At 64.3% G+C, this 57,671-nt stretch carries 53 protein-coding genes and 4 tRNA genes (1 of these 57 running past the window's edge); 49 read left to right on the top strand and 8 right to left on the bottom strand.

The features are described 5' to 3' along the window. From rny to hflX, 7 genes are all read left to right on the top strand, one after another. On the top strand, positions 1-9 hold the 3' portion of the coding sequence (gene rny / locus WDA27_08530; GenBank protein MFA5890979.1) for a ribonuclease Y. It extends 1,554 nt beyond the left edge of the window; 9 of the gene's 1,563 nt are visible here — the last part of the coding sequence; its start codon lies beyond the left edge, outside the window; the stop codon is at positions 7-9. A 230-nt stretch (positions 10-239) separates the two neighbouring features. After that, positions 240-554, top strand: coding sequence for a stage V sporulation protein S (locus WDA27_08525; protein MFA5890978.1), 315 nt, complete (start codon positions 240-242; stop codon positions 552-554). Positions 555-598: 44 nt separating this feature from the next. Next, positions 599-1,912, top strand: coding sequence for a tRNA (N6-isopentenyl adenosine(37)-C2)-methylthiotransferase MiaB (gene miaB / locus WDA27_08520; GenBank protein ID MFA5890977.1), 1,314 nt, complete (start codon positions 599-601; stop codon positions 1,910-1,912). After that, positions 1,909-2,823, top strand: coding sequence for a tRNA (adenosine(37)-N6)-dimethylallyltransferase MiaA (miaA, locus tag WDA27_08515; protein MFA5890976.1), 915 nt, complete (start codon positions 1,909-1,911; stop codon positions 2,821-2,823). Before miaB ends, miaA begins: the two co-directional genes overlap by 4 nt. After that, on the top strand, positions 2,820-3,686 hold the full coding sequence (dapF, locus tag WDA27_08510; protein MFA5890975.1) for a diaminopimelate epimerase: 867 nt from the start codon (positions 2,820-2,822) through the stop codon (positions 3,684-3,686). The genes miaA and dapF overlap by 4 nt, the downstream gene beginning before the upstream one ends. A 4-nt stretch (positions 3,687-3,690) precedes the next feature. Beyond that, on the top strand, positions 3,691-4,848 hold the full coding sequence (locus WDA27_08505; GenBank protein ID MFA5890974.1) for an LL-diaminopimelate aminotransferase: 1,158 nt from the start codon (positions 3,691-3,693) through the stop codon (positions 4,846-4,848). A 77-nt stretch (positions 4,849-4,925) separates the two neighbouring features. Next, positions 4,926-6,167, top strand: a complete 1,242-nt coding sequence (gene hflX, locus WDA27_08500; GenBank protein ID MFA5890973.1) for a GTPase HflX — start codon at positions 4,926-4,928, stop codon at positions 6,165-6,167. Here hflX and lexA read toward each other — a convergent pair. After that, positions 6,151-6,768, bottom strand: a complete 618-nt coding sequence (lexA, locus tag WDA27_08495; GenBank protein ID MFA5890972.1) for a transcriptional repressor LexA — start codon at positions 6,766-6,768, stop codon at positions 6,151-6,153. The genes hflX and lexA overlap by 17 nt on opposite strands. 132 nt (positions 6,769-6,900) lie before the next feature. Here lexA and WDA27_08490 point away from each other — a divergent pair, with 132 nt between their 5' ends. The 6 genes from WDA27_08490 to WDA27_08465 all read left to right on the top strand — a co-directional run bounded on the left by WDA27_08490 (position 6,901) and on the right by WDA27_08465 (position 11,365). After that, positions 6,901-7,140, top strand: a complete 240-nt coding sequence (locus WDA27_08490; GenBank protein MFA5890971.1) for a LysM peptidoglycan-binding domain-containing protein — start codon at positions 6,901-6,903, stop codon at positions 7,138-7,140. 172 nt (positions 7,141-7,312) lie between these two features. Continuing rightward, positions 7,313-7,864: a transcriptional regulator NrdR gene (gene nrdR, locus WDA27_08485; GenBank protein ID MFA5890970.1), complete on the top strand. Its 552-nt coding sequence runs from the start codon at positions 7,313-7,315 to the stop codon at positions 7,862-7,864. 20 nt (positions 7,865-7,884) lie between these two features. After that, complete coding sequence (locus WDA27_08480) at positions 7,885-10,590, top strand: vitamin B12-dependent ribonucleotide reductase (protein MFA5890969.1); 2,706 nt, start codon at positions 7,885-7,887, stop codon at positions 10,588-10,590. A gap of 25 nt (positions 10,591-10,615) precedes the next feature. Beyond that, positions 10,616-11,041 carry a dUTP diphosphatase gene (gene dut / locus WDA27_08475; protein MFA5890968.1) on the top strand — a complete coding sequence of 142 codons (426 nt, stop codon included), beginning with the start codon at positions 10,616-10,618 and terminating at the stop codon, positions 11,039-11,041. 142 nt (positions 11,042-11,183) lie between these two features. After that, positions 11,184-11,255, top strand: a tRNA-Gly gene (locus WDA27_08470). Positions 11,256-11,294: 39 nt separating this feature from the next. Then, a tRNA-Cys gene (locus WDA27_08465) sits at positions 11,295-11,365 on the top strand. 459 nt (positions 11,366-11,824) lie between these two features. Here the strand turns inward: WDA27_08465 and WDA27_08460 are convergent. Continuing rightward, on the bottom strand, positions 11,825-12,190 hold the full coding sequence (locus WDA27_08460) for a hypothetical protein (GenBank protein MFA5890967.1): 366 nt from the start codon (positions 12,188-12,190) through the stop codon (positions 11,825-11,827). On the opposite strand from WDA27_08460, the gene WDA27_08455 reads away from it, so the two are divergent. Both WDA27_08455 and WDA27_08450 read left to right on the top strand, forming a co-directional pair. Continuing rightward, positions 12,189-12,989, top strand: a complete 801-nt coding sequence (locus WDA27_08455; GenBank protein ID MFA5890966.1) for a glycosyl hydrolase — start codon at positions 12,189-12,191, stop codon at positions 12,987-12,989. The two genes, WDA27_08460 and WDA27_08455, sit on opposite strands and share 2 nt — an antisense overlap. A gap of 78 nt (positions 12,990-13,067) precedes the next feature. After that, positions 13,068-13,145: transfer RNA gene (locus WDA27_08450), tRNA-Val, on the top strand. Here WDA27_08450 and WDA27_08445 read toward each other — a convergent pair. Then, positions 13,116-13,388 (bottom strand): hypothetical protein, encoded by a 273-nt coding sequence (locus WDA27_08445; protein MFA5890965.1) that lies wholly within the window; start codon positions 13,386-13,388, stop codon positions 13,116-13,118. The two genes, WDA27_08450 and WDA27_08445, sit on opposite strands and share 30 nt — an antisense overlap. A 64-nt stretch (positions 13,389-13,452) precedes the next feature. Between WDA27_08445 and WDA27_08440 the strand changes: the two genes are divergently transcribed. Then, positions 13,453-15,702, top strand: coding sequence for a Calx-beta domain-containing protein (locus WDA27_08440; protein MFA5890964.1), 2,250 nt, complete (start codon positions 13,453-13,455; stop codon positions 15,700-15,702). Between the two features lie 70 nt (positions 15,703-15,772). After that, positions 15,773-15,847, top strand: a tRNA-Val gene (locus WDA27_08435). Positions 15,848-16,071: 224 nt separating this feature from the next. Here WDA27_08435 and WDA27_08430 read toward each other — a convergent pair. Beyond that, positions 16,072-16,644 carry a DNA/RNA non-specific endonuclease gene (locus WDA27_08430; GenBank protein MFA5890963.1) on the bottom strand — a complete coding sequence of 191 codons (573 nt, stop codon included), beginning with the start codon at positions 16,642-16,644 and terminating at the stop codon, positions 16,072-16,074. Continuing rightward, positions 16,641-17,120 carry a hypothetical protein gene (locus tag WDA27_08425; protein MFA5890962.1) on the bottom strand — a complete coding sequence of 160 codons (480 nt, stop codon included), beginning with the start codon at positions 17,118-17,120 and terminating at the stop codon, positions 16,641-16,643. The genes WDA27_08430 and WDA27_08425 overlap by 4 nt, the downstream gene beginning before the upstream one ends. Before the next feature lie 160 nt (positions 17,121-17,280). Between WDA27_08425 and WDA27_08420 the strand changes: the two genes are divergently transcribed. Genes WDA27_08420 through WDA27_08405 form a run of 4 tightly spaced genes read left to right on the top strand, consistent with a single transcriptional unit; the run spans position 17,281 to position 26,015 of the window. Next, the gene (locus WDA27_08420) at positions 17,281-19,962 is read left to right on the top strand and encodes a type I restriction-modification enzyme R subunit C-terminal domain-containing protein (GenBank protein MFA5890961.1); all 2,682 of its coding nucleotides are present in this window, start codon (positions 17,281-17,283) and stop codon (positions 19,960-19,962) included. Next, positions 19,959-21,419 (top strand): N-6 DNA methylase, encoded by a 1,461-nt coding sequence (locus WDA27_08415; protein MFA5890960.1) that lies wholly within the window; start codon positions 19,959-19,961, stop codon positions 21,417-21,419. Before WDA27_08420 ends, WDA27_08415 begins: the two co-directional genes overlap by 4 nt. Continuing rightward, the gene (locus WDA27_08410) at positions 21,416-22,732 is read left to right on the top strand and encodes a restriction endonuclease subunit S (GenBank protein ID MFA5890959.1); all 1,317 of its coding nucleotides are present in this window, start codon (positions 21,416-21,418) and stop codon (positions 22,730-22,732) included. Before WDA27_08415 ends, WDA27_08410 begins: the two co-directional genes overlap by 4 nt. 10 nt (positions 22,733-22,742) lie before the next feature. Continuing rightward, positions 22,743-26,015, top strand: coding sequence for a DEAD/DEAH box helicase family protein (locus tag WDA27_08405; protein ID MFA5890958.1), 3,273 nt, complete (start codon positions 22,743-22,745; stop codon positions 26,013-26,015). Positions 26,016-26,044: 29 nt separating this feature from the next. Here WDA27_08405 and WDA27_08400 read toward each other — a convergent pair whose 3' ends face one another. Continuing rightward, on the bottom strand, positions 26,045-26,266 hold the full coding sequence (locus tag WDA27_08400; protein MFA5890957.1) for a hypothetical protein: 222 nt from the start codon (positions 26,264-26,266) through the stop codon (positions 26,045-26,047). 138 nt (positions 26,267-26,404) lie between these two features. Between WDA27_08400 and WDA27_08395 the strand changes: the two genes are divergently transcribed. From WDA27_08395 to WDA27_08385, 3 genes are all read left to right on the top strand, one after another. Further along, positions 26,405-28,081, top strand: coding sequence for an IS1634 family transposase (locus WDA27_08395; protein MFA5890956.1), 1,677 nt, complete (start codon positions 26,405-26,407; stop codon positions 28,079-28,081). A gap of 319 nt (positions 28,082-28,400) precedes the next feature. Next, positions 28,401-30,197 (top strand): threonine--tRNA ligase, encoded by a 1,797-nt coding sequence (thrS, locus tag WDA27_08390; GenBank protein ID MFA5890955.1) that lies wholly within the window; start codon positions 28,401-28,403, stop codon positions 30,195-30,197. 26 nt (positions 30,198-30,223) lie between these two features. Beyond that, positions 30,224-30,685 (top strand): HIT domain-containing protein, encoded by a 462-nt coding sequence (locus WDA27_08385; protein ID MFA5890954.1) that lies wholly within the window; start codon positions 30,224-30,226, stop codon positions 30,683-30,685. Positions 30,686-30,856: 171 nt separating this feature from the next. Here the strand turns inward: WDA27_08385 and fusA are convergent, their stop codons facing one another. Next, positions 30,857-32,941 (bottom strand): elongation factor G, encoded by a 2,085-nt coding sequence (fusA, locus tag WDA27_08380; GenBank protein ID MFA5890953.1) that lies wholly within the window; start codon positions 32,939-32,941, stop codon positions 30,857-30,859. Between the two features lie 93 nt (positions 32,942-33,034). On the opposite strand from fusA, the gene WDA27_08375 reads away from it, so the two are divergent. The 25 genes from WDA27_08375 to WDA27_08255 all read left to right on the top strand — a co-directional run bounded on the left by WDA27_08375 (position 33,035) and on the right by WDA27_08255 (position 56,340). Further along, a complete protein-coding gene (locus tag WDA27_08375; GenBank protein ID MFA5890952.1) occupies positions 33,035-33,613 on the top strand; it encodes a CDP-alcohol phosphatidyltransferase family protein in 579 nt (192 codons plus the stop codon). Further along, the gene (locus WDA27_08370) at positions 33,610-34,482 is read left to right on the top strand and encodes a phosphatidylinositol mannoside acyltransferase (protein MFA5890951.1); all 873 of its coding nucleotides are present in this window, start codon (positions 33,610-33,612) and stop codon (positions 34,480-34,482) included. The genes WDA27_08375 and WDA27_08370 overlap by 4 nt, the downstream gene beginning before the upstream one ends. Next, complete coding sequence (locus tag WDA27_08365) at positions 34,482-35,603, top strand: glycosyltransferase family 4 protein (GenBank protein MFA5890950.1); 1,122 nt, start codon at positions 34,482-34,484, stop codon at positions 35,601-35,603. The genes WDA27_08370 and WDA27_08365 overlap by 1 nt, the downstream gene beginning before the upstream one ends. Positions 35,604-35,634: 31 nt before the next feature. Then, positions 35,635-36,186, top strand: coding sequence for a LemA family protein (locus WDA27_08360; GenBank protein MFA5890949.1), 552 nt, complete (start codon positions 35,635-35,637; stop codon positions 36,184-36,186). 65 nt (positions 36,187-36,251) lie between these two features. Next, positions 36,252-37,151: a M48 family metallopeptidase gene (locus WDA27_08355; protein ID MFA5890948.1), complete on the top strand. Its 900-nt coding sequence runs from the start codon at positions 36,252-36,254 to the stop codon at positions 37,149-37,151. Between the two features lie 94 nt (positions 37,152-37,245). After that, entirely contained in the window at positions 37,246-38,481 is a 1,236-nt protein-coding gene (locus WDA27_08350) for a Fic family protein (GenBank protein MFA5890947.1), read from the top strand. A gap of 142 nt (positions 38,482-38,623) precedes the next feature. After that, positions 38,624-39,733: an alpha/beta fold hydrolase gene (locus WDA27_08345; protein MFA5890946.1), complete on the top strand. Its 1,110-nt coding sequence runs from the start codon at positions 38,624-38,626 to the stop codon at positions 39,731-39,733. Positions 39,734-39,875: 142 nt separating this feature from the next. Further along, on the top strand, positions 39,876-40,763 hold the full coding sequence (gene pdxS, locus WDA27_08340; protein ID MFA5890945.1) for a pyridoxal 5'-phosphate synthase lyase subunit PdxS: 888 nt from the start codon (positions 39,876-39,878) through the stop codon (positions 40,761-40,763). A 3-nt stretch (positions 40,764-40,766) separates the two neighbouring features. Further along, a complete protein-coding gene (gene pdxT / locus WDA27_08335; protein ID MFA5890944.1) occupies positions 40,767-41,324 on the top strand; it encodes a pyridoxal 5'-phosphate synthase glutaminase subunit PdxT in 558 nt (185 codons plus the stop codon). 43 nt (positions 41,325-41,367) lie between these two features. Then, positions 41,368-42,114: a YebC/PmpR family DNA-binding transcriptional regulator gene (locus WDA27_08330; protein ID MFA5890943.1), complete on the top strand. Its 747-nt coding sequence runs from the start codon at positions 41,368-41,370 to the stop codon at positions 42,112-42,114. A 76-nt stretch (positions 42,115-42,190) separates the two neighbouring features. Next, complete coding sequence (gene ruvC, locus WDA27_08325) at positions 42,191-42,682, top strand: crossover junction endodeoxyribonuclease RuvC (GenBank protein MFA5890942.1); 492 nt, start codon at positions 42,191-42,193, stop codon at positions 42,680-42,682. Continuing rightward, on the top strand, positions 42,679-43,272 hold the full coding sequence (ruvA, locus tag WDA27_08320) for a Holliday junction branch migration protein RuvA (GenBank protein ID MFA5890941.1): 594 nt from the start codon (positions 42,679-42,681) through the stop codon (positions 43,270-43,272). Before ruvC ends, ruvA begins: the two co-directional genes overlap by 4 nt. Next, entirely contained in the window at positions 43,269-44,288 is a 1,020-nt protein-coding gene (gene ruvB, locus WDA27_08315; GenBank protein ID MFA5890940.1) for a Holliday junction branch migration DNA helicase RuvB, read from the top strand. The genes ruvA and ruvB overlap by 4 nt, the downstream gene beginning before the upstream one ends. A gap of 100 nt (positions 44,289-44,388) precedes the next feature. Beyond that, complete coding sequence (yajC, locus tag WDA27_08310; protein ID MFA5890939.1) at positions 44,389-44,712, top strand: preprotein translocase subunit YajC; 324 nt, start codon at positions 44,389-44,391, stop codon at positions 44,710-44,712. Between the two features lie 27 nt (positions 44,713-44,739). Continuing rightward, positions 44,740-46,227: a protein translocase subunit SecD gene (secD, locus tag WDA27_08305; GenBank protein ID MFA5890938.1), complete on the top strand. Its 1,488-nt coding sequence runs from the start codon at positions 44,740-44,742 to the stop codon at positions 46,225-46,227. Continuing rightward, positions 46,224-47,378 carry a protein translocase subunit SecF gene (gene secF / locus WDA27_08300; GenBank protein ID MFA5890937.1) on the top strand — a complete coding sequence of 385 codons (1,155 nt, stop codon included), beginning with the start codon at positions 46,224-46,226 and terminating at the stop codon, positions 47,376-47,378. Before secD ends, secF begins: the two co-directional genes overlap by 4 nt. Further along, entirely contained in the window at positions 47,375-47,914 is a 540-nt protein-coding gene (locus WDA27_08295) for an adenine phosphoribosyltransferase (protein MFA5890936.1), read from the top strand. The genes secF and WDA27_08295 overlap by 4 nt, the downstream gene beginning before the upstream one ends. 39 nt (positions 47,915-47,953) lie before the next feature. Beyond that, a complete protein-coding gene (locus WDA27_08290; GenBank protein ID MFA5890935.1) occupies positions 47,954-50,200 on the top strand; it encodes a bifunctional (p)ppGpp synthetase/guanosine-3',5'-bis(diphosphate) 3'-pyrophosphohydrolase in 2,247 nt (748 codons plus the stop codon). Then, positions 50,200-50,649 (top strand): D-aminoacyl-tRNA deacylase, encoded by a 450-nt coding sequence (gene dtd / locus WDA27_08285; GenBank protein ID MFA5890934.1) that lies wholly within the window; start codon positions 50,200-50,202, stop codon positions 50,647-50,649. Before WDA27_08290 ends, dtd begins: the two co-directional genes overlap by 1 nt. 54 nt (positions 50,650-50,703) lie before the next feature. Then, positions 50,704-51,372 (top strand): MBL fold metallo-hydrolase, encoded by a 669-nt coding sequence (locus WDA27_08280; GenBank protein ID MFA5890933.1) that lies wholly within the window; start codon positions 50,704-50,706, stop codon positions 51,370-51,372. A 2-nt stretch (positions 51,373-51,374) separates the two neighbouring features. After that, the gene (hisS, locus tag WDA27_08275) at positions 51,375-52,643 is read left to right on the top strand and encodes a histidine--tRNA ligase (GenBank protein MFA5890932.1); all 1,269 of its coding nucleotides are present in this window, start codon (positions 51,375-51,377) and stop codon (positions 52,641-52,643) included. Then, entirely contained in the window at positions 52,640-54,388 is a 1,749-nt protein-coding gene (aspS, locus tag WDA27_08270; GenBank protein ID MFA5890931.1) for an aspartate--tRNA ligase, read from the top strand. The genes hisS and aspS overlap by 4 nt, the downstream gene beginning before the upstream one ends. Continuing rightward, a complete protein-coding gene (locus WDA27_08265; GenBank protein MFA5890930.1) occupies positions 54,385-55,737 on the top strand; it encodes a replication-associated recombination protein A in 1,353 nt (450 codons plus the stop codon). The genes aspS and WDA27_08265 overlap by 4 nt, the downstream gene beginning before the upstream one ends. Further along, positions 55,734-56,099 carry a DUF948 domain-containing protein gene (locus tag WDA27_08260; protein ID MFA5890929.1) on the top strand — a complete coding sequence of 122 codons (366 nt, stop codon included), beginning with the start codon at positions 55,734-55,736 and terminating at the stop codon, positions 56,097-56,099. The genes WDA27_08265 and WDA27_08260 overlap by 4 nt, the downstream gene beginning before the upstream one ends. Before the next feature lies 1 nt (position 56,100). Then, positions 56,101-56,340, top strand: a complete 240-nt coding sequence (locus WDA27_08255) for a hypothetical protein (protein MFA5890928.1) — start codon at positions 56,101-56,103, stop codon at positions 56,338-56,340. Between the two features lie 540 nt (positions 56,341-56,880). On the opposite strand, the gene WDA27_08250 is transcribed toward WDA27_08255, so the two are convergent. Continuing rightward, a complete protein-coding gene (locus WDA27_08250) occupies positions 56,881-57,519 on the bottom strand; it encodes a response regulator transcription factor (protein ID MFA5890927.1) in 639 nt (212 codons plus the stop codon). Positions 57,520-57,671 lie beyond the last annotated feature (152 nt).

Genomic DNA, 57,671 nt, shown 5'->3' with positions numbered 1-57,671 from the left:
GCAAAGTGACCGAACGTCCGGAATTCTGGGCGACGTCATTGGCGGGAATTGTGTGGCATTGACTAAGCACTCTGATCCGGGGATGTGAGCGCCGAAAGCCACGCGCCACAGCTCGATCCAGGCCTTTCCATTGCGACGCTGCTGTTGGCAGGATCCTAAAGTGGGGTTATCCTACGATTTAGGGGGACCGCCCGATCGTGCACGAGATGCCGTGAAGGCATCGCGGGTGGTGTGGGTACATGGATATTCTGAAGGTGTCGGCGAAATCAAGTCCCAACGCTGTCGCCGGAGCAATCGCCGGCATTCTGCGGGAAGGTCGCCCGGTGTGCATCCAGGTCATCGGTGCGGGGGCCCTTAACCAAGCGGTTAAGGCTGTCGCCATTGCTCGGTCGTTCACCGAAGAGGACGGGCTTTCGCCAATCTGCGTACCCGCATTTCACGACGTAGACATCGATGGCGAGAGTCGAACCGCCATACGCCTGACGATCTCGGACCACTCCTGGGGGTTGGTCGTCGGGTCGCGGACGTCGCTCGAAGACCCTCTTCCGGCCTAGCGGGTACGCGACCCGGCCGGGTCGCAGCCGGGTACGATTGGCGTGTGCCCAAGACCTACTTCGTTCGCACCTTCGGGTGCCAGATGAACGAGCATGACTCCGAGCGAATCGCCGGAGTTCTCGAGTTGCACGGGTATTTGCGCGCGGATTCGGCTGCGGATGCGGACCTGGTTGTGTTCAACACTTGCGCTGTCCGCGAGAACGCCGATAACCGGTTGTACGGGGCTCTTGGGCAGGTGAAGGCCCTCAAGGACCGACGACCCGATGTGCGCGTGGCCGTCGGCGGCTGCCAGGCCCAAAAGGACAAGACGCTGCTGCTCGAGAAGGCGCCTTGGGTTGACGTGGCGTTCGGGACGTTCGCGCTTGCGGATCTTCCACGCTTGCTTGCAGAGCGTGAGGGTTCCGGCGTGTCAGCGTTCGAGTTTCGGGAGCAAACCGAAACGTACGCGTCCGCCCTGCCGGCCCGGCGCGCTCAACCGTTTCACGCCTGGGTGTCGGTGAGCGTCGGCTGCGACAACTCCTGCAGTTTCTGCATTGTGCCGTCGGTGCGCGGCCGGCAGGTGTCGCGCCCGATGGAGGAAGTTCTGGAGGAGCTTCACCGCCTGGCGGATGCAGGTGTCGCGGAGGTGACGTTGCTCGGTCAGAACGTCAACACGTATGGTCGCGACATCGCCGGCCGGACGCTGTTCGCCGACTTGCTTCGTGCGACGGGATCGGTGGCCGGTTTGCGCCGGGTTCGTTTCGCGAGCCCGCATCCAAATGACTTCACCGACGACGTCGTGGACGCGATGGCATCGTCGCCTGTGGTGTGTGAGCACATTCACTTCCCGCTGCAATCGGGATCGAACGCCGTCCTGCGCGCGATGCGGCGCTCATATCGCGCCGAGATCTTCCTGCGGTGGCTTGAGCGGATTCGCGTCGCGATTCCGGGAATCGCAGTCTCCACCGATGTCATCGTAGGCTTTCCTGGGGAGTCCGACGAGGACTTTGAGCAGACGATGCGAGTTGTCGAGGCTGCTCGGTTCGATTCGGCGTATACGTTTCAGTACTCGCCTCGCCCGGGCACGATGGCGGCGGCGATGGAGCCGGCCGTCGCAGCCGAGGTCGTCGCCGAGCGTTTCGCACGGTTGGTCCGGACGCAGGAGCGAATCTCGTTCGAGCGCAACCAGGAAGCGGTCGGTCGCGAGGTTGAAGTGCTGGTTGAGGGCCTCTCCAGGAAAGACGCTGAGAGGTTGACCGCACGCTCGCGCACGAACAAGATCGTGCACATTGCCGCCGACGGCCCCGTCGCGGGCGAGTTTGTGACGACGCGTATTGTCGGCGCACATCCGCATCACCTCGACGGCGTGAAGACGTGACCCAACTTCTCGCGCTGGTTGGTCCCACCGCTTCGGGTAAGACGCACATCGCGACGGGGATCGCTGCGGCGCTGGGCGCCGAGGTCGTGTGTGCCGATTCGATGACGGTCTATCGCGAGATGGACGTGGGCACGGCGAAACCGGATCGAGAAGCGCGCGCGCGCGTCCGGCATCATCTGCTGGACATCGCCGATCCCGCTCAGGCATTCAGCGTCGCGGAGTTCCAACGGCAGGCACGCGGAGTTCTGGCCGACTTGCAGGTTCGGGGCCGGCGCGCGCTCGTGGTTGGGGGGTCGGGTCTGTACTTCCGAGCCGTTGTCGACGATCTGTCGTTTCCGCCGACCGATCCGGCTGTGCGCGAGCGCCTCGAAGCGGAGTCGCTCGAGGTGCTCGCTTCGCGCCTGGCGGTCGAGGATCCTGCCGCGGCCGGATTCGTGGACGCGGCCAATCGACGGCGGGTGGTGCGCGCGCTGGAGGTAATCGAGCTGACCGGCCGTCGCTTCTCCGATTTCCGGGGCGAATGGAGCCGTTTTCGCCCGATCCCCGTCGCCGGGCTTCATGTCGAGGCCGACGTCCTGGATGTGCGCATACGTGCGCGGCTGCGCGCGATGCTGTCCCAGGGGTTCTTGGAGGAAGTTCGAGGCCTGGTGGCACGCGGATACCGGGGGTCTCTCACGGCTTCCCGGGCGGTTGCATATCCGCAAGCCCTAGCGCATCTTGACGGAGTGACGTCGGCGGACGAATTCGTCGAAGACGTCGTGCGAGCGACCAAGCGCCTGGCTCGCCGCCAGAATTCTTGGTTTCGACGTGATCCCCGGATCAGGTGGTTCGATGCGGTCGATCTCGAGCACGCGTCTGGGGAAGTCAGGGCATACTACGAGCGGGAAATGCAGGGGGAGAACGGCGCATGAAGTTCGTGAAGTCGCACGGAGCCGGAAACGATTTCGTGCTGATCGAGGACTTGTCGGACGAACGGCCGCTGAATGCGGCGTTCATCGCCGGCGTGTGCGATCGCCACTTCGGAGTAGGGGCCGACGGTCTCATCCGCATCACGCACACAGACGGTGCCGATTTCTTTATGGACTACTACAACGCCGACGGGCGTCCGGCCGAGATGTGCGGCAACGGAATCCGCTGCCTCGCGAAGTACGTCGCCGACCGAGCGATGGTGGATCGAGATGAGTTCAGCGTCGCGACGCGCGGTGGAGTCAAGCACCTGACGGTGTTTCGCGATGAGACACACTCAGTGCGACGCGTGCGCGTGGACATGGGGCCGCCGATTCTGGCGCGCGCACAGATCCCGATGACCGGAGAAGGGGACCCCCTGCACGAGCCGATCGAGGTGGCGGGCACCGCGCTCGACGCAGCGTGCGTGTCGATGGGGAACCCGCATTGCATTGTGTTCGTCGATGACCTGAGTGCCGTTGCGTTCGATGTGCTCGGACCGGCGATCGAACACATGGATGCGTTCCCCGCGCGGACCAACGTGGAGTTCGCCGAGGTAGTGAACTCGGGCGAAGTCCGGGTGCGCGTTTGGGAGCGCGGCGTCGGCGAGACCCTTGCTTGCGGCACCGGGGCGTGCGCGACTGCGGTGGCCTCGTGCCTGCGGGGCAAGACGAGCAGAGATGTGCTGGTGCACCTTCGCGGCGGCACGCTCGCGATTGAGTGGTCCGGGGATGACCACGTCTACATGACCGGTCCCGCCGAAGAGGTGTTCGAGGGATCGCTGCACTCGCGGCTGATGAGCGCGCTCATTGAATCGACGAAGGGATGAACGAGTGAGACTTGCAGGAAGGATTGAGACCCTCCCGCCGTATCTGTTTGCCGAGATCGATCGCAAGATCTCGGAAAAGCGCGCGGCCGGAGTGGACGTGATCAGCCTGGGAGTAGGTGACCCGGACACGCCGACGCCGCCGCACATCGTGGCGGCCATGCAGGAGGCGGTCACCGACCCGAGCACGCACCAGTACCCGAGTTACTACGGCATGCCCGAGTTCCGGCGCGCGGTCGCTGCGTGGTACGCCCGCCGTTTTGGTGTTTCCCTCGATCCGGATACCGAGATTCAGCCGCTGATTGGGAGCAAGGAGGGAATTGCTCATCTGGCCCTGGCGGTGATCGATCCCGGCGATGTCGCGCTTGTGCCCGACCCGGCTTACCCGGTGTACGAGATCGGCACGTTGCTGGCGGGGGGATCAGCGGTGTCGTTTCCGCTGAGAGCGGAGAACGACTTCATCCCGGACTGGGACACGATCGCCGTTCCTTCCTCGGCCAAGATCTTGTGGCTGAACTACCCCGGGAACCCGACGGCCGCGGTTGCTACGCACGCCGACTTGGCGCGCGCCGTGGACTTCGCGCGCGCGCACGGATTGCTCCTGGCATACGACAACGCGTATTCGGAGATCACCTTCGATGGGTTTCGCGCACCTTCGATTCTCGAGATCCCCGGGGCGAAAGACGTCGCTATCGAGTTCCACTCCTTGTCTAAGACCTACAACATGACGGGCTGGCGAATCGGCATGGCCGTCGGCAGCCCGATCGCAGTCGAGGCGCTTGGGCGAGTCAAGACCAACATCGACTCCGGGATCTTCAACGCCGTCCAGCGCGCGGGGATTGCGGCGCTCCAGGGGCCGCAGGAGTTCCTCGAGGACCTGCGCGCGCTCTACCAGCGTCGCCGCGATCTGGTTATGAAGGCGTTCGGAGATGCGGGGTGGGATGTTCGGCCGCCGCGGGGGTCGGTGTTCGTCTGGCTTCCCGTCCCGGACGGGCACAATTCCGCGTCATTCGCGACATTGCTTCTTGAGAAGGCGGGGGTCGTTGTCCCTCCCGGCCGCGGTTATGGCGCCTCAGGCGAGGGGTACATCCGAGTATCGCTCACCGTGCCCGACGAGCGACTAGAGGAGGGATTGGAACGGATACGGACGGCACTCGCCCGGTAGGCAAGCTCAGGGCATCCGAGCGGCGACGCATCACCGAGCTGCCTCCGGAACTCCAGGAACTTCAACTTGAGCGCGCGGTGCTGGTCGGTCTGTCGATCGGCGTCGGAGGTCGAGCGGAGGAGTCGCTCGCGGAGTTGGCCCGGCTAGCCGAGACCGCCGGGGCGGCGATCGTCGGGACGCTGGTGCAGCGCCGAGACCGACCGGATTCCGCGACGTTCCTCGGCAAAGGGAAGGCGGGGGAGGTGCGCGACACGGTCCGCGGGCAAGGCGCAGACACGGTCATCGTGGACGAAGAGCTGTCCCCCGGACAACTGCGAAACCTCGAAGAGATCTGCGGCTGCAAGGTGATCGACCGAACTGCCCTGATCCTCGACATCTTTGCGCAGCACGCCCATTCGTCCGAAGGCAAGCTGCAAGTTGAGCTTGCGCAATTGCAGTACTTGCTGCCGCGATTGCGCGGCTGGGGCGAATCCATGTCGCGGCTCGGCGGCGGGATCGGTACGCGCGGGCCCGGCGAGACCAAGATCGAAGTCGATCGTCGCCGCATTAAGACGCGCATCACGAAGGTGAAGAAGGACCTCAAGACCGTCGCCCGAGTGCGGGAGGTGAAGCGGGCTGAGCGGGAGCGCAGCCGGATCCCCTCGGTCGCCCTGGTTGGGTATACGAACGCGGGCAAGTCGACGATCCTAAACGCGCTCACGGACGCCGGCGTGCTCGTGCAAGACCAGTTGTTCTCGACGCTGGATCCGACGACGCGTCGACTGCACTTGCCCGACGGCAGGACGATCACGCTGACCGATACCGTCGGGTTCGTGCGCAAGTTGCCCCACGCCCTGGTGGAGGCTTTTCGATCCACGCTGGAGGAAACCGTCCGTGCCGACTTGATCGTCCACGTCGTGGACGGATCCGCCGAGGTGCCGGAGCATCAGTACGCCTCCGTGCGCGAGGTGCTCGGTGAAATCGGTTCTGCGGCAGTCCCCGAGTTGCTCGTCGTGAACAAGATCGACTTGTTGGACGCGGCTGGACGAAGCATGCTCGGTCGGGTCTTCCGGAATGCCGTGTTGGTCTCAGCGGCAACGGGCGAGGGGACGGCCGAACTGCTTGCGGCTCTCGTCGCCCGAGTGCCGGTCCCGGAGATCGACGTGGACTTGTTGATCCCCTACGAGCGTGGGGACCTGCTGTCGGCCTTGCACTCCTCAGGAGCGGTGCTATCGCAGGAGCATCGCGGTGATGGGACCTTGGTGCGCGCGCGCCTCCGGCCGGACGAGGCCGGCAAGCTCGAGGGCTTTCGTGCGCCGGAGGTTACAGGCGGCGCATGACGCTGACGACTTTGCCCAAGATGCGCACGTCGTCGGCGACGATGGGGGCGTAGGCGGGGTTCTCTGCCTCCAGGCGAACCGATCCGTCGGCGCGTCGTAACCGTTTGACCGTCGCTTCCTCGCCGTCGATCAACGCGGCGACGATCTCGCCGTCTTCGGCGACCGGCTGTTCGCGCACGATGACCAGGTCGCCTTCGAGGATGCCGGCGTTGATCATCGAATCGCCTTTGACCCGCAAGGCAAACAGGGTTCCGGACCCAACGAGGTCCTCGGGCAGCGGCAGGGTTTCCTCCAGGTTCTCCGCGGCGAGCAGAGGGGCTCCCGCCGCGATCCGCCCAAGAACCGGAACATCGTGCATGGCACGTCGCGTAACAGGAATGCCGTCCTCGTCCTTGCGCACGACCAGCGCGCGCGGGCGCGTCGGGTCTTTTCGAAGATAGCCGCGCTCGACGAGCGTGGAGATCTGGGCGTGGACGCTGGACGGGGATTGCAGGCCGACGGCGTCGCCGATCTCACGAACGGTGGGTGGATACCCGCGCTCCCTGTGGGTCGTCATGATGAAATCCACAATTGCGCGCTGGCGCTTGGTCAGGTCCCGCACCGGACACCTCCTCGAAACGTCGACCTGGGCGAAACTACCACGCGAGGTTCGGGAAATCAAACATGTGTTCGATCTTGACAGACGAACAGACGTTCGGTAACGTCCCGAACGGGTGTTCGTATGAGACGACTGATGATAGTTCTAGCCACCGCCGCGATGCTGGTGTTACCCGGCGCGCGGGTTGTGGGCGCGCGCCAGGTGCATGCGCCGGCTGAGGCGACCTACGTGGTCCGCCCCGGGGACACGCTATGGGGTATCGCGTCTAGAATCCCGGGGGATCGACGTCGCGCCGTCTATGAGATTCGGCGGGCGAACCGACTGACCGGCGGGACCCTTCGTCCCGGGCAAGTCCTGAAGATCCCGGCTCGCTGAGCAGGGGTGCCGCTGACTTAGCCGGGAATGCCCTCCGACTCCTTGAAACGCGGTGCGGCGAGTGGTATGTTCCGCGCACCACAAGATGTTGTGGTGTCGCCGATGCTCAGCCCAGGATATTGGGTGTCGGAGGCGTGGAGACCGGGGAGCCGCAGGCTCGCCAGAGGGTGCGATGCGCTGTCCGTACTGCAAGAGCCTCGAAGACCGAGTGATTGACTCGCGCCTGGCCGAGGACGGGGCAGCGATCCGGAGACGCAGGGAGTGCGGGGAGTGCGGCAGACGCTTTACCACGTTTGAGCGAGCTGAGCCCTCAGGGCTTCAGGTCGTCAAGCGATCGGGCGAGCGTGTGCCGTTTTCCCGCGACAAGATCATCTCCGGCATCCAGAAGGCGTGCGTGAACCGCCCGGTGGGCGAGCAGGACATCGACCGCGTGGCAGACGAGATCGAAGATGTCGTCCGAGCGAGCGGAAGTCCATTTGTCGCATCGCAGGAGATCGGTCTGGCTGTGCTCGACCGGATCCGCGAACTGGATGAGGTGGCGTACGTTCGTTTTGCGTCTGTGTACCGAGACTTCCAGGAACTGACCGATTTCGAACGCGAGGTCGGCCAGATGCTCCAGAAGAGGACTCCACCGAAGGCAGGACAGGCCGAGGCCGGGTCGGAGGATGCACGCAGAGCGGCGGTCACGTCACGAAGCAACGGAGAACCCGAGGAGGAAGCGTAGTGGCGAAGACGGAGCGGGACATGACGACGGGGACAACCGGGCTAACGGTGCAGCGCCATTTCACTAAGGCAGGCGCGCATCCCTACGACGATGTTTTGTGGGAGACCCGTGACGCCGTCATCCCCAACTACAAGGATGGCGGCAACGCCTTCGAGCAGCGCGACGTGGAGTTCCCGGTGTCGTGGTCCCAGAACGCAACGAACATCGTTGCCCAGAAGTATTTCCGCGGACCTCTGGGGACACCGCAACGTGAGCGCTCCGTTCGTCAGTTGATCGATCGCGTCGTCGACACGATCGCATCGTGGGGATGGAAGGACGGCTACTTCGCCGACGATGAGTCGCGTCAAGCGTGGACCGATGAACTCAAGCACATCCTGGTCACGCAGAAGGCGTCGTTCAACTCGCCGGTGTGGTTCAACGTCGGGTCGGAGAGGGACCCGCAGTGCTCGGCGTGTTTCATTCTGGCCGTCGACGACACGATGAGTTCGATCCTTAATTGGTACGTCGAGGAAGGCACGATTTTCAAGGGTGGCTCCGGATCGGGAGTTAACCTGTCGACGATTCGCTCCTCGAAGGAGCGCCTTTCGTCGGGCGGCGAGGCGAGTGGGCCGGTGTCGTTCATGCGCGGCGCCGACGCGTCGGCAGGCACGATCAAGAGCGGCGGGAAGACGCGTCGGGCCGCCAAGATGGTCGTGCTCAACATCGATCATCCCGATGTGATCGATTTCATCTGGTGCAAGGCGCGCGAGGAGCAGAAGGCGCGCGTGTTGCGCGACGGCGGGTTCGACATGGACCTCGACGGCCGCGACGCCTATTCGATTCAGTATCAGAACGCGAACAACTCCGTTCGCCTCACCGACGACTTCATGATGGCCTACGTCGAGGATCGCGACTGGGCGCTACGTGCAGTCGCGACGGGAGAAGCGGTAGAGGTACTGCGCGCCCGGGACCTGATGCGACAACTCGCGCAGGCTGCGTGGGAGTGCGCGGATCCCGGAGTGCAGTACGACACGACGATCAACGCCTGGCACACCTCTCCGAACACCGGAAGGATCAACGCGTCGAACCCGTGCTCGGAGTACATGCACCTGGACAACTCTGCGTGCAACCTGGCGTCGCTGAACCTGATGAAGTTCGTCGACGAGGACATGAACTTCGATATCCAGGCGTTTCGCCAAGCGATCGATGTTGTGTTTCTGGCCCAGGAGATCATCGTCGGGAACTCCTCGTACCCGACGCTGCGGATTGAGCAGAACGCTAAGAACTTCCGCGAGTTGGGGATCGGGTTCGCGAATCTTGGCGCGCTGCTGATGGCGCGCGGGCTGCCCTACGACTCGGACGGCGGGCGTGCCTGGGCTGCTGCGATCACGGCGCTGATGACGGGCTGGGCGTATCGGGATTCGGCGAGGTTCGCAGAGAAGATGAGTCCGCACGCCGGGTTTGCCGTGAACCGGGAGCCGATGCTCGGCGTCATCCGCAAACACCGAGCGGCCGTCGATGCGATCGATCCCGAGTTGGTCCCCGAAGAGCTTGTGCAGGCCGCACGGTCGGCGTGGGATGAGGCGATTGCTCTCGGCGAGGAGTTCGGATATCGCAACGCTCAGACGTCGGTGCTTGCTCCAACGGGAACGATCGGCCTGATGATGGACTGCGACACGACCGGGATCGAGCCCGATCTTGCCTTGGTAAAGACGAAGAAGTTGGTCGGCGGTGGGACGATGAAGATCGTCAACCAAACGGTTCCGCGCGCGCTGCGTCGTCTGGGCTACGACAAAGAGCAGGTAGGCAAGATCGTGGCGCACATTGCCGAGCACAACACGGTTGACGGCGCTCCGGCCGTGCGTCCCGAGCATGTTGCGGTCTTCGATTGCGCAATGGGGGACAGGCCGATCCACTATTTCGGTCATGTCAAGATGATGGCCGCCGTGCAGCCGTTCATTTCCGGCGCGATCTCCAAGACCGTCAACATGCCCGAGCACGCAACCGTCGACGAGGTCGAGGAGTTGCTGACGGAAAGCTGGCGCCTAGGGCTGAAGGCGCTGGCCCTTTACCGCGACAACTGCAAGGTTGCCCAGCCGCTGTCGGCGGACAAGAAGAAGGTCGAGAAGGCACCGGATCCCGCGGTGATTGCGACCGGTAAGCCGCAGCGACACCGTCTTCCGAAGAGCCGTCCGTCGCGCACGATCTCCTTCAGGGTCGCCGATGCAGAGGGCTACATCACGGCCGGTTGCTATCCGGACGACGGCTTGGGAGAGATCTTCCTGAAGGTGTCCAAGCAGGGTTCCACCTTGGCCGGGGTCATGGATGCGCTGGCGATCGCCGTTTCGATCGGGCTGCAGTACGGGGTTCCGCTGGAGGCGTACACGGCCAAGCTGATGAACATGCGGTTCGAACCGAGCGGAATGACAGACGACGCCGACGTTCGTTTCGCATCCAGCATTGTGGACTACGTGTTCCGGCGGCTCGCGATCGACTTCCTCGATCCGGATTCGCGCGCGCGCCTCGGGATTCAAACGACCGACGAGCGCAGAGAGGCCGTAGGAGCGTCATACGCGGCGCCGCTGCCGGCTGAGCCCGCGTCGAACGGAAGCCTGGGGATTGCGGAGGCCGCTGAGGCCATCCGGCTCGACGCTGCGCCGCTTTGTTACAACTGCGGCATGAAGATGCGGCCGGCAGGTTCGTGTTACGTATGCGAATCCTGCGGTTCTACGAGTGGCTGTTCCTGATTCCGAGGTGCAGCGCGTGACCGAGATGCTCGTTCAGCGGCTTGATCCGGAGTTACCTCTGCCCTGCTACGCGAAGCCGGGAGATGCCGGTCTGGACTTGTGCGCAGCCGAGGGGGTCACTCTGAAGCCTGGAGAGCGCGCGTCGGTTCCGACGGGGATCGCGGTGGCGATCCCTGAGGGGTTTGCGGGGTTCGTGTTGCCGCGCTCGGGCCTGGCGGCCCGGCATGGGCTGTCGTTGGTGAACGCGCCGGGCTTGATCGACGCCGGTTACCGCGGTGAGATCCGGGTTCTGCTGATCAACTTGGACCCGGAGGCGCCGTGTGAGATTCGGCGCGGGGAACGCGTTGCGCAAATGGTGATCCAGCCCGTCGAGAGCGTCCGAGTGCGTGAAGTGACCGAACTCCCCGACAGTGCGCGAGGAGCCGCAGGATTCGGCTCGACCGGCCGCTAGATCGTCGGCCCTACGCGGCGCGCGCTAGCTTGCGCCCGCGCGGGAATCCGTTTGAAGTTCTTCCTCTCACGCCGACCGGAGCCTGCTCCATGGGCCGGGTGTTGAAGGTGGACCGCGCGGATGAGTACAATCGCGGGACTACGCGGACGTGGCTCAGTGGTAGAGCACGACCTTGCCAAGGTCGGGGTCGCGGGTTCGAATCCCGTCGTCCGCTCGAGAGCCGGAACGGAATCCCGGTCCGGTTCTTTTTTGTGGCGGTGTGGCCGAGTGGCTAGGCAAGGGACTGCAAATCCCTCCACCCCGGTTCAATTCCGGGCGCCGCCTCTCTGTGCGCGTTCTTGGCGCGCGCGTTTTCGGGACAAAGCTTCTGTTCGGCGGGCCTCTTCAGATGCTCTCCTGATAAGGCCGCGTGGAGCGGCGGTCTCACACTGAGCATCCCTGCCCCGGCTTTGTGGTCGCGTTTATCCACGCGTCTTCGCTGTGCGAGTTGCCGGCTCTGGCCGGCCTGAACTCGGTTCTGTTTCCGGGACGTGGCTGGGCTCCTTTTGGGGGCCCCTATTGGTGTTCGCCCGAAGAACGCTCCGACGAATTGCAGAACGTTTTGCCTGAGGCTGCGTTGTTTCGGGAGGGCGGGAAATGCCGAATGCGCCGTCGTGCATTTAGTGCCCGATTCAAAAGCCCGTAGTCACAAGTCGATAGACCGAACTGAGTAGTCACATCGTCGGACTCAGCCGGATGTCATGGATCGCTGGTTCGGCACTGAACGCACTTTCTCAGCGGGGGTTATTGGATGTCGCGCACGCGTGTTCGCCACTGGCTCGCCTCGGCGTTGGTTGTAGCGCTGCTTGGATCCGTTGTGGTTGCGGTGTCCGGGTCAAGCCTTGAGGCGAGGACTCGGTACGCCGGCAGCGGTAAGCGCGTGAGGCCCAAGTCAAGTCCGACTCCGACGGCCTCTCCGACCCCGACGCCGACCCTGACGGCTTCAGCGACCCCAACCCCGACGGCTTCTCCGACCCCGACGGCTTCAGCGACCCCAACCCCGACCCCAACGACGTCGCCCTCGGGAGTTCCGCTTGTGCCTTCGACAGGCGCGCTGTTCGGTGCGTATGTCGATCCAGACAATCGGTGGGTAGACAATCGCGCTGCCATGGACGAAGTGACGGCGTTCGAGTCGATGATCGGCCGCAAGATCGCGATCAACCAGCACTATTACGGCTTCAGCCAAACGTTCCCGAGTGGTTTGGAGCAATGGGACATCGCGAACGGTCGCATTCCGCTGGTGTCGTGGATGGGAACATCGCTGACGGCCATAGCCGGCGGCAGCTACGACGGGACAATCACGGCGCGCGCCGATGCCCTAAAGGCGCTTGGAGCCCCGGTGTTCCTCCGGTTCGCCTGGGAGATGAACGGCGACTGGTACGCGTGGGATGGGTCGCACAACAACGACTCAGGCACCTACAACGGGCCGGCAAAGTACATCGCCGCGTGGCGCCGCGTTCACGACATCTTCGCGGCGCGGGGGGCGACGAACGTCGTCTGGGTGTGGGCTCCCAACCACGAGAGCGTTCCGAACGTTTCGTGGAACAACTGGCGCAACTACTACCCCGGGGACGCCTACGTCGATTGGGTCGGAATTGACGGCTACAACTGGGGCACTACGCGGAGTTGGTCTTCCTGGAAGTCCTTCCCCACGCTCTTCTCGGATGTGTACCGGGACTACGCGCCATCAAAGCCGATCATGATCAGCGAGATCGGTTCTGTGGAGCAGGGCGGCGACAAGGGCGCCTGGATCTCCGCAGCGAGTTCTTCTATCAAGACTTCGTTCCCGGCGATCAAGGCCTTCCTGTGGTTCGACGTGCTGAAGGAAGCCGACTGGCGCGCGGATTCCTCGGCTGGGTCGTTGTCGGCGTACGAGGCCATGGGCCGGGACTCCTACTTCAATCCTTGACGGCGGCGGCCGGGCGCGAGGAAGGACCTCGCGCACCTGGTATCATCGGCCGGTGCCCGGCACCGCCGAGGCGCACTGGGGCGCGTAGCTCAGCTTGGTTAGAGCGCTTGCTCGACACGCAAGAGGTCACAGGTTCAAGTCCTGTCGCGCCCACCAGAAGTTCGTTCCGGAGTCGATCGCGGCGTGCGTGTGACGAGCCGCGCGGGTGGCCGCTTCTCCGGGAATCACATAGCGTGGGCCATGACGGGCTCTGTCGTCCGATCCGTCATGAAAGGTGGCGCGCTCCGTGAGATTCTCGGTTCTGTCGGCGGCGTGCTGCACCCTTGTCTTGTCGACGTTGGTCGTGCCGGCTGCGGAGGCGTCATCGCGCCGATCGATAGCGCCGTCCGTTCGCATCACGCGCGCCCCCGACCGACCGCCTCAGCGCTTCGACCGCCCTCCGACGGCCGCCGGAGAGAGGCTTATGCGTCAGGGATACCTCGTTCCCGACCAGTCCGCGTACGAACGCGCAAAGGCTGCGGCGGACTCAGAGAGCAGACCCGGTTCACCTCGGGCGCCCGTGACATCGGGTCGGAAGTCGGCGTCGGTCTCGGCGGGGGCCGAGGGGATCTACGATTCGACGCATGCGCCGTCGGACTCGACCGGTGCGATCGGCAGGACGCGGTACGTGGAGTTCGTGAACACGAAGTACGCGATCTACGATCGCGCGGATCTGTCTACCCCGCTGGACTCCGGGCTCCTGACTGATCTGGCCGATCGATCCGGATCCATGGTGTCCGATCCGCAGGTGATTTGGGACCCGGATACCTCGCGCTTCTACTACGTCATCTTGGACCTGTCCGCGGCGGGCGGGGGAGGTTCGTCGAACTACTTGCTGGTCGGGTTCAGCACGACAGACTCGCCGAACACGGCGGCCGACTGGTGCTCGTGGGTCGCGTTCGACTTCGAACTGGACCTGCCGGACTACCCAAAGCTGGGGGACACCAAGGACTTCCTGCTGATCGGCGCCAACACCTTCGACGAGACTGATACGTTTCTGGAAGCGGACCTCGCATGGTTGAAGAAGCCGAGTGCCGGGGTGACCTGTGAAGCGGCCGGGACGCCGACCGGTGGGGTCGAGGCGCTGTTTGACTCGGACGGCGGCACGTCGGCGTGGACTCCGGTCCCGGCGAACCAGACCGACGCAAGCTCGCAGGGGTGGGTCGTAGCCACCCCGAACCAGGATCCTCCCCCCGGTTTGATTGATCTCTTCTCCGTGACTCGGGCTTCCGACGGGACGGCAGACATCCAGACGGTCGCCACGCCTATCGCGGTGGCGTCGTACTCGGCGCCCGTCGATGCTCCACAAGCCGGATCTTTGGAGGTTCTCGACACGCTCGACGGACGCCTGACCCAGGCTGTGTCAGCGGTGAATCCAAGTCGCGGGTGCGCGACCGTGTCGTTGTGGACGCAGCACACGATTGATGGAGGAGCGGGCGCGCGCGTGCGATGGTACGAGTTGGATCCGGTCGGGGCGGGCGTGTTCCAATCGGGGACGATCTCGGATTCCGCTTTGTACGTCTACAACGGGGCCGTGGCTCCCGACCGAGCGGTGAACGGTTCGGAGCGTTCCTTTGGGGATGGCATGGTGGTCGGGTTCAACACGTCCTCGGCGACGGAGTACGTGGCGATTCAGATGGCATCGAAGGTCGGGGACGAGCCGATTTCCAGCTGGACCGTGATCAAGCAATCGACTGGGTCCAACGATGATTTCGGCTGCGCCGTGGTCGATCCGTGCCGCTGGGGGGACTACTCGGGTGCGACGCCGGACCCCGTTGCCGATCCGGCGCGCGCGCACGGATCGGTCTGGCTCACCAACACCTGGGTCGAGGCTACCGTGGGGACGTCGGTGTCGGATTGGCGGACGTGGAATTGGGAAGCTGCGATCGACGGCACTGCGGCGCCACTGGTGCTGTTCCAGCCGGCCTCGTACGTGGTCGGAGAGCGCGGCCGGAGTGTCCCGGTGCAGGTGGTCCGCACCGGTCCCACCGCTGGGGACGTTACTGTCGACGTCGCGGCGATTGGGGGAACGGCGACGGTGGGGAGCGACTTCGGAAACCCAGCCACGACGCTGACCTTCCCCGACGGCGGCACGACCGCGCAGACCGTCACCATGACGATCATTGATGACGGGTATCAAGAGCCGGCCGAGACCATTTGGCTGGAACTCCAGAACCTCGCCGGTGGCGCGGCGCTCGGCTGTGCCTCCACTGCGAAGGTCATGATTAAGGCCAGCGATCAGAGGCCCGATAACCAGATTCGGATTCCCGGCAAGGGGTTCATCGGAAACAACGTGTACAGCACCGACGGCAGTCGCCAGACTCTGACCGTCTCGGGCAGGCGCGGCCGGACGCAGGTCTTTTGGATTCGCATCCAGAACGACGGGAACTATCGCAACAGGTTCACCGTGCGGGCGTACACAGGTGGATCTTCCGGGTACCGGGTTCGCTTCTACTACTACACGACGTCGGTAGGAGTGACCCAGTCGGTCACAGCCGGCACGTACTCGACCGGCATGTTGACTCCGGGGCAGGCGAGAATCCTACGGTTGGAGGTTACGCCGGGGTCGGGGGCCGGGGTCGGAACGGCCAAGTCGGTGCTCGTTCGAACGACCTGGTCCGGAGACGTGACACGGATGGATGCGGTGAAGGCGGTACTGAAGACGACTGCTTGATTCGGCGCTTTTCCTGTTCGCGGCCCACGGAACTGCGGACGGGAGGCGCGCTATACTCGCGGAGCCTTTCGGGCGCGTAGCTCAGCGGGAGAGCGCTTCGTTCACACCGAAGAGGTCACAGGTTCGATCCCTGTCGCGCCCACCAAAGCTGTCCACCAAAGCGCCCACCAAAGTGTGTCGTGCTTCGGGTGATGCTTGACAGACACACGGTACGTTCTTGTCTCGACCTAGCCCCGGAGGGACAGGCCGAGCGTCCAGGTTCCGAAGGGGACGTGGAGGGTTCCGGCCGCATTCGGCATCCGCTCTCAGACGAACCCAAGCCGACGCCCAAGGCAAAGAACAAGGTGGCGCGGGACTGCCGCGCTTCGGTTACGACTCGCCGTTCGCAAACCTTTCGATCCACCAGCCGCCCGACTCCCGCACGCCCACGTCAAAGGCGGTCGGTCTATCGGAGTCGTCGTCATAGAGCGAGCGAATGAAGTACGGGGTTCCCGGGTGTTGCGCGCAGTGGCGTTCCATCGCCCGGAACTTCTTGCCCTCCGGCGTTCGACCCGTGTTTAGGCCGCTATCCATCTTGGTCAGGTTGATGTCGTACCCGCCACCTGATGCATGCGCGATCAGGTGACCTTTGTGGTCATCCGCACGCACCGAACGAGGGTGGCTACGCATGCGGGCGCGGTCGCGCTGCGCTGGCGCCAGGGCGCTCTTTCCCCACGCCGCCACGACTCGGTCGGCGATGGTCGCGTCGGGGTCGGGTGCCGAGAGATGGAACAGGTAAGACCATGAGTCCAGGTCGACGACGAGAAGATTCGCGCCGGGGACCTCTTCGCGATAGCGCGCGGCCCACTCATGGAGAACCTGTTCCCACCCGGGCGGGTCGTCAGCGAGGAGTGTTGCGTATGCGATCTCAGACGCGCGGTCCGTCATAGAACTCACTTTCACCGACGCTTCTTCGCTGAGGCATCGAGGAGAGTTTGACGGCGAGCTGCCGATACGCGTTTGATCGACTCGCTCACCACGCCTTCTGCAGGAGTCCCTTCCGCCGTCACGACAGCGATGAAACCGCTTATTGCTTCGAGAAGTTCGTCTGCCGCGTCAAGGACAACCGCCTCCGGCTTCAGCATTGCCAGGTCCGAGCGTGCCTCCGCGATAAGCCGCATGCTTTGGCGCTGCAGGCGCCGCATTTCCGGGACGCCGATAAGGTGATACCAGATACTCTTGCGGAACACCCCGCTCCCATGAACCCCAAGGTCTCCGATCAGCACAGCGCTTCGGCGTTGAACGGGTAACTGAGTGCTGGCGCCGATCGCGACTTGCCGTCGCACGGAGCGCCGGCGCTCAACGATGCCAGCGAGCAGCACCGCACTCGCTCCGATGAGCGCGCCAGCGATGCCGTCCGAGACAGTGATGCCGAGCACAAGCGTCACCGTATCTCCAGGGCGGGACACTGGGCGTGCTCTTGTAGACGAACGGGTGTTCGAGTAACCTCGGTGGCAAACCATCTGCAAGCGTCCTCGATGTCCTCATAAGCCTCTATTCTCTCTTTGCGCATGGCGATGGTCATTGACGAGGAACTGCATGACCCCTGAATCTGAACGTGAGACAAGGAAACGACGAATCGACCCGCAGCTTGCGGCTGCCGGCTGGCGGGTCGTGCCGTTCTCGTCGGATCCCTGGCTGCCCTCATACGGAAACGCTGCCGCTGTAGAGGAGTTCGAGACCGGGGCAGGTCCGGCCGACTACGCCCTCCTCGATGACGGAAGGATCATCGGGGTCGCGGAGGCCAAGAAGCTGACCGCGGGTCCCCAGGGCGTGCTCACTCAAGCTGAGCGCTACTCCCGGGGTCTTCATCAGGAGCCGCGCCACCAGGGCGAGTTCGGTGTGCCGTTCTTGTATTCCACGAACGGCGAGCGGATCATGTTTCACGACGTACGCCGCGAACTGAATCGCTCGCGCGACGTGAGCGCCTTTCATTCACGCGACGCCCTTAACGAGATGCTCGGGCGTGATTTCGATGCTGATTTCTCCAAGCTGAAAGCTCTACCCATGCACGGCCTCATGCGGCCGTACCAGATCGAAGCCAGCGAAGCGATCGAGGGGTCGGTCGCTCGCGGCGATCGGAAACTCCTCGTAACGATGGCAACCGGCACGGGCAAGACCCTGATGACCGTGCACGAGGTCTATCGCCTCATGAAATCAGGGGTTGCGCGCCGGGTCCTCTTCCTGGTCGACCGCAAGTCGTTGGCTGCGCAGACGGTGCGGGCGTTCAAGAGCTTCGAGCCAGAGCCGGGCAAGAAGTTCGACAGTCTGTACGAGGTCTACTCGCAGCGTTTCCAGCGCGAGGATTTCGGGGACGACGACAAGTTCGATGTGACGGTCCTCCCGAAGACGCATCTGACCGCCCCGAAACCAGGCTCGGCGTTCGTGTATGTCTGCACGATCCAGCGCATGACGATCAACTTGTTCGGCCGCGGCGCCGTGTTCACGGACGAGGAAGGGATCGAGGACGACGCCGAGCAACTCGACATCCCGATCCACGCCTTCGACCTCATCGTCGCTGACGAGTGCCATCGCGGTTACTCATCGCGCGAGGCGGGAACGTGGCGGAAGACCCTGGACCACTTCGATGCGATCAAGGTTGGGCTGACGGCGACGCCCGCGCAGCACACCATGGCCTACTTCGAGAAGCTGGTCTACAGGTATGACTACGAGCGTGCGGTACGAGAAGGCTTCCTCGTTGACTACGACGTCGTGCGCCTCAGATCGGACGTTCGGATGAACGGGGTCTTCCTCCAGGAGGGGGAGGCCATCGACAACATCGACACCGAATCGGGCCAACAGCAGTTCGACTACCTCGAGGATGAGCGCGTCTTCGACACGACGGAGATCGAACGCAACATCACGGCACCAGACTCGAACCGCCGGATCCTCGAAGAGATCAAGCGGTACTGCGATGAGCATGAAGCCGAGCACAAGCGCTTCCCCAAGACGCTGATCTTCGCCGTGAACGATCTGCCGCACACATCGCACGCCGACCAACTCGTGAAGCAGGCTCGCGAGGTCTTCGGTCGCGGGGAGTCGTTCGTCGCCAAGATCACCGGCCGCGCTGATCGCCCCTTGCAGCGCATCCGCGAGTTCCGCAACAGACCGAAGCCCATGATCGTCGTGTCGGTGGACATGCTGACGACCGGCGTAGACATCCCCGATCTGGAGTTCATCGTGTTCCTGCGTCCCGTCCGCTCGCGGATCCTCTTCGAGCAGATGCTCGGCCGTGGTACGCGCCTCGGGGACAAGTACAAGGACAAGGCCAACTTCGTGGTCTTCGACTGCTTCGATGGCACCCTGCTCGAATACTTCCGCAACACGACGGACATCACCGCAGAGCCACCTCCGTCAGACACGAAGACGATCGGCGAGGTCATCGATGACGTCTGGGCGAACCGCGACCGTGAGTACAGCATCAATCGGCTCGTGAAACGGCTGCAGCGCATCGACAAGCAGATGGCGGGCGAAGCTCGGGAAGCCTTCGAAGCCTACGTCCCCGACGGTGATCTCGGGGGTTACGCGGCCACGCTAAAGGCCCGCCTTCGGGATTCGTTCACCGACGCGATGAAGCTCCTGCGCGATGAGGGGTTCCAGGATCTGCTCGCCAACTACAAGCGTCCGGCGCGGACCTTCGTCGTCGCGCACACCGTGACCGACACCGTCGAGTCGGGATGGCTCATCCGTGGTGGAGACGGCCAGGAGTACAAGCCCGAGGACTACCTGCAAGCCTTCGAACGGTTCGTTCGCGACAACGGAACGCACATCGAAGCCCTGCAGATCCTGCTCTCTCGCCCCCAGGACTGGAGTACCGAGGCGCTCAAGGAACTGCGTGAAACGCTGACGAAGGCTCCTCAGCGCTTCACCGAAGCGAACCTCCGCAAGGCGTTCGAAGCGAAGCATCACAAGGCGCTGATCGACATCATCTCCATGGTCAAGAGCGCGACCGTCGAGGGTTCGCCGCTGCTCACCGCCGAGGAACGCGTGAGCGCCGCGGTCGCGGCCATCGGGAGCAGCCGCACGCTGACCGACGACCAAGCCAAGTGGATGGAATACATCCGCCAGCATCTGATCCAGAACCTCACCATCGACCGCGACGACTTCGACAACGTGCCGATCCTCGCGAACCGCGGTGGCTGGGGCCGCGCAGACAGCGTCTTCGGCGGTCAACTCTCCGAACTGCTCGCCGCCGTCAATAAGGAGCTCGTAGCCGCATGAGTACAGACGTCGTCGGCAAGATCTGGGGCTTCTGCCACACACTTCGTCACGACGGGGTGAACTACGGCGACTACATCGAGCAGATCACCTATCTGCTCTTCCTCAAGATGGCGGATGAGCGGAGCATCAACCTTCCCAGCTACAAGACGCTCGACGACCACACCAACAAGGCAATCGAGATCGCCTGCGACTGGCCGACACTCGACAAGTACAGCGGTAGCGATCTCGTTGACCACTATGACAAGGTGCTCGCTGAGCTTGGCAAGCAACCCGGGATCCTGGGCGACATCTTCTCCGGCTCGCAGGCCAAGATCCGCAAACCCACCAGCCTGAAGCGGCTCGTCGGCCTCATCGACGAGACGGACTGGACATCTCTCGACGTGGACGTCAAGGCCGCAGTCTTCGAGGGCCTGCTGGAGAAGGCGGCGAGCGAGGGCAAGAAGGGCGCAGGGCAGTTCTTCACGCCCCGACTCCTCATCCAGACGATGGTTCGATGCATCAAGCCGGACCCGCGCGTTTCCAAGACCTTCGCGATCGACGACCCCGCCGTTGGTACGGGCGGGTTTCTCGTCGCTGCCTACGAGTGGCTGCTCAAGGAGACCGGCGGAGCGTTCGAGCGCGACGTGGCGAAGCGCATCCGTACCACCACCTACTTCGGCCAAGAGATCGACGAGCGGCCACGTCGCCTCGCGCTCATGAACCTGTACCTCCACCAAGTCGAGCCGCGCATCAGCAACACCGACTCGATCTACGAAGCGCCGCCAGCCCAGCGATACGACGTCGTCCTCACGAACCCGCCTTTCGGCACCAGAGGCGCGAACCAGGCGCCGGACCGCGAGGACTTCGTCGTCTCGTCAAGCAACAAGCAGTTGAACTTCCTGCAGCACGTTCTCACCATCCTCAAGCCTGGCGGTCGAGCGGCAGTCGTTGTTCCTGACAATGTGCTCTTCGCGAGCCAGGCGGGCGAGATCTTCGAAGTGCTGATGGAGGACTGCGACCTGCACACCGTTGTTCGGCTGCCCCGCGGAACCTTCAGTCCATACACCGAGGGCACGAAGACCAACGTGCTCTTCTTCACCAAGGGCAAGCCCACCGAGAGCACCTGGATCTACGACGGACGGTCCAACGTTCCGAAGATCACGAAGAAGAGCCGCCCGCTCACCGCAGACCACTTCGCCGAGTTCGAGAAATGCTACGGGGACGATCCCAACGGCCTCAGCAGGCGCAGCGAGAAGGATTCGAAGGATGGTCGCTGGCGCGCGTTCGCAATCGATGAGGTGAAGGCCCGTCACTACAAGCTCGACGCCTTCAAATGGATCCGGGACGAGGAGCAGGACGACCCTGATGATCTGCCCGAGCCGGAAGAGCTGATCACAGAGGCGATGGAGGAGCTCCGGTTGGCGCTCGATGAACTCGGCGACATGCAACGCCTAATCGAAGGTGACGGTACCAAGTGACGGAGAGCACTCTGTCCGACATGAGTCTTGCCGAACTTCTTGAGGGAGGGCTCTTCATCGACGGTGACTGGATTGAAAGCAAGGATCAAGACCCCCAAGGAGAAGTTCGCCTGATTCAGCTTGCGGATGTAGGCGATGGAGTGTTCCGCGATCGGTCATCGCGCTTCCTCACGATGGCAAAGGCGCGGGAGCTTCGCTGCACGTTCCTAGAGCCCGGCGACATCCTTGTGGCACGCATGCCGGAGCCGCTCGGTCGGGCGTGCATCTTTCCTGGGCTCGGGCGCCCGGCCGTCACCGCGGTCGATGTCTGCATCCTTAGGCCGCTTCAAGACCGCGCACGACCCGAATGGCTGGTGAAGGCCATCAATGCCCCGGCATTCCGAGCGGCAATGCAGGAGTTTGTTCGAGGGACTACTCGGCAGCGCATCTCGCGAAGGAACCTCGGCACGCTTCGACTCCAAGTGCCGCCCATCGACGAGCAGGCCGCAATCGCCCACTGGCTCGATGGAGTCGAGATCAAGAGGATCTCTGCCGTTGGGCATGTTGTTGCCGCGAGAAGAGCTGCGGCGAGGACGAGTCTCGCCATACTCGCGGCCGCTTGCTCCGGACGCCTTACAGTCGACTGGCGAGAAGCTCATGCAATTCCAAAACGACTCGACCTCGTCGACCGCAGGGATGAGGTCGCGGACAGTGACGGGATCCCCGAGGAGTGGGTGCAAGCAACGATCGGAGATGTTGGTCATGTGCAGCTCGGAGGGACTCCTTCCCGGAAGGTTCCGTCCTACTGGTTGGGTCATGTTCCGTGGGTGAGCTCAGGGGAGGTTGCGAATTGTCGCATCCAACGAACTCGTGAGTTCATATCTGAAGCCGGCCTTGCCAACAGCAGTGCGAAGGTCTATCCGGTAGGCACGGTGTTGATCGCGATGATTGGCGAAGGAAAGACCCGCGGCCAGGCAGCGATACTTGATATCGAAGCGTCTACCAACCAAAACGCGGCAGGGATCATCGCGAATCACCACTACATCGACCCGGAATATCTCTGGCGCTGGGCACTCGCCCAGTACGAAGTGACCCGTGCTGTCGGGCGCGGAGGCAACCAGCCAGCACTTAACAAACAGAAGGTTCGCGACCTTACGATTGCGGTTCCACCTTTGGAGGAGCAAGCCGAGATTGTTCGGCGCGTCGATAGCATTCTGGCACGAGCCGCCAAGGTGATGGAGAGAGTCGAGACTGCATCGCGTCGCGTCGAGCACAGCTCGCAGGCGGTCCTCGCCAAGACCTTCCGGGGCGAGCTGTTGCCTGCGAACGGTTGAGGTCCCACCTGTGAAGGCCCATTTGCCTGCCGTCTTTGCCGTCGACAAGTCGGTCCTCAGGAATCCCCTTCGGCAGCTGAGCGAGGAGGACCAGATAGTCGAGGGCAAACTGTCCCCGTGGTCGCAAGAGCGATCCAAGGGTTACATGTTTCGTCCGGACGGCGACGGCGATCCCGTGCTCATCGTCAACAGCGGGAGCGTCCCTGAAGGGCACCAGCGGGTTCTCAAGGCCAAGGCCGACGCCGGTGGACCAAGGCTGGACCTGTCGCAATCCAAGTGGATTAGGCATCCCCAGCTTCCTGCGGTGAACGATCCGGTCGTCGACCTTGGCGCTCTCGGAGAAGGCGTCGTCAAGTCTTGGGCGGGGGCGTTCAGCTACGCGATGGAGGGCCCCGATGTTGTCGGCCTGCGACCCCCTCAGGTCGGTGCCATTCACGCGATCCACGCGCACTGGACGGTTTCGGAAGGTGTGGCCACGATCGTCATGCCAACGGGCACCGGCAAGACCGAAGTCATGCTCTCGATATTGGTCTCCAGGCCGTGCTCGAAGGTCTTGGTCGTCGTTCCGACGGATGCTCTTCGCAAGCAGATCGTCGGCAAGTTCTTGACCCTGGGAGTCTTGAAATCCAAGGGCTCAACCATACTTGCGGCGCAGGCCTTGCGACCGATCGTGTGCTCGCTAGAGCACATCCCCCGAACGGTGGAAGAGGTTGACGAGATATTCGGCGCAGCGAACGTGGTCGTGACGACGAGTTCGGTAGCGGGCGCTGCAACTGAGGAGGTTCAACAAAGGATGGCGTCCTTGACGCCGTATCTCTTCGTTGATGAAGCGCATCATGTTGAAGCTCCCACCTGGAGCGAGTTCAAGCAGCGATTCGATGCCTGTCGTGTGCTTCAGTTCACGGCCACGCCCTTCCGCGAGGACGGGAAACCCCTCGACGGCTCAATCATCTTCAAGTACCCGTTGCGGAAGGCTCAGGAGGAGAATTACTTCACCAAGATCAGATTCGAGAGGGTGGTTGAGTTCAACCGGAAGCGCGCAGATGCTGCGATCGCGAAGAGAGCCATCGAAGTCCTTCGAGCCGAGAAGGACAAGGGCCACATCCTGATGGCCCGCGTCGCGAGCGTTGCGCGCGCGAAGGAAGTGTTCGAACTCTACAAGCCACACGAGGAATTCAAGCCTGTGGAACTGCATACGGGCATCAAGTCCAGCCGAGCCCGTGAGGAAGCGCGCCAGGCGATAGTCAGTGGAGAATCCAGGATCGTCGTTTGTGTCGACATGCTGGGGGAGGGCTTCGACCTTCCCGAACTGAAGATCGCAGCGTTTCACGACATCCGGAAGACGCTTGCGGTGACCTTGCAGCTCGCCGGTCGGTTCACCCGAACGCGGCCCGATCTCGGCGAGGCGACCTTTATCGCCAACACAGCCGACTTGGATGTGCAGGATGAGCTGAGGAAGCTATACGCGCGCGATCCCGATTGGAATGTGCTGCTTCCCGAGATGAGCGAACGGCTGATCGGCGAGCAACTTTCGCTGCAAGAGTTTCTGAGCGGGTTCACGGCGTTCGCTGATGAGGTGCCCTTGCGCAGCGTAAGGCCAGCGCTGAGTACCGTTGTCTATCGGACTGACAGCGATGCATGGACACCGGAGAACTTTGCCCAAGGGATACCTGGCCTGTCCAGTTGCGAGCAGGTGCACCACGCGGTCAACGAGGCCGCTCACACTCTCGTGGTGGTGACCGCGCGGCGCGTTGCGCTTCCCTGGACCGATGTCGAGGCACTCTACGGGTGGCAGTGGGAACTATACGTCGCGATCTGGTCGCCAGAACAGAAGCTCCTCTATGTCAACGGGTCAACCAACGCCGGGAACTACAAGGCTCTTGCCGACGCCCTTGTGGAAGACGCGAGACTGATCGATGGACAGGTCGTGTTCCGTGCGTTCTCCGGAGTCAAACGGCTCCAGCTCCAGAATGTCGGGTTGAGCGAGATGCTTGGGCGCAACATCCGCTACACGGGTCGGATGGGTGGGAACGTTGGAGGGGCGCTCAGCGAGACTCAGCGGCGGCGGACTCGTAAGTCGGTGCTCGCGGGCAGCGGCTATGAAGGGGGAAGCAAGACCACTGTGGGCGCGTCGAGGAAGGGCCGTATTTGGTCGCATCGGCGTGATCGCGTAAACGAACTCAGCGATTGGTGCCAGGAGATCGGTGCCAAGCTGCTTGATGAATCGATCGACGCGGATGAGGTCTTGCGGGGGACACTCGAGGCTAAGCCCATCTCGGAACGGCCAAGCAAGATGCCCATCGTTATCGACTGGCCTGAAGAGGTATACACATCGCCGGAGTCTCAGTGGTGGGTAATCGTTGACGGCGAAGAGCACATGATCGACGAGGTCGAGATCGAGCTTTCGACTCCGACAATGGATGGTGCACTGGGCTTCGCCGTCCTTACCGAGGGCGCGCGAGTCGAGTGTGAGCTGGAACTCTTCGAGGACGACGAGAATCCCGATTACAGGTTCAAGAATCTCAGCGGGCAGAAGCTCCAGATCAGAAAGGGCGAGCGCACGGAGCCGACCGACGGTGTCGCATTCTTCAACGAGAACCCTCCCGTGATTTGGTTCCATGACGGATCGTGCCTGGAGGGAAGCCAGTACATCGAACTGAAACATCTGCCTCCGGCGTTCGCGGCGGACCGGATAGAGGCCTGGACGTGGGAAGTGGATATCACGAAGGAATCACAGGGCCCGGACAAGCAAACGAATACCGTCCAGGCGCAAGTCATTGCCCACCTTCGATCCCAGGATTACACGCTCGTCTTTGACGACGATGCTCGGGGTGAAGCCGCTGACGTGGTTGCGGTTCGACTAGTGCAAGAGGACGACATCCCGAAGGCCATCGAGGTTGATTTCTTTCACCTCAAGTTCTCGTCCGCCAGCACGGCCGGAGGTCGCGTCGGGGATCTCTACGAGGTGTGCGGGCAAGCGCAGAAGAGTATCGGGTGGATGAACGATGAGCGAAAGACCGACCTGTTCACGCATCTGCTCCGGAGAGAGGCCCGCAGGAGGGAGGAGGGTCTTGCGTCTCGAATCGAAGTTGGCGACGAAGAAACCTTGCATACGCTCCGAGAGGTGAGTCGCCTGTGTCCCGTGCGTCTGAGTATGTGCATCGTTCAACCCGGCCTCTCGAAGGAGAGGGTTTCGGGAGATCAGCTTACGCTGTTGGGTGTAACAGAAGATCACCTGATGGACACGTTCCAGATTCCGCTGAGGGTCGTCGGAAGTGACTGACCCTGCGTGGGCATCCACATGAGGACTCGCTAGCGGAGTAATCCAAGGCCCGTGCGTGGATCTTCCTCGCCGCGTCGCTGGACGTCGATTCCGTGGCGATGGAGAAGCTCAGCCGCATCGAGTTCCGCTGAGAAGAGCTGCTCCATCGCCGCACCGTAAGCCTCGCGTTGCTCAAGCGGCCACAACGTGTTGAGGTGTTCCCAGGCCGCGCGGGCGTGCGTCCAAATCTCAAGAGCTTGCCTAGCGTCCATGATGAGCGACCATCCCGGAATCGGATACCTGAGCCCGGCGGGCCCTAGCCCGGGTTTCCTGGCTCTGAGCCGGTAGTCGCGAGCTCACTCCCAAGATGCTGGCGTTTTGGCTCGCTTTGGTGTATGACCTAAAGTGTCATGGCCAGCCTGATCGCCAAGCGGATCAACGGCGGGACCTACTGGTACCTGCGCGAGGTGGCCCGGGTCGGCGGGCGCCCGAAGATCGTCTCCCAACGCTATCTCGGCAAGGCCGAGGACATCGCGGCGATGGCAGCCGGGGCCACGCAGATCCCCGAGCGCAGCATCCACCGCAGCTTCGGCGACGTCGCCGCGGTGTGGGGGATGCTCAGGCGCCTGCGGGTTGCTGAGACGATTGATGAGGTGGTGGGCGCCCGACGCGCCGACGCTGCGGCCTCGGTTGGGACCTACCTCGCCCTTGCCACCCTCGGGCGTATCGTCGCTCCGTGCTCCAAGCGGGCGTTCTCCGAGTGGTGGTCAGATACGGCGGGGCCCCGGTTCACCAGGATCGCATCCTCCGCGCTGGACCACCGGCGGTTCTGGGACGCGATGGATGCCGTCAGCGAGGCCCACTTGGCAGAGATCGAGCGGCGCCTGGCGCGCCGGGTTGTGGAGGGCTTCGGCATCGACTGCCAAGCTTTGGTGCTCGACATGACCAACTTCGCCACCTTCATCGACTCCTCCAACGCCCGCAGCACCATCGCCCGGCGCGGCCACGCCAAAGACGGCCGGGTGGACCTGCGCCTGGTGGGCCTCGCGCTGGTGGTGAGCCGGGACGGCGTGGTGCCCCTGGCGCACCATCCCTATCCGGGCAACGCCCCCGACGTCACCCAGTTTCGCCGGGTGATGGATGAGCTGCTTCACCGCTACGCCGAGATCGGCCAAGGGGCCGAGGCGACCATCGTCTACGACGCCGGCAACTCCTCGGTGGCCAACCAGCACGCCGTCGATGAGGCACCCCTGCACTGCGTGTGCTCGCTGGTGACTGCCCATCACCCGGAGCTGCTCGGGGTCCCCCGCACCCGGTTCTCTCCCGTGAAGGACATCGAGGGCCTTTCCGCGCACGAGACGACCGTGCAGGCGTTCGGCGCCACGCGCCGGGCGATCATCACCCACTCGGAGGAGTTCCACGCCAAGCAGGTCGCCGGCTTCGCACAAACCCTCGCCAAGGCCACCCGCCAACTCGACGCCCTCGCGGGGGTGCTTGGCCGCGGACGGGCGCGACGCAGCAGGGCGGCCCTCGACGCGGAGATCGCCCGCATCTGTGCTCCGCGCTGGGTCGCACGGGTCATGCGCACCGAGCTCACCGGGGAGCGGCCACGCGATCTGCGCCTGAAGTTCGCCCTCGACCGCCGCGCGATGCGCAAGCTTGAGGCCGAGCACTTCGGCAAGCGGATCCTCATCACCTCTCAGACAGAGTGGTCGGTCGCCGAGGTGGTGCGGGCCTACCGGTCCCAGACCGACGTCGAGTCCGCCTTTCGCCAGATGAAAGATCCCAAGGTCGTGAGCTTCTCCCCGATGTTTCACTGGACCGACCAAAAGGTGCGGGTGCACGTGTTCTACTGCGTGCTCGCGCTCACGATCGCTCACCTCATGCGCCGGGAGGCGGCCCGGGCGGGGCTGGACATGAGCGTGAGGGAGCTGCTGCGCACGCTCGGGCGAATCGAAGAGACGGTGCTCATCTACCCCGCTGGGGGCGGTCGTCCCCGGGCCCGGCGGATGCTCACCGAGATGGACAGCGATGGCCGCCGTCTGTTCGATCTGTTCGGCCTGGGCGCCTTCGCTCCCCGGTTTTAGGTACTACACCGGCCGACGCCACGCGACCCGCCTCACCAGCGGGTTCAGGTCATCTGCTTCCGATAGGGGGGAAACTCGGGCTAGGGTCCGGTCCGGCGGGGGTCGGTAGTAACGCTCTGCGGCGGGCCGGAGTCAAGGGTTGGCCTGGACACCCCGGGAAAGTTGTGAGACCTTGGCCTGGTTGGCCGGGTTCGAACAAACACCTGTTAGGGCCACCAATCCCTTCCGCCTGTCGCGGGTATCATGGCTCTTCGACCGCGCGCCGCGCCGTTCGTCGCGGATTCGCGGTCGATCCGGCGGACGGAGAAGGAGTCGGTAAGTGCCTGAGATCACGCTGAGCGATGGTCGGCGAATTGATGCCGGGTCCTCCGAGGGCCGCGAGATCATGCGCCACTCCACTGCGCACGTTATGGCTCAGGCCGTCTGCGTGCTGTTTCCGGGGGCGAAGTACGCCATCGGTCCGGCCATCGAGAACGGCTTCTACTACGACTTCGATATCGGGCGCCCGTTCACTCCCGAAGACCTCGAATCCATCGACGCGAAGATGCGAGAGATCATCGCCGCGGCCCAGCGCTTTGAGCGTGAGGAGTTGTCCCGCGAGGCAGCCTTGCAGCGCTTCGCCGAGCAGCCGTTCAAGCGTGAGATCATCGAATCGCTCGAGGAAACCGAAGGCGCAGGGCCGGTCGTAAGCGTGTATCGGAACGGAGCTTGGGAAGACCTGTGCCGTGGTCCGCACGTCGCCTCGACGAAGGTCCTGCGTTCGTTCAAGCTGATGCGTGTGGCCGGCGCCTACTGGCGCGGTGACGAGCACCGGCCGATGCTTCAGCGCATCTACGGGACCGCGTGGGAATCGAAGGACCGCCTCGCGGAGCACTTGACCATGCTCGACGAAGCCGAGCGTCGCGATCACCGCCGTCTCGGGCGGGATCTCGAGCTTTACTCCTGGGCGGATGAGGTCGGCCCCGCGATGGCTCTTTGGCATCCCAAGGGTGCCGTGGTGCGCACGACGCTGGAGAACCTCTCGCGCGAGATGCACGTTGCCCGCGGGTACCAGGCGGTGTTTACGCCGCACATCGGCCGCGGAACGCTCTGGGAGACCAGCGGTCACCTCGACTTCTACCGTGACAACATGTTCCCGGCGATGCAGACCGATGAGGCGGGGGAGTACTTCGCCAAGCCGATGAACTGCCCGTTTCACGTCTTGATATACCGCTCGAAAACGCGCTCGTATCGCGAGTTGCCGATTCGTCTGTCCGAACTTGGAACGGTGTATCGGTATGAGCGTTCCGGCGTGTTGCACGGGCTCATGCGCGCGCGCTGCTTGACGCAGGACGACTCGCACATCTTTTGCCGACCGGATCAAGTCGTTGACGAGATCGTCGGAGTGGTGGACTTCTTCCGCGAGTTGTACGGAACCGTCGGGATGGGTCCGGACCGTGTGCGGTTCTCGACGAAGCCCGACAAGTACGTGGGCGCCGACGATCTTTGGGAGCTGGCCGAGGCCGCGATTCCACAGGCACTCGCGCGCGCAGGAATCGAGTACTCGATTGACGCCGGCGACGGAGCCTTCTACGGGCCCAAGATCGACATCGATATTCGTGACGCGATCGGCCGGTACTGGCAAGTGGCAACGATTCAAGTGGACTTCCAACTTCCCGAACGCTTCGGACTGGAGTACACCGACGAGGAGAACGTTCACCGCCGTCCGGTGATGATCCACCGAGCGCTGTTCGGATCGGTCGAGCGCTTCGTCGGCGTTCTCGTCGAGCACTATGCCGGCGCATTCCCCACGTGGCTGGCTCCGGTGCAGGCGGTTGTCGTTCCGATCGCCGATCGTCACAACGACTACGCCGAGAAGATCGGAAACGACCTGCGCGCGCGCGGCGTGCGCACGGAGGTCGACGACGGTCGCGAGACGATGCAGGCGAAAGTGCGCGACGCCGAGATGCAGAAGGTCCCGTACATTCTGGTGGTCGGCGACAAGGAGGTGGAAGCGGGAACCGTCGCCGTGCGCGCGCGCGGCCGGGGAAAAGCGAAGTTCGGAGTTCCTTTTGCCGAGTTCGCCGAAAACCTCGCTGAAGAGATCGGCGCGCGCGAGCTGGCGCACCGCTACTGATGGACCGGCTCTGGACCCCCTGGCGTATGGAATACATTAAGGACCTTCATCGCGAGCGCGACTGCATCTTTTGCGAACTGCCCGCGCTTGATCCGGCGCACGACGCCGAGAGCCTGATCGTGGCGCGCGGGGAGCGCGCGTTCGTGTTGATCAACAAGTTCCCGTACAACTGCGGACACCTGTTGGTTGCTCCGTTTCGCCATACCGCGCGCTTCGAGGATCTCGCGCCGGAGGAGCACGCTGAGATGTCGGCCTGGGTGTCGGACTGCATCCGCGCGCTTGAATCCGAGTACCGCCCGCAGGGTTACAACATCGGGGTCAACCAGGGCGCCGCTGCGGGTGCCGGCATCGCCGAGCACCTGCACACGCACATCGTCCCGCGCTGGGGCGGCGACACCAACTACATGACGACCGTCGGCGGCACGAAAGTGCTCCCGGAAACCCTCGAAGAGACCTACGCGAAACTGCGCCCTCTCATCGCGCGCTGAACTCGCGCTCCGCGCGCAAGCCTTCGTCGAGGATTATCCGCGCCGTTGCGGCGTGTCCCCACCACAGGGTGGTCGAGAATTCCTCGGGGTGGACGAGCGCGCGCGCGGTGGTTTCGAACTCCGGGCGGAACTCGTCCAGTCGAGATCGCAGAGCAGAAGCGACAACGGGCGCTACTTCTTCTCGGCTTCGGCCTTCTCCTTCGCCGCTTCGGCGACGACCTTTTCCTGCGTATGCGGCGGTGCCTCTTCGTAGTGACTGAACGTCACCTTGAAACTGCCCCGGCCACCGGTTTTCGACCGCAGGTCGATGGCGTACCGCAGAACCTCGCCTTGGGGGACTTTCGCGTTGATCCGCGTCCATCCCTTGCCTGCGGCATCGGTGCCCTCGATGCGCGCGCGCCGCGAGGAGAGGTCGCCCATGATGTCTCCCACCGCGTCGTCCGGCGTGAGCACCAGCAGATCCATGATCGGTTCGAGTAACACGAGCCCGGCGTGGGTCGCGGCATCCTTGAATGCGTGTGCTCCTGCCAACTGGAAGGCAATGTCGGACGAGTCGACGGTGTGGTACTTCCCGTCGAAGAGGCGGATCTTGAAGTCGACGAACTGGTAGCCGGCGAGCGGTCCGGCTTCCATCGCCTTGCGAACGCCCTTGTCCACCGAGGGGATGAAGTTGTTCGGGATCGATCCACCGACGATCGCGTCTTCGAACTCGTACCCCTGTCCGCGCGGCCGGGGCGAGATCTCGACCGTGCACTTGGCATACTGTCCGCGTCCGCCGGATTGCTTCACGAGGCGCCCTTCCGCGGAGGCTGTTCCGCGAATTGTCTCGCGGTAGGCGACCTTGGGCGCGAAGGTCTGGACCTCGACGTGGTGGCGGGCGAGGCGCTGGACGACGACGTCGAGGTGAGACTCGCCCATGCCGCTGATCACGGTCTGATGCGTTTCAGCGTTGCGTTCCCAGTGGAACGAGGGGTCCTCCGCCACGATCTTCTGCAGGGCGGTCGACAGCTTGTCCTCGTCGCCTTTGGACTTCGGCGCGATCGCTACGGAAAGCAGCGGCTCGGGGAATTCGATCGGCGGGAGCGTGATGGACGAGCCCTTGGCCGCCAGGACGTCGCCGGTGATGGTGTCGCTGAGCTTCGCCACGGCCCCGATGTCTCCCGCCGCCACTTCGCTGACGTTGTCCTGCGTCTTGCCGCGCAGGGCGAACAGATTGCCGATTCGTTCCTCGACGTGTCGCGTGGTGTTGGAGACTGAGGAGTCGGGACGCATGGTTCCGGAGAAGACCCGGAAGTATGTCAGGCGCCCCACGTACGGGTCCGAGAGGGTCTTGAATACCTGCGCGACCAGCGGCCCGCCGGGGTCCGGGATGAGTTGGATTTCGGTCCCGCCGTCCTCGGCCGTTCGGGGCTGCCGGTCCGCGGGAGATGGCATCTCATCGACGATGAAGTCGGCAAGCAGATCCACGCCGATGCCGGCGGTTGCGGAGCCGCACAGAACCGGGACGGTGGTCCCAGCCGCGACGGCCTTGTGCATGCCCGCGACTACCTCTTTGGGTTCGATTTGGCCGCCTTCGAGGTAGCGCTCCATGAGCGCGTCGTCGGCCTCGACGACCGAGTCCATCAAGCGCTCGTGCAACTTGTCGATCTGCTCCGCGTGCCCTTCGGCCAGTGACACCTCTCCGGTGCGCTTGCCGCCCGCGTAGGTGATCTCCTTTTCGTTCAGGAGGTCTACTACTCCACTGAAGTCGTGTTCGGATCCGATCGGCAGGTGAACCGGTGCGATCTTGGCGCCGAACATGTCTATCAGTTGTTGGAGCGTGGTTTCGAAGTCGGCTCGCTCTCGGTCGAGCTTGTTGACGAAGATGGCGCGCGGCAGCCCGAGACGCTCGGCGAGGTCCCACGCTACGCGGGCCTGGACCTGCACTCCGTCTACCGCGTTTACGACGATGATCGCCGCGTCGGCAGCGTGCATCGCCGCCTCGGCGTCGCCGAAGAAATCGGCATACCCCGGTGCGTCGATGAGGTTGACCTTATGGTCTTTCCATTCGAAGGGGGCAAGAGACAAGGAGATGGAGATCTGCTTCGTGATTTCGTCGGGGTCGAAGTCGGTAACGGTGTTGCCGTCCTCAACGCGTCCGGCGCGGGTCGTGGCCCCCGCCGCGAACAGCAGTGCTTCCGCGAGAGTCGTCTTACCCGTGCCGCCGTGCCCTACCAGTACGACGTTCCTAATGCGGTCGGTCGGATAGTTCTTCACGTCGCCTCCGTGGGAACTAGGTGGAGGCCGGATTATACCGAAACAACGCCCGCGTCCTCAGGGGAGAGCTTGAGCGGCGGCTATGCTACGCGCGTGCTGAGTGACAAGTTGCGTCCCATTATCGAACCGGTTACCTCTGGAGTCGGGCGGGCTCTGGCGCGCGCCGGTGCTACGCCGAACGGCCTGACCGCCGCAGGGTTGCTCGCGGTCGTGGGCTGTTCGGGGCTGATCGTCGCGGGACATGCCCGCCTCGCCGGAGTGCTGTTGATCCCCTCGGTGATCTTGGATGTTCTCGACGGCGCGCTCGCGCGGGCGACCGGACGGGTGAGCAAGTGGGGCGGGTACTTCGACTCGGTCGCGGATCGGATCGCCGACGCAGCCTTGCTTGGAGCAATTGCGTATGCTGCCGCATCCGTAAACTCGCGACTGCTTGCAGCCGCCATGGGGGCGATGGTGTTGTCTTTCTTGGTTTCGTATGCGCGCGCCAAGGCCGAGGCGCTCGGATTCTCGGCGGCAGGCGGCCCCGGAGAGCGACCGGAGCGCGCGGCCGTTCTCATTGCAGGGTTGGTGTTCAACCTTGTTGAGGCGGCGGTGTGGGTGATCATCGCGCTTGCGTTGATCACGTTTGTCGTGCGGTGCGCAGCGGTTCGTCGGCAGGCGATGTCGTCGTGAGCGGGAAGCTTCGCGCGCGCGCCGAAGGTGTCGCGTGGCTGGCGGCGTGGCGGTTGTCCCGCGTTCTTCCCGAACGCACTGTGATCCGCGCGTTCGAGCGAATGAGCGCACGCTCGTTTCGGCGAAACGCTCGACAGCGCGCGGCGGTGATCTCCAACCTTGAGCCGATTGTGGGAAAGGCCGCGGCGCCGGCTGCCGCGCGCGAGGCGTTTCGCTGGTACGGCCGGTACTGGGGCGAGACCTTCCGGATGGGCGACATGTCCAACGACGAGATCAATCGCAGGGTGTCGATCGAGGGCGCCGAGCACATCGAGCGCGGGATTGCCGCGGGCAAAGGGGTTCTTCTCGTCACCGGGCACTTTGGGAACTGGGACGCGGGAGGCCGGTGGGCGTCTCAGCGGTGGCCGCTGACGGCCGTCGCCGAGGTGCTGCGCCCTCGGATCTTGTTCGACAGGTTCGTCGCCCATCGAGTGCGGCAAGGCATCGGAATCATTCCGCTCGAGCGCGGCGCCGATGTGACGGCCCAGTGCCTGGAACTGCTTGCTGCGGGAGGGATCGCGGCCCTCGTGACGGATCGCGATCTGTCGGGCACGGGGGTCGAGGTCGAGATGTTCGGGCGACGAACTCGGATTCCCGCGGGAACCGCAGTGCTGTCGTTGCGGTCGGGGGCTCCGATCATCGTTTCGTGTGCCTATCAAGGTGAAGACGGGAAGTGGAGGGCAAAGGCCTTGCCTGCTTTGCAGGCACCCGATCCCGAGGCGCCGGATGCGGTTGAGGCTCTGACGCAACGGGTGGCGTCCGCGCTTGAAAGCTTGTTTGCGGTGGCTCCCGAGCAGTGGCACGTGTTCACGCCGTACTGGATCGATTGATGAAGGTCGCCATCGTTACGCCCTACTCGTGGACGGTTCCGGGTGGGGTCAACGCTCACATCGCAGGGCTCGCCGGGTATATGCGTTCGCAGGGGCACGAGGTGCGGATCCTTGCACCGGCGGACGGCGAGGTTGATGCGGGAGTGATTGCGCTCGGGCGGACGATCGGGATTCCGTACAACGGGTCTGTGGCTCGTGTGGCCGTCGGGCCGCGGCTCGCGGCTCGGGTGCGCGTTGCGCTCCGTCGGGCGCGCCCCGACCTCGTGCACGTGCATGAGCCTTTTGTTCCGAGCGCATCGATGGTTGCGACGCTTGCGACCCGCGCGCCCGTCGTTGCGACGTTCCACGCGTCGATAGACGCGCGCCTGTACCGTGCCGCGCGGATCCCGCTGTCTCCGCTGTGGCGACGGATCACGGCGCGCATTGCGGTATCGGAAGCGGCTCGCAGCACCGTGGAATCGATGTTCGGCCCGGGATGCCGGGTGATCTCCAACGGGGTGGACACGGACGCGTTCGCGGGGGTCTCCGCAGCACGGGCGTCTGAACCGACGGTGGTGTACTTCGGCCGGCTCGAACGGCGCAAAGGACCGCAAGTCCTGGTCGAGGCACTTCCGCGCGTCGCGCGCGCCATTCCAAACGTGCGGGTCACGATTGCAGGAGACGGGCCGGAGCGCGCGCGCCTGCAGGAAGGCCTCGACGCCTCCGTCCGCGATTCAGTCTCATTCCCGGGACGCTTCAGCGACGCCGAGCGTTTGGCGTTACTGGAGGAATCGATGGTCGCATGCTTCCCGGCGCTCGGCGGCGAGAGCTTCGGGATCGCGGTGGTCGAGGCCATGGCCGCCGGTCGTCCGATCGTCGCTTCCGCGATCCCGGGTTTCGCGGCGGTCGTTCGCGACGGTGTGGACGGCGTCTTGGTCCCGCCGGGCGACGCCGGCGCGCTTGCGGCGGCCCTTGTTCGGCTGTTGTCGGCACCTGAGGAGGCCGCAGTCATGGGCCTTCGGGCACGGGAACGGGCCCGTGTCTTCGATTGGGCGACGGTCGGGGCGGAGGTTGAAGGGGTGTATTCGGAGGCGATGGCCTCCGGCAGGCGCCGACGCGGGTTGCGCGGTCGGGGTCTTTGACGCTCCCATCCCCACCCCCTACGATGGCCGCATGCTCGCCGTTTGGATCATTTTGGGACTGGTTGGGCTGCTCGTGCTGGCCCTGGTCGGCATCTACAACCGGCTCGTGCGGTTCCGCAACCGAATCGATAACGCGTGGTCGCAGATCGACGTGCAACTGCGGCGTCGCTACGACCTGATCCCGAACCTCGTCAACACCGTCAAGGGGTATGCGTCTCACGAACGCACGACGTTCGAACGCGTGACCGAGGCGCGCAGCGCGGGACTTGCCGCAACGACCGTGGGGGAGCAGGCGCAGGCCGAGAATCAGATCACCCAGGCGCTTCGGCAGTTGCTGGCGCTCAGCGAGAATTACCCGGACCTGAAGGCGAACCAGAACTTCCTTGCGCTGCAGGAGGAGTTGACCGGGACTGAGGGTCGGATCGCATTCGCGCGGCAGTTCTACAACGACCAGGTGCTTACCTACAACAACTCGGTCCAGATGTTCCCGTCGAACATCGTCGCGGGCGCGTTTGGATTCAGTGCACGGGAATATTTCGAGATTGAGGAGGCTGCGACCGGCCCGGTCAACGTGCAGTTCTGATCACGTTGCACGCGAGCCGGGTGCCCGTCGGGGCGTTCCTCGCACGCCGGTCGTAAGGATGTGAGATGTACGAACAACTCCAGAAGAACGTTCGTCGGTCCTGGCTGCTGATCATCGCGTTCGTCGCGGTGGTCGTCGCGGCCGGTTACGGCTTTGGGTACCTGTTCGACGCGGGGCCGTTCGGACTCGTGCTTGCGTTGGTGATCGCGGTGGGGATGTCCGTCGTGAGCTACCGGGGCGGGGACCGCATCGTGCTTGGAATGACTCGCGCGCGCGAGGCGACGCCGGCCGAGCAGCCGCGCTTGCACCACCTTGTGGAAGGCCTCGCCATTGCGGCCGGCATTCCAAAACCGCGTGTATGGGTCGTCGACGACTCGGCTCCGAACGCGTTCGCGACGGGGCGTGATCCGGCTCACGCGTCGATCGCAGTGACGACGGGCCTGCTCGAGAAGTTGAACCGCGTCGAACTCGAAGGAGTTGTCGCGCACGAACTCGCACACGTCAAGAACCGCGACACTTTGGTGATGGCGATTGCCGCGACCCTTGTCGGGGTGCTGGTCCTGCTCGCAGACTGGACTTTGCGTTCGTTCTTCTGGGGCGTCGGTGGGCGGAACCGCGATCGTGGGGGCGGCGGCGCTGCCGGGCTGTTGGTGCTCGTCGGACTCGCCGCTGCGATCTTTATGCCGATCATGGCGAAGGTGATGCAGATGGCGGTGAGTCGGCGGCGGGAGTTTCTGGCCGACGTTACCGGCGCGCAGATGACGAGGTACCCGCCTGGGATGATCAGCGCTTTAGAGAAGCTCAAGTCTGATCAAACCGTTGTGCGCAACGCGGTGCGGGCCACAAGTCACCTGTGGATCGAGTCGCCGCTTCAGCGCGAGGTCGGGTTTATGGGCAGGATGAATCGCATGTTCGACACTCATCCTTCGCTGGACGACCGCATCAAGGTGCTCCGCGAGCTGTAGGCGCAAAGCCTCGAGGATCGGCCACGAGACAATCCAAGGTTACTGTCATAACTTTGGATATACTTCGCCCGTATCCAAGGTTCTTGGAGGCGGGATGAGCGAGCTAATCGAAAGGACCTGGACCCCGAACTCATCCTACGGGCGTTCTCGCAGGGACTCGAAGCCCTTCCGCTACAAGGCATACCTTCCGGACGAGATAGCGAACCTTGACCCGGTCCTTCCGGCTTCGGTGACAGCCAAGATCGAGGGAGCAACGAGGGCTGCGATCGAACTCGACTCCTCGCCGGGGATCACTGAACTCGAACCTGTGGCGAGATTGCTCTTGCGAGCAGAGAGCGTGGCAAGCAGCCGGATCGAGGGTCTTCGCGTTTCGCATCGTCGCCTCGAAGAGGCGGTCTTCGATCCAAGGGCCGCGCGAGGAGCGGCGCTCTCCGTCGTTCGGAACATCGAAGCAATGAACGCTGCCGTCGAACTCGGGATGAGCGCCGATGCGTTACGAGTTGAGGATCTCAGCGCGATCCAAGCGACATTGCTGAACACTGAACGAGACCGGCACATCGCGGGAATCATCCGCACCGAACAGAACTGGATCGGCGGAGGAATCACGCCGCGGAACGCTTCATTCATCCCGCCCCCTCCCGAGTACGTTCCAGCGCTGATGGACGATTTCGTTCGGTTCTGCAACCGGGACGATCTCTCCGCGGTGACACAGGCCGCTCTGGCTCACGTTCAGTTCGAGACGATCCACCCTTTCGCAGATGGGAACGGGCGAACCGGTCGCTGCCTCATTCATGTCATCTTGCGCAGACGCGGTATATCGCGCCGGATCGTGCCGCCGGTCAGTGTGGTGCTGGCAGCCAACTCGGCTCGCTACGTCGCAGGCCTCAGTGCGTTTCGGGCGGAGGATCTCGCCGGGTGGTGCGCGATCTTCGCTGAGGCCATGGAGATCGCAGGAGTAAGGGCAACAGAGCTGGGTCGGTCGCTGGCCGACCTGCGGGGCGAGTGGATTCAGCGAGCGGGGTCGCCCCGTAGGGGCTCCACGTCCCGGCGCCTCATCGGGGGCTTGGCCGGACATCCGCTGCTGTCTGTGGCTTCGGCGGCCAAGCTTCTATCCGTATCCGAAGAGGCCGCCCGGCTTTCGTTGAATCAGCTTTCGAGTTCCGGGGTCGTCCGCCAGGTGACGATCGGACGCCGAAATCGAGCCTGGGCGGCCGAGGAGGTCTTTGATCTTCTGGACGAGTTCGACTTCGGCATGGCATCGCGCGAGGGTCTCGACAAGCCTGCCCGTCCTGCTCCGACGCGACGCCGTCGCTCGGGGTCCGTCACCTGACCTCAGCGCCGTCCCATCCAGCCGATGACGCCCACCACGGATGCGGGCGCGCGCGGCAGGAGTACGGCCGTCCTCGGCGAAAAGGTACCTTCACACGTTTCCGATCAGGCTGAGTCGCATTCGGCCTTCAGGAGGGTTCCTGATGAGGTATCGCGTTCGAGGCGTCTCGGCCGCGCTCGCCGCTGCGGTTCTGGCGGCGGGATTCGTGGTTCCGGCGCGCGCGGGTGAGTGCACTCCCTCCCCCGAGAACGACGCGGCGCCCAAGACTCAGGATCTGTCGGGCCTTCGAGGGCCGAACGGCGAGGTTCTGGAAGGCCATTACGCCCTTCCTCCGGAGGATCTACCCACGACCATGGTCGTGCTCATGCACGGGTATCGCAATCGGTCGGGCTCGTGGGTGTGTCATCTTCTTGATGCGGCCGCGCACGGGGCTGTTGCCGTGGCGATGGACTATCGCGGCACCGGGCCCGCACCCGACAACCGCGGCTGGTTCGTGCGCGAGGGCGCGCAGGACTCGGTTCTCGCGGCGCAGTATTTCCTTCAGCGGTTCCCGAGCATCAGAAAGGTCGCGATCCTCGGGGTAAGCATGGGCGGGAATAGCTCCGGACTCGCTGTCGCGATGAAGGCGACGCGGCCGGACTCGACGACGCCGTTGTTCGATTACTGGATCGACGTCGAAGGTGCGACGAATACGATCGAGACCTACCACGAAGGACTTGCCGTCGGAGCATCGGGCAACGTGTATGCGGCCGGCGCGGCGGAGGACATCGAGGCGGAGTGCGGCGGAAAGACTCCGAAGGAAGACCCCGCGTGTTACCAGAGCCTCGCGGTTGTCGCTCAAGTCGAGAGCATCGCCGCGAGTGGCGTGAAGGGCGTTGTGGTCGTGCACGGACTGGATGACGGACTTGTCCCGTACAACCAGGGACGTGAGATCGCGACCGCGTTGCGCGCGACCGGCATCCCTACGGACTTCTATACGGTCGCACGACGAAACGACTCGACGAATCCCGACAGCGCGCAGGACGAAGGCGGAACGACGCTCTCCGAGAACGCCGGGAACCCGGTGTTTGGCGCGGCGGGGCAGGAGTACCCACGTCCGCTCGCCGGGCACGGCTGGGAGGGAAGCGACACTCAATTGGTGATCGCAACCGGGTTCGCGCGACTGTGGGATCTGCTCGACGAGGGCGGCGCGGTACCCGCGAACCACGAGTTCCTCGTCGACGCTGAAGACGGAACCACCCCGCTCGCGTAGCGAATCGCAGGATTCGTCAGGCGGCTCGGTTGTGCGGACGGCTTCTCCGCAGGTTCCGCGGCGGCGGTTGCCGCGTTTCGCGCGCGCGGATAGGCTGGGGCCAAACCCCAGGTAGAGCCCTATTTCCGGGAGGAAGACTGTCGTGACTGACGAGCGGGGAACGGCCCGAGTCAAGCGTGGGCTGGCGGAGATGCTCAAGGGTGGCGTCATCATGGACGTCACCAACGCCGAGCAAGCCAAGATCGCCCAGGATGCCGGCGCGTGCGCCGTCATGGCCCTCGAGCGCGTGCCTGCGGACATCCGTCGCGAGGGTGGCGTTGCGCGCATGGCGGACCTCCGCGTGGTTGAGGAGATCATGTCCACGGTCACCGTCCCGGTCATGGCCAAGGCTCGCATCGGGCACTTCGTGGAGGCGCAAATCCTTCAGTCCGTCGGCGTGGACTACATCGACGAGAGCGAGGTTCTGACGCCGGCCGACGAGGCGTACCACATCAACAAGTGGGACTTCCCGGTGCCGTTCGTTTGTGGCGCGACGAATCTCGGCGAGGCGCTGCGGCGCATCGGTGAGGGCGCGGCGATGATCCGGTCGAAGGGAGAAGCCGGCACGGGCAACATCGTCGAGGCCGTGCGGCACCTACGTTCGATCCTCGGGGACATCAAACGTCTGACGGCTATGCCGCCCGAGGAGTTGATGACCTTTGCCAAGCAATTGGGCGCGCCGTTCGAATTGGTTCGCGAAATCTCCGCGGGTGGACACTTGCCCGTGGTGCTCTTCTGCGCCGGAGGCATTGCGACGCCGGCCGACGCGGCTTTGGTGATGCAGCTCGGGGCCGAGGGCGTGTTCGTCGGCTCGGGGATTTTCAAGAGCGACGACCCTGCCGCGCGCGCCAAGGCGATCGTCGAGGCGACGACCTACTACAACGACCCCGACGTTCTCGCGAAGGTGACGCGCGGGCTCGGAGAGCCGATGCGCGGACTCGACGTGCGGTCGATGCCCGACGAGGAGCGGCTGGCCGGACGGGGCTGGTAACGGGTGAAGGTCGGCGTCCTCGCCCTCCAGGGGGACTTCGAGGCGCATTGCAGGATCCTGCGCAAGCTCGGTGTTCATCCTGTCGATGTCCGCACGCCTGCCGAGCTGGATTCGGTCGATGCGCTGGTCATTCCCGGCGGTGAGTCCACGACGATCCGGATCGTGGCCACGGCCTCGGGGATGCTCGAGCCGTTGCGCGCGCGGGCGCGCTCTGGCTTGCCGATCTTCGGTACGTGCGCCGGCATGATCGTGTGCGCGCGCGAGATCGTCGACGGCGATCCGCCCATCCTCGGGATCGTGGACATCGCGGTGCGGCGCAACGCTTACGGGCGGCAGGTCCAGTCCTTTGAGAGCGATCTGGAATTTGCCGAGGCCGGCACGGTGCGCGCCGTCTTCATTCGCGCGCCGCGTATCGAGTCGGTCGGGCCCGGCGTCGAGGTCCTCGCGTCGCACGGGGCCGAGCCGGTCGCGGTGCGTCAGGGTCGGGTGCTGCTCGTGGCATTTCACCCTGAACTGACCGGCGACGAACGCGTGCATCGCGTGTTCCTGGACTCGATCTGAGGCGGTCCCGCCCACTTGCTAGGCTATTCGTGGAGGTTGATGTATGGGCGGTCACAGTCACTGGAAGGGCATCAAAGAGAAGAAGGGAGCGGCCGACGCCAAGCGCGGCAAGCTCTTCGCGAAATTGTTGCGGGCCATTGAGATTTCGGCTCGCCAGGGCGATCCCAACCCTGACAATAACCCGACCCTGTTCGATGCGATCCAGCGAGCGAAGGATGCCTCAACACCCAAGGACAACATCGAGCGTGCGATCAAACGCGGCTCGGGGGATGTATCCGGCGAGAACTGGGAGCGGGTTTCCTACGAAGGCTACGGTGCCGGTGGCGTTGCGATCTTGGTGGACGCGCTGACGAACAACCGTAACCGTACGTCGCAAGACCTGCGAGCGATCTTTCGCAAGCACGGCGGTAGCCTGGCCGAACCCGGCGCCGTGCAGTGGCTGTTCGAGCGCCGAGGTGTCGTGCTGGTCGAAAAGCAGAAGGCGTCCGAGGACGACGTCATGGCTGCGGCGCTGGAGGGCGGCGCCGACGACGTGCGCGAGGACGGGGACGAGTGGGAAGTCGTGTCGGCTCCCGCCGTGTTCGAGGCAGTCAAGGAGTCGCTTGCCGGGGCCGGCATCGAAATCGCCTCCGCGGAGGTGACGATGCTTCCGCAGAACACCGTGGCCGTCGACGGGACCGAGGCGCGCTCGGTGCTGAAGCTGATCGATGCGCTCGAGGATCACGACGACGTTCAGCAGGTGTTCGGCAACTTCGACATCCCCGACTCGATCTTCGCCGACGCCGGCTGATTCCCGGGTTCTTGAGCCGCCCCTGTGTCCCGAGTATCCTGCTCGTACATATGTTCGAGGAGCGGCCTTGCGCGTAATGGGGATCGACCCGGGGCTCACCCGCACGGGGTTCGGCGTGGTGGAGTCCAAGGGCGGCGTGTTGCGCGCGCTCACGTCCGGCACGGTCCGGTCGGAGGCGTCGCAGCCTGTGCCCGAACGCTTGCTTGCGCTGTGTCTGTCGCTGGAGCGGGTGATGGAGCAATTCGAGCCTGATGCCGTTGCGATCGAGCGGGTGTTCTTCAACGCGAACGTGCGCACGGCAATTCAAACGGGGCAGGCATCGGGCGTCGCTTTGCTGGCCGCGGCCGAAGCCGGCGTCCCGGTATTTGAGTACACGCCGACGCAGGTGAAGAGCGCCGTCGTGGGCGTTGGAAACGCGAGCAAGGACCAAGTGCAGTTCATGGTGCGAACGATCTTGCAGTTGAAGCAGGCTCCGGACTCGGCCGATGCGGCCGATGCGCTAGCCCTTGCGATTACGCATACGCACGGACACCGCATGCGCGCCGCGCTGGAAGGATCTCGATCGTGATTGCGAGCCTCGACGGCGTGGTTGCGGAGGTTCTCGCCGATGGAGCGGTGATCGAGGTGCGCGGCGTGGGGTATCGCGTGCACATGCCGGTAAGCGTCGTTGCCGAGTTGCCCGCGCGGGGGCAGCGCGCGCGCGTTCTCACTCACATGCACGTGCGCGAAGACGCGATGACGCTCTTCGGCTTCTCGACCTCCGAGCAACGTGATTTGTTCACGGTGCTTCTGGGCGTGAACGGCCTTGGCCCCAAGGGTGCCCTCGCGGTGCTGTCGGTGTACTCACCCGATGCCTTTCGCAAGGCGCTCTCGACCGAGGACGTAGAGGCGCTCACTCTCATTCCTGGAATCGGCAAGAAGACCGCGCAGCGCATGATCCTGGAGTTGCGCGAGAAGCTTGCGTTGCCGGCGCTGGAATCGGTACCCGGCGGGGACGGATCAGCGCGCGCGGCGCTGGTCGAGGTCAGAGACGCGCTTCTCACGCTGGGGTACACGCCGGCGGAGGCGCGTTCGGCGCTTGAGACGCTGCCGCGCGAGGGCGATGTGGCCGTCGAGAGCCTGCTCAAGATGGCACTGAAGGAGCTGGCGCGCGCATGACGGTCGAAGAGGGGGTTCTCGGCCCGCACGTTGTCCCCGAAGAGATCGAGTTCGAGGCGTCGATTCGGCCGCGGGTGCTTGCCGAGTTCGTCGGGCAGAACCAAGTGAAGCGTCAGGTAGGGCTGATCATCGAAGCCGCGCGCAACCGCGGCACTCCGCCCGATCATCTGCTGTTCAGCGGCCCCCCGGGGCTCGGCAAGACATCGCTGGCGTACATCGTTGCCGCGGAGCTTTCGGCGACACTTCGGCCGACGTCGGGGCCGTCCCTCGATCGGGCCGGCGATCTTGCGGCGATCGTGACGAACCTGGAGCACGGCGACGTCTTGTTCATCGACGAGATCCACCGACTTCCAAGGCCGGTTGAGGAAGTCCTTTACCAGGCGATGGAGGACTTCAAGCTCGACGTTGTGATTGGGAAGGGGCCCGCCGCGCGCAGCATTCGCATCGACATCCCGCCGTTCACGCTGATCGGCGCGACCACGCGAACCGGTCTGCTCACCAGTCCGTTGCGGCACCGGTTCGGCTACAGCGCCCGGCTGGATTACTACGAGGTGGACGACTTGTGCGCGATCGCGCGCCGCAGTGCGACGGTTCTGTCGGTGGACCTGGACGCAGACGGCGCCGCCGAGATCGCGAGTCGCGCGCGCGGGACACCGCGCATCGCCAATCGGCTCCTGCGGCGGGTCCGCGACTACGCGGAGGTGAAGGCCGACGGCCGGGTCACCGAGGCGGTAGCGCGCGCGGCCCTGGAGATGTTCGAAGTGGACGAGCTGGGTCTGGACAAACTCGATATCGCGGTGCTGCGCACGATCGTCGAGAAGTTCGGCGGCGGTCCGGTGGGGATCTCGACGCTTTCGGCGGCTCTGAGCGAGGAGCCCGACACGATCGAGGACGTCTCGGAGCCGTATCTGCTGCAGATCGGGTTCCTGCAGCGAACGCCTCGTGGCCGAGTCGCGACCCCGGCCGCGTACGAGCACCTTGGCCTCTTGCGCCCTGGGGGTTCGACCCTGCTGTGATGCCGGTGCAACCGGCCTCGTTGCGCCGGATGGGGGCCCCTTCTATGATTTGCCCGCGTCACGGCCCGTGAGTCGCGGGCCCTTTTTTTCGGGAGTACACATGGTGTTGGCGATCATTGCGCAGGCTGCGGGCGGGAATCAGTCCGGTCCGTTGAACTACCTCGTCTTTCCGTTGATCCTGGGGGCGATGTACTTCTTCATGATTCGGCCGCAGCGGCGCGCGCGCGAGCAGCACATGCAACTCGTGCGCAGCATCCAGGTCGGGGACGAGATCGAGACCGCATCGGGCATCTTCGGAAGGGTGCGCCGCCTGGACGACAACACCGTTTGGCTCGATATCGCGTCGGGCGTGACGATCAAGATGTCGCGGGCGGCTGTGCGCCGGAAGGTCATTCCGACGAACGGGCACGGGTCCGAAGGTTGATTTTGCGGGGGATGTGAGGCTGAGTCCATGGCGGCAACGAGAACGAGGTACTGGCGCGCGCTGGTGGCCCTGGCGCTGCTGCTGGGAGGGATCTACGGCGTCATTGCGTGGAAGAGTTACGCTCCGCGGCTGGGTTTGGACCTAAAGGGTGGGATTTCGGTGGTCCTTGTCCCCAAGTCGGGGGAGACCGTCGACAAGGGGTCGCTGCAGAAGGCTGTAGACATCATTCAGCAGCGCGTGGACGCCCTTGGGGTTGCAGAACCTGATATCTCGCTGCAAGGCGACAACATCCTGGTGCAGATCCCTGGGATCAAGGACACGACCAAGGCCCTCAGGTTGATTGGCACGACGGCGAAGCTCAGCTTCCGTCCGGTACTTGCGCGGGTGACGACGGACACCGCGCCGCCGGGTGCGGCATTGCCGGAATGCAGCGACCCCAACACCTTCCCCGAGGATGTGCCGACGAAGCAGGTTGTCCTATGCGTGAAGGATCGCGACCCCCAGACCGGAGCGGGGACCGATCCCGCCGCTTGGGAGCGGCTCTTGCTGGGCCCCGTGGAACTCCAAGGCAGCGACGTGAGCACCGCGCTGGCTGAGTTGCCGCCTGCCGGACAGGGCGGGGGCGGCTGGGAGGTCTCGCTTCGCTTGACGGCGGCCGGGGCGAAGAAGTTCGAATCCATCACTGGGAAGCTTGCCTGCAATCCCCTCGGGGACGCGTCTCGCCAACTGGCGATCGTTCTCGACCGCCTCGTCGAATCGAACCCGCAGATGGGGGAGACGGTTCAGTGTAACCAGGGGATCGATGGAGGAACCGCTCAGATCACCGGCAACTTCTCTGAGCGTGAGTCCAAGGACCTCGCCCTCGTGCTTCGCTACGGCGCGCTGCCGATCGAATTGGTCCCAACGACGACCACGACGATCAGTCCGACGCTGGGTAAAGAGTCCTTGCGCAGCGGCCTGGTGGCAGGCGCGATCGGCCTCGGAGTGGTGCTGCTGTACGTGCTGCTGTTCTACCGGGCGCTCGGGATGATCATCTGGATCGGAATCGCGATCCATGGTGGGCTGACCGTGGGTGTCGTGATCTTGCTGGGACAGTTCGCGGGATTCGCCTTGTCCCTGGCGGGGATTGCGGGGTTGATCGTGTCTCTCGGTATCGCGGCGGACTCGTTCATTGTGTATTTCGAACGCATCAAGGACGAGGTTCATCAAGGGCGCACTGTGCGGGCGTCGGTGGACAGGGCGTGGACCAGCGCGTGGGGCACGATCGTGGCCGCCGACTTGGTCACGGCGCTTGCGGCGGGTGTCTTGTATTTCCTTGCGGTCGGAGGGGTTCGCGGGTTCGCGCTCACCCTTGGGCTTGCGACGGGTCTCGACCTGTTCGTCTCCCGGTGGTTTATGCACCCCAGCGTCTGGCTGCTCGCACAAACGAAGCGATTCAATGAGAGTAAGACGCTTGGAATGCGTTCGATCGCCGGAGTCGGCGACGCGTTGCCGGCTGGAGGGACGAGCAAATGAGCGGCCTGGGCAAGATCGTTCGCGGTGAGGCCAACTTCGACATCATCGGTCGCCTGAAGATGTGGGCGGCCGTCTCCGGCGTGCTGATCGCTGCCAGTTTTCTCGGACTGTTCGGTCGCGGGCTGAATCTCGGATTGGAGTTCAAGGGCGGGACCTCGCTGACCGTTCCCCTCAAGCAGGAGATGCCGGCGAAAGACATCGAGCACGCGCTGGCGAAGTTCGATCTCGCTGATCTGAAGGTGCAGGTCTCGACCGACCGGGCCACCAAGCAGCGACAGGCGTTGGTCCGCACAAGTCATGTTGAAGATCGGCAGAAGTTGATCGGAATCCAGACCGCGCTTGCGGTGATCGGCGAACAGCGTCTTGCCGACGGCTCCCCGAATCTGGACGCGGTCAGCCTGCAGGACGTGGGTCCCACTTGGGGCAAGCAGGTATCGAGCAAGGCATTGCGGGGACTAATTGTCTTCCTCGTTTTGGTGGCCTTGTATATCGGCGTGCGATTCGAAGCAAGGATGGCAATCGCCGCGTTGTTTGCTTTGCTTCACGACCTGATCGTGACCGCCGGGCTCTACGCCCTGATCGGCTTCGTCGTCACTCCCGCGACGGTGATCGCTTTGCTTACGTTGCTCGGTTACTCGCTGTACGACACCGTTGTTGTGTTCGACAAGATCCGCGAGAACACGAAATCGATTGGGCGCTCCGACCGGATCACCTATTCCGAAATCGCGAACCGGTCCGTGAACCAAGTGCTGATGCGTTCGATCAACACGTCGATGTCGACCTTGATGCCGATTTCGGCATTGTTGTTCGTCGGCGTCTATCTGTTTAAGGCCGGCACGCTGGAGGACCTTGCACTTGCCTTGTTCATCGGGATGCTCGTGGGGACGTACTCGAGCATCTTTGTTGCTTCGCCGCTGCTTGCGGTGTTGAAGGAGCGCGAGCCGCGGTACCGCTCTATTCGGATGCGGGCCATGCGTGACTCAAGCGGCGAGGCGCGCGAGCAGGTGCGCGTATCGACGTCCGTCGACCCGGATGAAACGGTGCCGAGTCCGGTTGCCCCGGCGCGCCCGGCAACCTCGGCCCGGGTTGCGACATCTGCTCCTCGGCAGAGAGGGCGCAAGCGAGGGGCCGGAAAAGGTCGCCGGCGGTGACCGACCGAAGTGCGCGGACCGAGCGCCTTCTTGCGCGGCGGGTCCGGGACATCCCGGACTTCCCGAAGCCCGGGATCATGTTCCGCGACATCACCCCACTCATGGGGGACCACGTCACGCTCTCAACGGTGATCGACGAGATCTCGGTGGGGTTCGGGCGCGGAAGTCTCGACAAGGTAGTCGGCATCGAGGCGCGCGGGTTCATTGTGGCGGCGCCGGTGGCCTATCACCTAGCCGCCGGGTTCGTCCCGGTTCGCAAGCAGGGCAAGCTGCCGTGGCACACCGAGGCGGAGAACTACTCGCTGGAGTACGGCGAGGAGACGCTCGAGATCCACAGTGATGCGATTCAGCCCGGAGAACGGGTCGCGATCGTGGATGACGTGCTGGCAACGGGCGGAACTGCCTTGGCCACGGCTCGACTGGTCGAGCGGCTCGGGGGCAAGGTTGTGCGCATCGCGTTCGTTATTGAACTCGAAGCGTTGCGCGGCCGGGACCGTCTGGCCGAATACGACCTGCTGTCGCTTCTGCGGTTTTAGGCGGCGGTAGGGCCGCACGGGCCCCGCTACACTAGGGACATGGAGACCCCGGCAGGCGCACCGCCGGAAGGGCGGCGCAAGGGAGTGCTCGCGCGCCTGCGTCCTGCGGACGGCGAGGCTCTCGACATGCGCTTGCAGAAACTACTCCAGGCGGTGCGCACCGGGAACCCGAAAGCAGACCTGAAGCTCATCGAACGTGCCTACCACTACGCCTCCGAGTCTCACCGCAATCAGTATCGGGCTTCGGGTGAGCAGTTCATCGATCATCCGCTTGAGGTCGCACTGATCCTCGCGGATATGAACTTGGACACCGCGACGATCGTGTGTGCGTTGCTGCACGACGTTGTAGAGGACACGCCGCTCACTCTCAAGGATATCGCTGCCGAGTTCGGTGAAGAGACGGCGGCGATCATCGACGGGGTCACCAAACTCGACAAGATCACGTTCCGGTCCCGCGAGGCGCACCAGGCTGAGACCTTGCGCAAGATGATCATCGCGATGGCCCGAGACATTCGTGTTCTGCTGATCAAGCTGGCCGACCGCCTCCACAACATGCGCACGATCGGCCATCTTGCCCGCGAGACGCAGGAACTGAAAGCTCGCGAGACGCTGGAGATCTACGCGCCGCTGGCGCACCGGTTGGGGATCCACCAAATTAAGTGGCAATTGGAAGACCTCGCGTTCGCGACGCTGCACCCGAAGCAGTTCGAAGAGATCGTGCGGATGGTGGAGGAGCGTCAACCCGAGCGCGAGAAGTTGGTGGTGAAGGTTATCGAGGACCTGTCGTCCGCTTTGCGTGAGACCAAGGTCAAGGCGACCATCAGTGGGCGACCTAAGCACTACTGGTCGATCTACCAGAAGATGGTGATCCGCGGCAGGGAGTTCGCCGACATCTACGACTTGGTGGGCCTGCGCGTTATCACCGAGTCCCTCAAGGATTGTTACGGGGTACTTGGAATCAGCCACGCACTGTGGAAGCCGGTGCCGGGCCGCTTCAAGGACTACGTGGCGATGCCCAAGTTCAACATGTATCGGTCTTTACACACGACGGTCGCGGGCCCCGGCGGACGGCCGCTGGAGATACAGATCCGGACCGAGTCGATGCATCGAACGGCGGAGTACGGCATCGCCGCGCACTGGAAGTACAAGGACGGAAAGGGTGCCGACGACACGGATCTGTCGTGGCTCGGGCAGATGCTTGACTCGCAGAAGGAACTGGCTGATCCCGGCGAGTTCATGGAGAGTCTGCGCATCGATTTGTATCAAGACGAAGTCTTCGTCTTTACGCCCAAGGGCGATGTGCGCGCGTTTCCCGCAGGCGCGACCCCGATCGACTTCGCTTACGCCGTCCATACAGAAGTGGGTCATCGGTGCGCGGGAGCCAGGATCAACGGCAAGCTCGTTCCGTTGACGACCGGACTGCGTTCGGGCGACTCCGTCGAGATCATCACGTCGAAGTCGCCGGATGCGGCACCGTCTCAGGACTGGCTGCAGGTCGTGGCGACTTCGCGCGCGCGCAACAAGATCCGCGCGTGGTTTACGCGGGAGCGACGCGAAGACGCGATCGAAAAGGGCCGCGACGACCTGATGCGCGCGTTGCGAAAGGCGAGCCTCCCGGTGCAGGGAACGCTTTCCTCAGGCGCGCTCGGTTCGGTTGCCGGCGCCCTGCACTTCGCGTCGGTCGAGGCGATGGAAGCGGCGATTGGAGAGGGGCACATCTCCGCCTTTGTTGTCGTGCAGCGACTCGAGCACGAAGTGTCCGACGACGAAGACATTATGCCGGCGCCGTCGCGACCCGTGCGGATGCGCGCGCCGTCCGAGCATGGCGTGGTCGTGGAAGGAGTGAGCGACGTTTTGGTGCGTCTTGCGCGGTGCTGCACTCCGGTCCCGCAGGACAAGATCATCGGCTTCGTCACACGGGGCCGGGGCGTTTCGGTACACCGGGCGGACTGCCCGAACGCGGGGGCCCTCGGCGAGCAGGCAGAGCGCGCCATCGATGTTCGCTGGGACGCCGCCCGAAAGGGCGCGTTCACAGTCGGCATCTTGGTGCAGGCGCTGGACCGTACGAAGTTGCTGCGCGACGTCACTACTGCCATCAGTGAGATGGGAGTGAACATCCTCGGGTCGTCGAGCCACACCGACCCACGCACGCGCACCGCGGCGTTGCGGTTCAACGTCGAACTTGCCGACCCTCAGCACCTTGCTCACATCCTTCACCAGATCAAGCGAGTGGACGCCGTCTACGACGCAGAGCGCATCGTGCCCGGCCACGGAAAGAACGGGTAGTGCGAGCAGTCGTTCAGCGCGCGTCTCGCGCGTCGCTGCGGGTGGACGGTTCCGAGGTTTCATCCATCGGTCGTGGATTGGTGGTGCTCGTCGGCGTGACCGTGCGCGACTTGGCCCAGGACGCCGTGTGGCTCGCCGGGAAGGTCGTGGGCCTGCGAGTGTTTCCGGACGACGAGGGGACCATGAACCTTTCCCTCGCCGAGGCAGGTGGAGAAGTGCTGGCGGTCTCGCAGTTCACACTCTTGGGAGACGTTCGCCGCGGACGCCGGCCCAGTTACGTCGACGCTGCACCCCCCGAAGTCGCCGAACCGTTGTACCGGCAGTTCGTCGAGGCGTTGCGCGGTCATGGGATACCAACCTGCGAGGGCCGGTTTCGCGCGCACATGGAAGTCGAACTGGTGAACGACGGTCCGGTCACCATCTTGCTCGACTCCGAGAAGCGGTTTTAGCGCAGAGCAAAAGGCGCACGTCGGGTCTTTGGGCCGCTGGTAGGATGCCCCGCGATGATCGTAGAGGGCTTCACCTCAGGGGTTTTCCAGTCCAACACCTATGTTCTGGCCGCTGCCGCCGGACAGAGCGCCGTCGTCGTGGATCCCGGCCAGGATGCCGCCGGTACCGTCGCCGAGCGCCTCGCCGAGCACGGGCTCCGGCTGGAAGCCGTCTTGCTCACCCACGGGCACGTGGATCACATCTGGTCGGCCAAGGAAGTGTGCGACGCCGCCGGTGTTCCCGCGTTCATCCACCCGGCCGACCGCTACCTGATGGACGATCCTGCTGCGGCGCTGGGCGCGATGGGGTTCGGGGACTTCAAGATCGAAGCACCTGCCGATATCCGTGACTTGGCCGATGCCGACGAGTTGAACTTCGGCGGGCTGCGACTTCAGGTGCGCCACACTCCGGGCCACACGCCCGGACACTGCGTGTTCGTTGCCGACGGTTTGGTCATGACCGGCGACCTGATCTTCCAGGGCTCGATCGGGCGCACGGACTTTCCCGGCGGGTCTCTCCCGGAGCTGATGGACTCGATCCGGCGCGCGGTGATGTCACTCGATGACGACGTTGCGATTCTGTCGGGGCACGGTCCGGCGACTTCGGTCGGCGTTGAACGCCGGCACAACCCGTTCGTGCTCGCCGACGCGCGCGGCGAACTCAACGACATGCTGGGGATGTAGACGTGGCGAACGAGATTCAACCACCACGCGGAACACAGGACATCCTGCCGCCGCTTTCCGAGCAGTTCGAGGCGCACGAGCGTCGCGGTGCGCAGATCTTCGGGCGCGCGGGGTACTCCAGGGTCATCACGCCGATGTTCGAGGACACCGCGCTGTTTGTGCGCGGCGTGGGGGAGTCCTCCGACATCGTGAACAAAGAGATGTACACCTTCGAGGATCGCAGCGGGAACTCACTGACTTTGCGTCCGGAGGGGACCGCGGCGGTGATGCGCGCGGTCATCAGCAACCACCTGTGGGACGCCGGGTTGCCGATCAAGCTTTGGTACAGCGCGGCGATGTTCCGCTACGACCGTCCGCAAAAGGGCCGGTATCGCCAGCACCACCAGTTGGGGATCGAGGCCATCGGGTCCGACGATCCGGCGATCGACGCGGAGGTGATCGCGCTCGGCAAGGAGTTGCTCGATGCCGCCGGCGTCACCGGAACGCGCCTGCTGTTGAACAGCATTGGCCACCCCGGATGCCGCGGGGACTATCTGCCGAAGTTGCGCGCGTTCTTGGAGCAGCACCGCGACGAGTTGGATGCGGACTGCGGCCGCCGCATGACTACGAATCCGTTGCGAGTGTTCGACTGCAAGGTGGAGCGCGATCAACAGATCCTCGCGGATGCTCCGACAATCGACGAGGACCTTTGCGACGAGTGCCGCGCGCACTTCGAGGCCGTACAGGGCCACCTTCGCGATGCGGGCATTGAGTTCACCATCGACGCGCGCATGGTTCGAGGACTCGACTACTACACGCGCACCGCGTTCGAGTTTCAGGCCGATGTGCTGGAGGCTGCGCAAAGCACCGTGCTGGGCGGCGGGCGCTACGACTTGCTCAGCGAGATGATCGGTGGACCGCCGATGCCGGGCATCGGTTTCGGTTCGGGAATCGAGCGCGTGCTGCTCGCGGCCGAAGCCGCCGGCGCGTTGCCCGAGCCGCCGCGCCTTGACTGCTATGTGATCGCGTTGGGCGAGTCCGAACGTACTGCGGGACTCGTGCTGGTGTCGGCCGCGCGCCGCGCAGGCCTCGGCGCCGACTTCGCATACATGGCGCGCGGACTGAAGGCGCAGTTGAAGCACGCCGACCGGATCGGCGCGCGCTACGCGGTGCTGATCGGTGCGAAGGAATTGGCGGACGGCAACGCCACGCTTCGCGACATGGTGTCGGGAGAACAAACGGCGGTGCCGCTGCTGGACGTGCCCGCATGGCTGAAGGAGCAAACGAAATGATGCGAACCCGCGAGTGCGGGACGTTGCGCGCGGCGGACGCCGGCGCGCAGGTGACGCTTGCCGGATGGGTCCACCATCGGCGGGACCATGGGAAAGTCATCTTCCTCGACCTTCGTGATGCGAGCGGCACCGTGCAGGTCGTCGTGCATCCCGACGAGTCGGCCGAGGCGTATGAGGCTGCGCTGGAAGTGCAGCGCGAGTTCTGCGTGCAGATTTCCGGCGAGGTCGCCGCGCGCCGCCCGGGCACCGAAAACGAACGCTTGGAGACCGGCGACGTTGAGGTGCGCGCGCGCGCCTTGACGGTCCTGTCGCCGTCCGCGACCCCGCCGTTCGTGATCGAAGACGGCGTCGAGGTGGACGAAGGAACGCGCCTGAAGTATCGCTACCTGGATCTGCGGCGTCCCGAGATGCAAGGCGCGATTCGCTTGCGCCATGCGTTGACACGCGGCATCCGCACATTCCTCGACGGACGCGGGTTCATCGACATCGAAACTCCGACGCTCACGCGCTCGACGCCTGAGGGCGCGCGCGACTTCCTCGTGCCTTCGCGCCTGCAGCCCGGAACGTTCTACGCGCTGCCGCAGTCGCCGCAGTTGTTCAAGCAGTTGCTGATGGTGTCGGGCCTGGAGCGCTATTACCAGATCGCGCGTTGCTGGCGCGACGAGGACTTGCGCGCCGATCGCCAGCCCGAGTTCACGCAACTCGACCTCGAGATGTCCTTCGTCGAGGAATCCGACATCCAGGTCTTGATGGAAGAACTCATGGTGTCGCTGTGGCGCGACGTCCTGGGTGTCGAGGTCTCGGCGCCGTTCCCGCGCATGACTTACGACGAGTGCATGCGCCGCTACGGCAGCGACAAGCCGGACGTCCGCTTCGCCATGGAGTTGGCCGACGTCGGCGCGGTGTTCGAAGGAACAGGACTCGGGATCTTCCGCAAGGTTCTGGAGGACCCGCAAGGCTCGATGCTCGCAATTGGGGTTCCCGGCGGTGCGTCGATGCATCACAACGAGTTGCGGCGCCTGGAGCAACTCGCGCGCGAGCGCGGCGCAAAAGGCCTTGCGTGGTTCCGCCTGACCGAGAACGGCTTGGACTCGCCGCTCGCCAAGCATGTCGACGACGCGTTGATTGCTCGACTCGTGCAGGCTCTGGGTTTGACCACGGGCGACCTGGCCTTGGTGTGTGCCGACAAGACCGACGTTGCGCGCGCGGTCTTGGGCGCGCTTCGCGTTGTGGTCGCGCAGGATCGTGGACTGATCCCGGAGGGTCGCTGGGAGTTCCTTTGGATGACCGACCCGCCGCTGTTCGAGTGGGATCCCGACGACGAGCGATGGGTGAGCGTGCATCATCCCTTCACGTCGCCCCAGGGCCCGGTCGAGCAGATGGTCCAGGATCCCGGCAACACCAAGGCGCGCGCCTACGACTTGGTGCTGAACGGTGTTGAACTCGGCGGCGGCAGCATTCGTATCCACCGTCGCGACGTTCAGGTGCGCGTGCTGGAGGCGCTGAAGCGCGATCCGGCCGAGTTCGACTTCTTGCTCGAAGCGTTCGGTTACGGCGCGCCCCCGCATGGTGGAATCGCCATGGGCATCGACCGCATGGCCATGCTCATGTCCGGGCGGGAGTCGATTCGCGACGTGATCGCCTTCCCGAAGACGCAGTCCGGCGGGGATCCCATGACCGGCGCGCCCACGGGCGTCGAGGCGCGGCAGTTGAAGGACCTTGGCCTGAAGCAGCAGCCGTCGTGAGTTCTCCCCGCCGTCCTGCGCAAGGTCCGTCGCTCTTCGGCGGCGAGCGCGGGCGCGCGGGAGGTTTGAATGCCGGACCCGACGCGCCCCTCGCCGCGCGCATGCGGCCGCGCACGCTGGAGGAGTTCGCCGGCCAAGGGCATCTTCTTGAACCGGGAACGGTGCTGCGAGGTTTGATCGAGCAAGATCGCTTGCACTCGGTCTTGCTGTTTGGTCCGGCGGGCACCGGCAAGACCAGTCTCGCGATCCTGGTCGCGCAGGCAACGCACGCTGCATTCGAAACGCTGTCGGCAGTGGTGGCCGGTGTTGCGGACGTGCGTCGTGTTGTAGAGGAAGGACGCAGCCGCCTCGAGGTCGCCGGCAGGCGCACGGTCTTGTTCGTGGACGAGGTTCACCGGTTCAACAAGGCCCAGCAAGACGCCCTCTTGCCGGGAGTGGAAGCCGGATGGGTCGTCTTCATCGGAGCCACCACCGAGAACCCGTTCTTCAGCGTGATCGGGCCGCTGCTTTCGCGAAGCACGCTGTTTCGATTGGAGCCGCTGTCCGACGCGGACCTCGTTGCGATCTTGGGGCGCGCGCTTGCCGATCCCGAGCGCGGACTCGCCGCCGCGGTCGAAGCCGGCGAAGAAGTCCTTGCGAGCATTGCCGCGCGCGCCGAAGGGGACGCTCGCATTGCGCTGAATGCGCTCGAAGCGGCCGCCGAGCACGCCGCCGCGCGAGGCTCGGCATTGATCGAGTCGACCGACGTGACCGACGCGATGCGCGAGCGCATCATCCGCTGGGATCGCTCCGGCGATCAGCACTACGACACCGTTTCCGCGTTCATCAAATCCCTTCGCGGGTCCGACCCCGACGCCGCGCTCGCATGGCTGGCTCGGATGCTCGAGGCCGGCGCCGACGCGCGCTTCATCGCGCGCCGGATGGTCATCTTCGCCTCCGAGGACGTCGGCATTGCCGATTCGACGGCGCTTCACACCGCGATGGCAGCGGCGCAGGCCGTCGAGTTCGTCGGGCTGCCCGAGGTCCGGTTGAACCTCGCGCACGCCGCCGTGGCGCTCGCGCTGGCGCCCAAGTCCAACGCGGTCATCCGCGCCATCAACGCCGCACAGAAAGACCTCGCCGAGCGAGGCCAAGGCACGGTTCCGGCCCACCTTCGCGACGCGAGTTACCGCGGCGCGCGCACCCTCGGGCACGGCACCGGGTATAAATACCCCCACGACCCTTCGGAAGGCGCCGCTGAGCAGCGCTATATGCCGGAGGGATTCGAGGGTCGTCGCTACTGGAAGCCCGAGCAGCGGTTGGGCTGGCGACGGGAGTCCACGCAACAGGACGAGGAGAGGGAGTCATGATCGCAGCCATGACCGCGCGCGACTGGGCCGTCGTCGCGCTGGCATCCTCGGGCGCGCTCGCGCTGTTCATCGCAGCGGTCGTGATCTCGAACCTGTTCCGCGTGGTGACAAGCCTGCAGAACCTTGTGGACGGTGTCGCATCCGAGACCGTTCCGCTTCTAAAGGAAGCGAGTCACACCGTCGCCGGCGTGAACAAGGAACTCGAGCGCGTGGACGTGATCCTCGGAAACGTCCAGCGCGTGTCCGAGAACGCCGAGACGATCTCGGACACGGTGCGGGCCGTCGTGACGAACCCGTTGGTCAAGGCGCTGGCGTTCGCCGCAGGCGCGCGCCGCGCGACGCGCAAGTTCAAAGGGAAGTAGCGTGCGGCGTCTGTTCTGGGCGATCGTCGGCATCGGCATCGGCGTGGTCATCGGCATCGAGGCGGTGCGCTGGATGAACCGAACCAAGGAACGCTTCGCGCCCCCGAACCTCGCGCGCGACGCCGCCGGGTACTTCCAAGGACTCGGAGATCGGTTGAAGTCCGCGATCTCCGAAGGCCGGCAAGAAATGGCCGAGGCCGAAATCACCATCCGCGCCGACCTGGGCCTGCCGTCGAGATAGGCGCGCTCCGCCTGTGCAACCCTGGGAATTGACCCGCCAGTGCCGCCCCTATACTTTTTGTCCGCTTCGTGGATACGCCGGGGTTTGGCGACCGGGGTTCGTGTTCGGCGGGGTCAGCATGAATGGCTTGGTTGAAGATGCGCGTAATTCGTCTGGGGTATGCCGCTGCAGAGATCGACGAGCTGCAGCGGCAGGCCGGAGCCCGGAGCATGCTCGAACGCTTCTTCGGGATAGTCCGGGGAGAGGCGGAGCCGTATCCACTCGGGCTCGTCGAGGAGGCGACCGCCATCCTCGTCGCCTCGGAGCTTTCGGTGGCTGATGGAGGCAGACCGGTGCTACTGCGCGAGGTGCTCGCATCCGGGAACCAGCGGCGCGAGCACCCCGACGGGAATGGGCCAAGCGCGAACCAATCCTCGAAATCGGACGCGTTGACTCCGACAGTTCGGCGCGGCGGACTCCGAACCGCACACCTTTGGATCTCGAGGACAAGATCGATCTTTTCGACCCCCCCAGAGCTGATGGAAGCGGGCGCGCGCCGGCTTAAGGGAGCACCAGAAAAATGATTCCACGCCGGATCGCCGTCGCAAGGCCTTGGAGCTTCGAATGGCTTTCCAGTTTCGTCAGGATCGACTCGACGTGATTCCGGATGCTTCGCTCGCTCAGGCCGAGTTCTGCGCCAATCGCGCTGTTCGGTAGTCCCTTGGGAAACAGCTTCAAGATCTCGAGCTCCAGCGGAGTTAGGTTCGCGGCTTGCCGGCCGGGCTCGCTTTGCAGGGTGTTCAGCGCGCGAGCGAAGACTTTCGACGGGATTGCAACTCGACCTGCCATTGCTGTTCGTGCCGCCGTGGCTAGGTCTGTCAGCCGACCGGCCTTCGGGACAAATCCGACGCATCCCGCGTCCAGCGCGGCTGCGACGACTTCTTCGTCATCAGGGCTGCCCACCATGATCACGCGTGCCTCGCTGTGTTTGTCGCGAAGCATTGCCACGAGGTCGAGGCCATCGCCGTCGGGCAAGCGATCGCTTGTGGTGATGACGTCGGGGCGGCGCTCGATGGCCAGATCCAGGGCGTCGCCGGTGGAAAGGGCGATGCCGACGACCTCCATGTCGTCCTGGCTGTTGAGAAAGGCACCCAGAGCGTCGGCAAAGATCTGGTGCTCTTCGACGACGAGTAGCTGCATGTCATCCCTCCCGCATCTCACGCCGTGGGGGGGGGGACAGTGATGGATGTCCAAGGCTGCACCCCATTCTAGAACTACGGTACCAGACGAACTTTCGCAGATCAGGTGACTGGGCGTTCACCCAGCCGGCCCCGCGAGCCACTCAACAAACA

The sequence above is a fragment of the Actinomycetota bacterium genome (genome assembly GCA_041658565.1).
In the GTDB taxonomy this organism is placed as follows: Bacteria; Actinomycetota; AC-67; order AC-67; family AC-67; genus JBAZZY01.
Note: the sequence above shows the minus strand (reverse complement) of the source record. Positions and strands in the feature narration are given on the sequence as shown.

Coding starts and splice junctions, on each gene's coding strand:
- WDA27_08355 (MFA5890948.1), top strand. CDS start 36,252: ATGTACGAACAACTCCAGAAGAACGTTCGTCGGTCCTGGCTGCTGATC.
- secD (MFA5890938.1), top strand. CDS start 44,740: ATGGCGGCAACGAGAACGAGGTACTGGCGCGCGCTGGTGGCCCTGGCG.
- WDA27_08280 (MFA5890933.1), top strand. CDS start 50,704: ATGATCGTAGAGGGCTTCACCTCAGGGGTTTTCCAGTCCAACACCTAT.
- WDA27_08455 (MFA5890966.1), top strand. CDS start 12,189: ATGGACGAAGTGACGGCGTTCGAGTCGATGATCGGCCGCAAGATCGCG.
- secF (MFA5890937.1), top strand. CDS start 46,224: ATGAGCGGCCTGGGCAAGATCGTTCGCGGTGAGGCCAACTTCGACATC.
- WDA27_08400 (MFA5890957.1), bottom strand. CDS start 26,266: ATGGACGCTAGGCAAGCTCTTGAGATTTGGACGCACGCCCGCGCGGCC.
- WDA27_08330 (MFA5890943.1), top strand. CDS start 41,368: ATGGGCGGTCACAGTCACTGGAAGGGCATCAAAGAGAAGAAGGGAGCG.
- WDA27_08420 (MFA5890961.1), top strand. CDS start 17,281: ATGACCCCTGAATCTGAACGTGAGACAAGGAAACGACGAATCGACCCG.
- WDA27_08250 (MFA5890927.1), bottom strand. CDS start 57,519: ATGCAGCTACTCGTCGTCGAAGAGCACCAGATCTTTGCCGACGCTCTG.
- WDA27_08440 (MFA5890964.1), top strand. CDS start 13,453: ATGCGTCAGGGATACCTCGTTCCCGACCAGTCCGCGTACGAACGCGCA.
- WDA27_08460 (MFA5890967.1), bottom strand. CDS start 12,190: ATGGCAGCGCGATTGTCTACCCACCGATTGTCTGGATCGACATACGCA.
- WDA27_08480 (MFA5890969.1), top strand. CDS start 7,885: ATGACGACGGGGACAACCGGGCTAACGGTGCAGCGCCATTTCACTAAG.
- WDA27_08290 (MFA5890935.1), top strand. CDS start 47,954: ATGGAGACCCCGGCAGGCGCACCGCCGGAAGGGCGGCGCAAGGGAGTG.
- WDA27_08360 (MFA5890949.1), top strand. CDS start 35,635: ATGCTCGCCGTTTGGATCATTTTGGGACTGGTTGGGCTGCTCGTGCTG.
- WDA27_08350 (MFA5890947.1), top strand. CDS start 37,246: ATGAGCGAGCTAATCGAAAGGACCTGGACCCCGAACTCATCCTACGGG.
- nrdR (MFA5890970.1), top strand. CDS start 7,313: ATGCGCTGTCCGTACTGCAAGAGCCTCGAAGACCGAGTGATTGACTCG.
- WDA27_08490 (MFA5890971.1), top strand. CDS start 6,901: ATGATAGTTCTAGCCACCGCCGCGATGCTGGTGTTACCCGGCGCGCGG.
- aspS (MFA5890931.1), top strand. CDS start 52,640: ATGATGCGAACCCGCGAGTGCGGGACGTTGCGCGCGGCGGACGCCGGC.
- WDA27_08525 (MFA5890978.1), top strand. CDS start 240: ATGGATATTCTGAAGGTGTCGGCGAAATCAAGTCCCAACGCTGTCGCC.
- ruvC (MFA5890942.1), top strand. CDS start 42,191: ATGGGGATCGACCCGGGGCTCACCCGCACGGGGTTCGGCGTGGTGGAG.
- WDA27_08365 (MFA5890950.1), top strand. CDS start 34,482: ATGAAGGTCGCCATCGTTACGCCCTACTCGTGGACGGTTCCGGGTGGG.
- yajC (MFA5890939.1), top strand. CDS start 44,389: ATGGTGTTGGCGATCATTGCGCAGGCTGCGGGCGGGAATCAGTCCGGT.
- dut (MFA5890968.1), top strand. CDS start 10,616: ATGCTCGTTCAGCGGCTTGATCCGGAGTTACCTCTGCCCTGCTACGCG.
- WDA27_08260 (MFA5890929.1), top strand. CDS start 55,734: ATGATCGCAGCCATGACCGCGCGCGACTGGGCCGTCGTCGCGCTGGCA.
- dapF (MFA5890975.1), top strand. CDS start 2,820: ATGAAGTTCGTGAAGTCGCACGGAGCCGGAAACGATTTCGTGCTGATC.
- WDA27_08395 (MFA5890956.1), top strand. CDS start 26,405: ATGGCCAGCCTGATCGCCAAGCGGATCAACGGCGGGACCTACTGGTAC.
- ruvB (MFA5890940.1), top strand. CDS start 43,269: ATGACGGTCGAAGAGGGGGTTCTCGGCCCGCACGTTGTCCCCGAAGAG.
- WDA27_08415 (MFA5890960.1), top strand. CDS start 19,959: ATGAGTACAGACGTCGTCGGCAAGATCTGGGGCTTCTGCCACACACTT.
- WDA27_08385 (MFA5890954.1), top strand. CDS start 30,224: ATGGAATACATTAAGGACCTTCATCGCGAGCGCGACTGCATCTTTTGC.
- WDA27_08345 (MFA5890946.1), top strand. CDS start 38,624: ATGAGGTATCGCGTTCGAGGCGTCTCGGCCGCGCTCGCCGCTGCGGTT.